General features: G+C 36.7%; 52 protein-coding genes (1 of these 52 running past the window's edge). 25 read left to right on the forward strand and 27 right to left on the reverse strand.

What is annotated here, in order from left to right; genetic code table 11:
• Positions 1–77: 77 nt before the first annotated feature.
• The 5 genes from SB679_RS21970 to folK all read right to left on the reverse strand — a co-directional run bounded on the left by SB679_RS21970 (position 78) and on the right by folK (position 6838).
• Positions 78–1979: an ATP-dependent DNA helicase RecQ gene (locus SB679_RS21970; RefSeq protein WP_410704437.1), complete on the reverse strand. Its 1902-nt coding sequence runs from the start codon at positions 1977–1979 to the stop codon at positions 78–80.
• Between the two features lie 77 nt (positions 1980–2056).
• Positions 2057–3496 (reverse strand): OmpA family protein, encoded by a 1440-nt coding sequence (locus tag SB679_RS21975; RefSeq protein WP_410704438.1) that lies wholly within the window; start codon positions 3494–3496, stop codon positions 2057–2059.
• Between the two features lie 213 nt (positions 3497–3709).
• The gene (locus SB679_RS21980; RefSeq protein ID WP_410704439.1) at positions 3710–5233 is read right to left on the reverse strand and encodes an OmpA family protein; all 1524 of its coding nucleotides are present in this window, start codon (positions 5231–5233) and stop codon (positions 3710–3712) included.
• Between the two features lie 60 nt (positions 5234–5293).
• Entirely contained in the window at positions 5294–6400 is a 1107-nt protein-coding gene (locus tag SB679_RS21985) for an OmpA family protein (protein ID WP_410704440.1), read from the reverse strand.
• A gap of 21 nt (positions 6401–6421) precedes the next feature.
• A complete protein-coding gene (gene folK, locus SB679_RS21990; RefSeq protein ID WP_410704441.1) occupies positions 6422–6838 on the reverse strand; it encodes a 2-amino-4-hydroxy-6-hydroxymethyldihydropteridine diphosphokinase in 417 nt (138 codons plus the stop codon).
• A 21-nt stretch (positions 6839–6859) separates the two neighbouring features.
• Between folK and sppA the strand changes: the two genes are divergently transcribed.
• Positions 6860–8614 carry a signal peptide peptidase SppA gene (gene sppA / locus SB679_RS21995; protein WP_410704442.1) on the forward strand — a complete coding sequence of 585 codons (1755 nt, stop codon included), beginning with the start codon at positions 6860–6862 and terminating at the stop codon, positions 8612–8614.
• A 73-nt stretch (positions 8615–8687) separates the two neighbouring features.
• Here the strand turns inward: sppA and SB679_RS22000 are convergent, their stop codons facing one another.
• The 5 genes from SB679_RS22000 to rpmB all read right to left on the reverse strand — a co-directional run bounded on the left by SB679_RS22000 (position 8688) and on the right by rpmB (position 10677).
• Positions 8688–8942, reverse strand: a complete 255-nt coding sequence (locus tag SB679_RS22000) for a GlsB/YeaQ/YmgE family stress response membrane protein (protein WP_034715304.1) — start codon at positions 8940–8942, stop codon at positions 8688–8690.
• 69 nt (positions 8943–9011) lie between these two features.
• On the reverse strand, positions 9012–9965 hold the full coding sequence (gene ftsY, locus SB679_RS22005; RefSeq protein ID WP_410704443.1) for a signal recognition particle-docking protein FtsY: 954 nt from the start codon (positions 9963–9965) through the stop codon (positions 9012–9014).
• 111 nt (positions 9966–10076) lie between these two features.
• The gene (locus tag SB679_RS22010) at positions 10077–10229 is read right to left on the reverse strand and encodes a DUF4295 family protein (protein WP_082002123.1); all 153 of its coding nucleotides are present in this window, start codon (positions 10227–10229) and stop codon (positions 10077–10079) included.
• A gap of 19 nt (positions 10230–10248) precedes the next feature.
• On the reverse strand, positions 10249–10431 hold the full coding sequence (rpmG, locus tag SB679_RS22015; protein ID WP_034715299.1) for a 50S ribosomal protein L33: 183 nt from the start codon (positions 10429–10431) through the stop codon (positions 10249–10251).
• A 3-nt stretch (positions 10432–10434) separates the two neighbouring features.
• Positions 10435–10677 (reverse strand): 50S ribosomal protein L28, encoded by a 243-nt coding sequence (rpmB, locus tag SB679_RS22020; RefSeq protein ID WP_002976757.1) that lies wholly within the window; start codon positions 10675–10677, stop codon positions 10435–10437.
• A 239-nt stretch (positions 10678–10916) separates the two neighbouring features.
• Here rpmB and SB679_RS22025 point away from each other — a divergent pair, with 239 nt between their 5' ends.
• On the forward strand, positions 10917–12626 hold the full coding sequence (locus tag SB679_RS22025) for a T9SS type A sorting domain-containing protein (protein WP_410704444.1): 1710 nt from the start codon (positions 10917–10919) through the stop codon (positions 12624–12626).
• A 115-nt stretch (positions 12627–12741) separates the two neighbouring features.
• Here the strand turns inward: SB679_RS22025 and lnt are convergent, their stop codons facing one another.
• Positions 12742–14379 carry an apolipoprotein N-acyltransferase gene (gene lnt, locus SB679_RS22030; RefSeq protein ID WP_410704445.1) on the reverse strand — a complete coding sequence of 546 codons (1638 nt, stop codon included), beginning with the start codon at positions 14377–14379 and terminating at the stop codon, positions 12742–12744.
• A 55-nt stretch (positions 14380–14434) separates the two neighbouring features.
• Between lnt and SB679_RS22035 the strand changes: the two genes are divergently transcribed.
• Positions 14435–14857 (forward strand): VanZ family protein, encoded by a 423-nt coding sequence (locus tag SB679_RS22035; RefSeq protein ID WP_410704446.1) that lies wholly within the window; start codon positions 14435–14437, stop codon positions 14855–14857.
• Here SB679_RS22035 and SB679_RS22040 read toward each other — a convergent pair.
• The gene (locus SB679_RS22040) at positions 14854–15195 is read right to left on the reverse strand and encodes a winged helix-turn-helix transcriptional regulator (RefSeq protein WP_410704447.1); all 342 of its coding nucleotides are present in this window, start codon (positions 15193–15195) and stop codon (positions 14854–14856) included. The two genes, SB679_RS22035 and SB679_RS22040, sit on opposite strands and share 4 nt — an antisense overlap.
• Positions 15196–15287: 92 nt before the next feature.
• Here SB679_RS22040 and SB679_RS22045 point away from each other — a divergent pair, with 92 nt between their 5' ends.
• Both SB679_RS22045 and SB679_RS22050 read left to right on the forward strand, forming a co-directional pair.
• A complete protein-coding gene (locus SB679_RS22045; protein WP_410704448.1) occupies positions 15288–15659 on the forward strand; it encodes a nuclear transport factor 2 family protein in 372 nt (123 codons plus the stop codon).
• A gap of 131 nt (positions 15660–15790) precedes the next feature.
• Complete coding sequence (locus SB679_RS22050; RefSeq protein WP_410704449.1) at positions 15791–16372, forward strand: hypothetical protein; 582 nt, start codon at positions 15791–15793, stop codon at positions 16370–16372.
• A gap of 30 nt (positions 16373–16402) precedes the next feature.
• Here the strand turns inward: SB679_RS22050 and proC are convergent, their stop codons facing one another.
• The 5 genes from proC to SB679_RS22075 form a co-directional block, all read right to left on the reverse strand.
• Positions 16403–17206: a pyrroline-5-carboxylate reductase gene (gene proC, locus SB679_RS22055; RefSeq protein ID WP_410704450.1), complete on the reverse strand. Its 804-nt coding sequence runs from the start codon at positions 17204–17206 to the stop codon at positions 16403–16405.
• A 118-nt stretch (positions 17207–17324) separates the two neighbouring features.
• Entirely contained in the window at positions 17325–19280 is a 1956-nt protein-coding gene (locus SB679_RS22060) for a hypothetical protein (protein ID WP_410704451.1), read from the reverse strand.
• Between the two features lie 312 nt (positions 19281–19592).
• A complete protein-coding gene (gene murB / locus SB679_RS22065) occupies positions 19593–20612 on the reverse strand; it encodes a UDP-N-acetylmuramate dehydrogenase (RefSeq protein WP_410704487.1) in 1020 nt (339 codons plus the stop codon).
• Positions 20609–21094: a hypothetical protein gene (locus SB679_RS22070; RefSeq protein WP_410704452.1), complete on the reverse strand. Its 486-nt coding sequence runs from the start codon at positions 21092–21094 to the stop codon at positions 20609–20611. Before SB679_RS22070 ends, murB begins: the two co-directional genes overlap by 4 nt.
• 11 nt (positions 21095–21105) lie before the next feature.
• Complete coding sequence (locus SB679_RS22075; protein WP_410704453.1) at positions 21106–22311, reverse strand: pyridoxal phosphate-dependent aminotransferase; 1206 nt, start codon at positions 22309–22311, stop codon at positions 21106–21108.
• A gap of 342 nt (positions 22312–22653) precedes the next feature.
• Here SB679_RS22075 and SB679_RS22080 point away from each other — a divergent pair, with 342 nt between their 5' ends.
• The 6 genes from SB679_RS22080 to SB679_RS22105 all read left to right on the forward strand — a co-directional run bounded on the left by SB679_RS22080 (position 22654) and on the right by SB679_RS22105 (position 29015).
• Positions 22654–24357: a T9SS type A sorting domain-containing protein gene (locus tag SB679_RS22080; protein ID WP_410704454.1), complete on the forward strand. Its 1704-nt coding sequence runs from the start codon at positions 22654–22656 to the stop codon at positions 24355–24357.
• A 128-nt stretch (positions 24358–24485) separates the two neighbouring features.
• Positions 24486–24941 carry a DUF1801 domain-containing protein gene (locus SB679_RS22085; RefSeq protein ID WP_410704455.1) on the forward strand — a complete coding sequence of 152 codons (456 nt, stop codon included), beginning with the start codon at positions 24486–24488 and terminating at the stop codon, positions 24939–24941.
• 103 nt (positions 24942–25044) lie between these two features.
• On the forward strand, positions 25045–25722 hold the full coding sequence (locus SB679_RS22090; protein ID WP_410704456.1) for a YiiX/YebB-like N1pC/P60 family cysteine hydrolase: 678 nt from the start codon (positions 25045–25047) through the stop codon (positions 25720–25722).
• A 381-nt stretch (positions 25723–26103) separates the two neighbouring features.
• Positions 26104–26415 carry an NIL domain-containing protein gene (locus SB679_RS22095; protein WP_410704457.1) on the forward strand — a complete coding sequence of 104 codons (312 nt, stop codon included), beginning with the start codon at positions 26104–26106 and terminating at the stop codon, positions 26413–26415.
• 113 nt (positions 26416–26528) lie between these two features.
• Positions 26529–27083: a LemA family protein gene (locus SB679_RS22100; RefSeq protein WP_410704458.1), complete on the forward strand. Its 555-nt coding sequence runs from the start codon at positions 26529–26531 to the stop codon at positions 27081–27083.
• Positions 27084–27086: 3 nt separating this feature from the next.
• Positions 27087–29015, forward strand: coding sequence for a DUF2207 domain-containing protein (locus tag SB679_RS22105; RefSeq protein ID WP_410704459.1), 1929 nt, complete (start codon positions 27087–27089; stop codon positions 29013–29015).
• Positions 29016–29122: 107 nt separating this feature from the next.
• Here the strand turns inward: SB679_RS22105 and murA are convergent, their stop codons facing one another.
• Both murA and SB679_RS22115 read right to left on the reverse strand, forming a co-directional pair.
• Positions 29123–30430 carry a UDP-N-acetylglucosamine 1-carboxyvinyltransferase gene (gene murA / locus SB679_RS22110; protein WP_410704460.1) on the reverse strand — a complete coding sequence of 436 codons (1308 nt, stop codon included), beginning with the start codon at positions 30428–30430 and terminating at the stop codon, positions 29123–29125.
• Positions 30431–31114, reverse strand: coding sequence for a DUF4290 domain-containing protein (locus SB679_RS22115; protein WP_410704461.1), 684 nt, complete (start codon positions 31112–31114; stop codon positions 30431–30433).
• Between the two features lie 188 nt (positions 31115–31302).
• Between SB679_RS22115 and SB679_RS22120 the strand changes: the two genes are divergently transcribed.
• On the forward strand, positions 31303–32736 hold the full coding sequence (locus SB679_RS22120; protein ID WP_410704462.1) for an alpha-amylase: 1434 nt from the start codon (positions 31303–31305) through the stop codon (positions 32734–32736).
• A gap of 154 nt (positions 32737–32890) precedes the next feature.
• Here the strand turns inward: SB679_RS22120 and SB679_RS22125 are convergent, their stop codons facing one another.
• Complete coding sequence (locus SB679_RS22125) at positions 32891–33304, reverse strand: thiol-disulfide oxidoreductase DCC family protein (RefSeq protein WP_410704463.1); 414 nt, start codon at positions 33302–33304, stop codon at positions 32891–32893.
• 12 nt (positions 33305–33316) lie between these two features.
• Positions 33317–33778 carry a heme-binding domain-containing protein gene (locus SB679_RS22130; protein ID WP_410704464.1) on the reverse strand — a complete coding sequence of 154 codons (462 nt, stop codon included), beginning with the start codon at positions 33776–33778 and terminating at the stop codon, positions 33317–33319.
• A gap of 325 nt (positions 33779–34103) precedes the next feature.
• On the opposite strand from SB679_RS22130, the gene katG reads away from it, so the two are divergent.
• The 3 genes from katG to der all read left to right on the forward strand — a co-directional run bounded on the left by katG (position 34104) and on the right by der (position 39091).
• Positions 34104–36380 (forward strand): catalase/peroxidase HPI, encoded by a 2277-nt coding sequence (gene katG / locus SB679_RS22135; protein WP_410704465.1) that lies wholly within the window; start codon positions 34104–34106, stop codon positions 36378–36380.
• 741 nt (positions 36381–37121) lie between these two features.
• A complete protein-coding gene (locus SB679_RS22140; protein ID WP_410704466.1) occupies positions 37122–37475 on the forward strand; it encodes a hypothetical protein in 354 nt (117 codons plus the stop codon).
• A 305-nt stretch (positions 37476–37780) separates the two neighbouring features.
• The gene (gene der, locus SB679_RS22145) at positions 37781–39091 is read left to right on the forward strand and encodes a ribosome biogenesis GTPase Der (protein WP_410704467.1); all 1311 of its coding nucleotides are present in this window, start codon (positions 37781–37783) and stop codon (positions 39089–39091) included.
• 272 nt (positions 39092–39363) lie between these two features.
• Here der and SB679_RS22150 read toward each other — a convergent pair whose 3' ends face one another.
• Together SB679_RS22150 and SB679_RS22155 are read right to left on the reverse strand one after the other, a co-directional pair.
• Entirely contained in the window at positions 39364–39846 is a 483-nt protein-coding gene (locus tag SB679_RS22150) for a GNAT family N-acetyltransferase (protein ID WP_410704468.1), read from the reverse strand.
• Between the two features lie 15 nt (positions 39847–39861).
• Positions 39862–43782: a Pls/PosA family non-ribosomal peptide synthetase gene (locus tag SB679_RS22155; protein WP_410704469.1), complete on the reverse strand. Its 3921-nt coding sequence runs from the start codon at positions 43780–43782 to the stop codon at positions 39862–39864.
• A 151-nt stretch (positions 43783–43933) separates the two neighbouring features.
• Between SB679_RS22155 and upp the strand changes: the two genes are divergently transcribed.
• Complete coding sequence (upp, locus tag SB679_RS22160; RefSeq protein ID WP_034709890.1) at positions 43934–44584, forward strand: uracil phosphoribosyltransferase; 651 nt, start codon at positions 43934–43936, stop codon at positions 44582–44584.
• A gap of 3 nt (positions 44585–44587) precedes the next feature.
• On the opposite strand, the gene SB679_RS22165 is transcribed toward upp, so the two are convergent.
• From SB679_RS22165 to SB679_RS22175, 3 genes are all read right to left on the reverse strand, one after another.
• Positions 44588–45277 (reverse strand): alpha/beta fold hydrolase, encoded by a 690-nt coding sequence (locus tag SB679_RS22165; protein WP_410704470.1) that lies wholly within the window; start codon positions 45275–45277, stop codon positions 44588–44590.
• A 166-nt stretch (positions 45278–45443) separates the two neighbouring features.
• Complete coding sequence (locus SB679_RS22170; protein WP_410704471.1) at positions 45444–46097, reverse strand: ComF family protein; 654 nt, start codon at positions 46095–46097, stop codon at positions 45444–45446.
• Positions 46098–46214: 117 nt separating this feature from the next.
• Complete coding sequence (locus SB679_RS22175) at positions 46215–47690, reverse strand: helix-turn-helix domain-containing protein (protein WP_410704472.1); 1476 nt, start codon at positions 47688–47690, stop codon at positions 46215–46217.
• A 127-nt stretch (positions 47691–47817) separates the two neighbouring features.
• On the opposite strand from SB679_RS22175, the gene aceB reads away from it, so the two are divergent.
• The 3 genes from aceB to SB679_RS22190 all read left to right on the forward strand — a co-directional run bounded on the left by aceB (position 47818) and on the right by SB679_RS22190 (position 51330).
• Positions 47818–49392 (forward strand): malate synthase A, encoded by a 1575-nt coding sequence (gene aceB / locus SB679_RS22180; RefSeq protein ID WP_410704473.1) that lies wholly within the window; start codon positions 47818–47820, stop codon positions 49390–49392.
• A gap of 93 nt (positions 49393–49485) precedes the next feature.
• Positions 49486–50766, forward strand: a complete 1281-nt coding sequence (gene aceA, locus SB679_RS22185) for an isocitrate lyase (protein ID WP_410704474.1) — start codon at positions 49486–49488, stop codon at positions 50764–50766.
• A gap of 171 nt (positions 50767–50937) precedes the next feature.
• On the forward strand, positions 50938–51330 hold the full coding sequence (locus tag SB679_RS22190; protein ID WP_410704475.1) for an acyl-CoA thioesterase: 393 nt from the start codon (positions 50938–50940) through the stop codon (positions 51328–51330).
• A 76-nt stretch (positions 51331–51406) separates the two neighbouring features.
• Here SB679_RS22190 and SB679_RS22195 read toward each other — a convergent pair whose 3' ends face one another.
• Positions 51407–52855, reverse strand: a complete 1449-nt coding sequence (locus tag SB679_RS22195) for a WG repeat-containing protein (RefSeq protein ID WP_410704476.1) — start codon at positions 52853–52855, stop codon at positions 51407–51409.
• Between the two features lie 347 nt (positions 52856–53202).
• On the opposite strand from SB679_RS22195, the gene SB679_RS22200 reads away from it, so the two are divergent.
• The 6 genes from SB679_RS22200 to SB679_RS22225 form a co-directional block, all read left to right on the forward strand.
• On the forward strand, positions 53203–54414 hold the full coding sequence (locus SB679_RS22200) for a tyrosine-type recombinase/integrase (protein ID WP_410704477.1): 1212 nt from the start codon (positions 53203–53205) through the stop codon (positions 54412–54414).
• A 146-nt stretch (positions 54415–54560) separates the two neighbouring features.
• On the forward strand, positions 54561–54650 hold the full coding sequence (locus SB679_RS22205; protein ID WP_410704478.1) for a hypothetical protein: 90 nt from the start codon (positions 54561–54563) through the stop codon (positions 54648–54650).
• Positions 54651–54876: 226 nt separating this feature from the next.
• A complete protein-coding gene (locus SB679_RS22210) occupies positions 54877–55059 on the forward strand; it encodes a hypothetical protein (RefSeq protein ID WP_410704479.1) in 183 nt (60 codons plus the stop codon).
• A 171-nt stretch (positions 55060–55230) separates the two neighbouring features.
• A complete protein-coding gene (locus SB679_RS22215) occupies positions 55231–56217 on the forward strand; it encodes a hypothetical protein (protein WP_410704480.1) in 987 nt (328 codons plus the stop codon).
• Positions 56218–56415: 198 nt separating this feature from the next.
• Entirely contained in the window at positions 56416–56700 is a 285-nt protein-coding gene (locus SB679_RS22220; RefSeq protein ID WP_410704481.1) for a helix-turn-helix domain-containing protein, read from the forward strand.
• Between the two features lie 27 nt (positions 56701–56727).
• Positions 56728–57671: the 5' portion of a phage/plasmid primase, P4 family gene (locus tag SB679_RS22225; RefSeq protein ID WP_410704482.1), read on the forward strand. The gene runs 634 nt beyond the window's last position; 944 of the gene's 1578 nt are visible here — the first part of the coding sequence; it begins with the start codon at positions 56728–56730; its stop codon lies off the right edge, out of view.

Consider the following 57671-nt stretch of genomic DNA (forward strand, 5'->3'; position numbering starts at 1 on the left):
TAAACACTAAACACTAAACACTAAACACTAAACACTAAACACTAAACACTAAACACTAAACACTAAACACTAAACACCTACGCCAGCGCATACGTTCTGAAATTCACCATTCTTACCTTTCCGGAATCTAACAGAAAAATAAGATTTTCTAAAATGTTCTCCTTGGAATGGTAGCTCAGCTGAACAGACAATTCTTCAATCGTTGAGGCTCTTTTGGATAATAAATTGATGATCTGCATAGAAATGTTTTTCCCGAAAATGGATTGTTTATTTTTCTCACAAACAGAACACTGGCCACAGTTTTTAGAATTCTTCTCTCCGAAATAAGAAAGAATTAATTTCATTTTGCAGTAGTCTTTATTTTCTACATAAAATTTCATCTCTTCCCACTTTTGGATCTTGTTTCGCTGAATGTGTTCAAACAATTTCCAGTAAGCAGCATTAACAACTCTTTCGTCTCTGGGTTTTAAGAATTTTATACTTGATAAAGCACCATCCACATATTCCAGATAATTTTTTTTCTGCAATTCCTTTAGACGTTCTTTAATCAGGTCGATACTGATTCCTAATTTATTACTGGCCTGTTGTTCACTGAACATTACCTTATGGGTGGTAATACCGGAAATGGTACGAAGCATAAGCTCTATGAAATAGGCGTCTTTTTGAGGCAGCTGATCAATCTCATCAGCATGCATTAAAAGCTGTAAAGAAGACAGGCTTTTGTTGTCGTTAAAGTAAATGATTTCCTGGTTGTGCAGGAAGTTCAGTACATTATTAATTTTAGCTCTGGATAACTTTGTAAAGTTTTGTATTCCTACCGTGTTCAACTGGAATACTTTTTCAGGCAATTCGAATTCCGCCACCTGAAAAATAGAGTAGAGGTAGCTTACAATTTTAAGAAACTCTGCTTTATTAGGAATCTGATTTTTTAAGATCTGATCGAAATTCAAAAGCTCCTGCTTATTCCAAAGCATAAATGCAAAACTGTCTTTTCCATCTCTTCCTGCTCTTCCGATTTCCTGATAATAATTTTCAATGGAAGGAGCCGGAGAATAATGGATTACAAAACGAACATTATCCTTATCAATTCCCATCCCAAAAGCATTGGTAGAAATCAATACATTCGTTTCACTGTTGCTCCAGATCGTTTGTCTGGCATTTTTCTCTTTTGTCGTTAATCCTGCGTGAAAGTAATCAACATTTTTCAGCTGGTTTTTATGTAAATACTCAGTCAGCAGCTCGGCTTCTTTTCTTGTACGTACATAAACAATTCCCGAATCATTGGTATGTTTTAAAATATCAAAAATACGCTGGAATTTATCAGAAACTTCTTCTGTGAAAATTTTAATATTATCTCTTTTAAAACTTTTTTGGAAGACGTTTGGGCTTTTAAGTTCCAGTTTGTTCTTAATCTCTTCCAATACTTTTGGCGTGGCAGTTGCCGTTAGCGCCAAACAAGGAATTTCAGGAATATTTGTTCTGAAATTTTTTATATTTTGATAGCTGGGACGGAAATCCTGTCCCCATTCCGAAATACAGTGTGCTTCATCTACCGCAATAAATGACAATTGTATTTCCTGAATATTTTGAAGGAATTGATTGTTTGTAAGTCTTTCAGGAGAAACATATAAAAGTTTTGTCAGTCCTTCCTTACAGCGGCTGTAAATGGTTTCTGCATCATATTCATCCAGTTCGGAAGATAAATATTCGGCTTCTATTCCACGGGATTTAAGCTGGTTGACCTGATCTTTCATCAGGGCCAGCAATGGAGAAATAACAAGACAGGTTCCTTCTTTCAGTAAAGCTGGAAGCTGGTAGCAGAGTGATTTTCCGGCACCGGTTGGTAAGAGAACCAAACTGTCTTTTTCGTTGATGACAGCATTGATGATTTCTTCCTGAGAATCTCTAAAATCATCATATCCCCAAAAATATTTTAGGGTGTCATATTTTAATTTTTGAAAATCCTGTTGAGAAATCATGAGGTAAAAATAAGGAAAGTATTACAACAAAAAAAGTCACGCCTTGCGTGACTTTTATATAATTTACTAAAAGTTTATTATTTAGCTTCGAAGTAAACTCTTCTATTTGCTCTGTTTTTCCATTCAGGACATTTAGTAGCTGGTTCACATTCAGGATATTTAAGGTCTTTTTCACCTCTTCCTAAAGCGTTAAGCTTAGTAGACTGAACTCCGCTTTTGATTAAATAATTCTTAACGTTATTCGCTCTTCTTTCAGACAATTTTTGGTTGTAAGCATCAGTACCTCTTGTATCTGTTGCTCCAATCACACTGTAAGAACCAGTTGAAGAGTTGATATAGTTTACTGCGTTGTTTAGAATTGGAGTATTTGATGGTAAAATTCTATCAGAATTTAAATCAAACTCAATACCTTCTAATTTAGTTTCCGTTTCTACTACAGGTCCTGCTGTAGGAGTAGTAGGACAACCGTTGTTTTCAACAGGTCCCGGAACTGTTACACACTTGTCGTAAAGGTCAATTACGCCATCAAGATCCGTGTCAAGGGCAACACCTGCACCGTCAACTCTTGCACCGGCAGGAGTATCAAGCTGTCTGTCCCAATCGTCACATACTCCGTCGTTATCGGCATCTCCTTTTTTACAAACTTCAATATCCTGGTTTTTGTTAGCCAAAACATCCAGCTTGTAATAGATCTCCTGAAGCGGATCATGCCACATTAAGTGAGATTCGTGTTTTCCTAATTTTAAAGAAATACCTAAAGTTGCGTTGAAGAAATTATCAGATACCTGCTCTTCACGTTGGTTGATTGCACTGTAATTAGCACCTCCTCCATCGAATTCATCATCACCGGTTATTACATACATTAATCTACCTTCGATGTCAATTCTTCTGTTTACCTTAAATTTCAAACCTGCACCCGCCTGTGCGAACATAGATCCAAATTTGAAAGGTTTAACTTCAGTCATCATTCTTTGACCAGTTGCATCTTTCTGGTAAGCTCTGTATGCAATGGTACCAATACCTGCATACCCGTGCAATGCCCATCTGAAAGGAGAGTGGTTATCAACTCTTCTCAAAAGATTAGAGAAGTTGATGTCTCCTAATAATGAGATCGCATCGTATTGAGTTCTTGCCCCTACTGCTGTTGCATCGGGAGCAGCATCTTTTGTATTGAACCAACCTTGTCTGGTTTCACCTCTGTCATATTGTAACTTTAAACCAAAAGCATGAGTGATGGCTTTGTCAATACTTACATAGGCAGAATATCCAAAAAGATTTTTCCCATTACCATTTTTTATAGACGTTAAATCTGCAGATTGCATTAAAGGCACGCCGGCACCAACAGAAATAGCCCAATCATTGAATCTTTTTGATTGGTTCGTAAATGGGGAAACATTGGCAGAACCGGAGGAAAATGTGTTTGGATATTTTCCGTTTGAAACTGCTGTTGAGTCTTGTGCATAACTAGCTGTAGGTACAGCTAATGCTAATGCAACAATTGCTAAACTTAATTTCATAGTGTTATTTTCTTTTTAGTTAATTTAAATGATTTATCTGCTGAAAAAACAATTTTTACATCGTTAGTTCTCTAAATTGCAGTCAATAAAATTGATATATTTTATACCTATTATTCTGAAAATTATATAAAGGTAAGTAAAATATTTCGTAATGAAAAATAAAATAGATAAACCGAAAAACATAGTTTTCGGTTTATCCCGAGTATTAATAGATTATTTTTTCTTTTTTGAAGATACTTTTTTGATTGGTTTTTTTACAGGAGCGTCTTCATAGTCTTTCTTCTGTATAGAATTCCAATCAGTATTTTCTATAAATCGTACCGTAACTTTTCTGTCAGCTAATCTTTCAGCATCAGAAGCAGAGGCAGGAACTCTCGCTTCTGCAGAGCCTACTCCTTTTGACTTAAGTACGTTTTGATCGATTCCTCTGTTTTCTAAAGCAACAACTACTGCTGCAGCTCTTTCCTGGGAAAGTCTTAAATTATAAGCAGCACTTCCTTTGATATCGGTATGTCCTGTCAATAAATAATTCCCCCCATTTTGCTTGATAATTTCAGCAGCCAGATCTAATTTATCGTTAGATTCAGGTCTGATCGTAGCTTTATTGAAGTTAAAATAGATATCTTTAAGGGTTTTTTCTACTTCAGTAGCGGTCTCACGATTATCTTTTTTCGGATAAGGACAACCGTTGTTTTCAACAGGTCCCGGAACCGTTACACACTTATCATTAAGGTCAATTACTCCATCAAGATCTGTGTCAAGGGCAACACCTGCACCGTCCACTCTTGCACCGGCAGGAGTATCAAGCTGTCTGTCCCAATCGTCACATACTCCATCATTGTCACCATCACCTTTCTTACAAACTTCAACATCCTGGTTTTTGTTAGCCAAAACATCAAGTTTATAATAGATTTCCTGAAGCGGATCATGCCACATTAAGTTAGACTCGTGTTTTCCTAATTTTAAAGAAACCCCTAAAGTAGCGTTGAAGAAGTTATCAGATACTTGCTCTTCACGTTGGTTGATCGCACTATAATTAGCACCACCTCCATCAAATTCATCATCACCGGTTACGACATACATTAATCTACCTTCGATATCGATTCTTCTGTTTACTTTAAATTTCAAACCTGCACCCGCCTGTGCGAACATAGATCCAAATTTGAAAGGTTTAACTTCAGTCATCATTCTTTGACCAGTTGCATCTTTCTGGTAAGCTCTGTATGCAATGGTACCAATACCTGCATATCCGTGCAATGCCCATCTAAAAGGAGAGTGGTTATCAACTCTTCTCAAAAGATTAGAGAAGTTAATGTCTCCTAATAATGAGATCGCATCGTATTGAGTTCTTGCCCCTACTGCTGTTGCATCGGGAGCAGCATCTTTTGTGTTGAACCAACCTTGTCTGGTTTCACCTCTGTCATATTGTAATTTCAAACCAAAAGCATGAGTGATGGCTTTGTCAATACTTACATAGGCAGAGTATCCAAAAAGGTTTTTACCATTACCATTCTTTATAGAGGTTAAATCTGCTGACTGCATAAGTGGTACTCCAGCACCTGCTGAAATAGACCAGTCGTTGAACCTCTTCGATTGGTTGGTAAATGGAGAAACATTAGCAGAACCTGAGGAAAATGTGTTTGGATATTTTCCGTTTGAAACTGCTGTTGAATCTTGTGCATAAGCGGCTGAAGGGAGAGCCATTGCTAATGCAACGATTGCTGAACTTAATTTCATCGTGTATTTATTATAAATGAATTGTTTTTTTTGAAAAACAATTTGTGTTTTGATTATTTGTTATTTTACTGGGCAGCCATTATTTTCTACAGGCCCTGGAACTGTTACACATTTGTCATATAGATCGATAACTCCGTCAAGATCCATATCCAAAGCAACACCAGCACCGTCTACTCTTGCACCAGCAGGAGTATCAAGCTGTCTGTCCCAATCATCACATACACCATCGTTATCAGCATCACCTTTTTCACAAACCACAAAATCTGTAGTAGCATTTTCTAAAACGCTGGTTCTGTAGTAAGCTTCCTGAAGTGGATCATGCCAAGCTAAATGAGATAAATGTTTTCCTAATTTGAAAGAGACTCCTAAGCTCACTGTCCAAGCATTGTCTGATCTCGATTTTTTGATCATGTTATACTTTGAAACGGTTGATGCAGGATCGTAATCAGCTGGGCCAGCCCATCCGCCACCATCAAATTCGTCGTCTCCACTTATAAGGTACATTGTTCTTGCCTCAACATCTATAAGTCTTGAAACATTATATTTTACCCCCATACCGAATTGATAAAACAGGGAATTGATATCAAAGTCCTGGTGGATAAATAAAGGAACTCTTTTAGGAGTTTCGCTCCATCTGAATTCGTTATTATCATGCAAAGAGGTATTGTACCCCTGGAAACCAATTCCTGCGTAACCATGGAAAGCCCATCTGAATGGAGAATGATTATCTACCCTTCTTAATAAATTAGAAAAGTTAACATCTCCTACTAAAGATACCTGATTAAACTTTGTGGTTGCAGTACCTACACCAGCCAACTGGCCTGCAGTTCCTGGCAGTTGAGCTGTTTGTTTTGTTTCACCTCTCATATACATTACGCTTAATGCGAAAGTATGAGTGATCTGCTTATCAATACTTACGTATGCGTTATATCCCCAATTGATCTTTTTATGTAAAGATGTAAGATCAGAATGGAGCATAAACGCTGTACCACCACCGACAGAAATAGACCAGTCGTTGAATCTTCTGGATTTATTGTCAAAAGGTTTTACATTGGCAGAGCCTGAGGAAAAAGTATTAGGGTACTCGTTTGAGGAACTTACTGCGATGCTATCCTGAGCATAAGCTGCAATAGGAAGAACGGCTAATAATAATAAACCTAATTTCATACGATATGTTTTATGTTTTATTTAAATAAAATCTTTTAATAATATACTAGAAAACTCCCTTTCAAAAAGATGTTTATGATGAGGGATTTCTAACCTTTTTGATTTGAAATTCAATTCGTCATACTTGATGATATCTATATCTATTATTCTGTCAGCATAGCCTCCAGAGACTTTTGAATCATTTATTCTTCCCATCTCAATTTCAATACCTTTAACGAAATCAAGCAGTTGAATAGGTCTATAACGAGTGAATATTACTAGTGCAATATTACAAAAAATATTGGAACTAACAAATTCTACTGGTTCGGACATTAAAAATTCACTGATTTTTAACATTTCATTCTCGCCTTCATTAATCTTCTGTACAGCAAGTTCTATATTTTTTTTTTGATCTCCAAGGTTACTTCCCAGTAACAAAACTACCTTATGTTGCGACATATTGGAAAATTGATTGATTTTATGAAAAGTTTTTTAAAAAATGTCCTGGCAAATATAGTAGCTATTGTTCTACTTTTTGTCGTGTTTTTCTTCTTTTTCATTATGATGCTCGTATTTAGTGCGATGGGAAATGATAAATCTGTGGTGGTAAAGAAGAATTCTATCCTTACCATTAATTTAAAGACGAATATTATAGACAGCCCAACGGAAGAACAGGTAGGTTTATTTAATATTAATAACCAAAATAAAAATATTCTGCTTTATGATGCATTAGAAGCTATCAATAAAGCCAAGACTGATGATAATATTAAAGGAATTAGTATTGAAACGGATAATCTGAATGCCGGAGTTACCCAAATTGATGATTTAAGGAATGCGATTGAAGATTTTAAGAAAAGCGGAAAGTTTGTATATGCGTACGGAAATGCGGTTTCACAGTCTGCTTATTATCTAGGATCTGTTGCTGATCAGTACTATCTTAATCCATCAGGGATGATCGAATTGAAAGGTCTTGCAACTGAAGTTACTTTCTTTAAAGATTTTGCAGATAAATATGGGATTGGTATCGAAGTGATCCGTCATGGAAAATTCAAATCTGCGGTAGAACCTTTTTTAAGAAATGATATTTCACCGGAAAATAAAGAACAGCTGAGTACACTATTGAATGATCTTTGGAAGAATACCTCTGCTAAAATGGCTGGTTCAAGAAAGATTGATTCCACTCAGTTCAAAACGGTGGTAGATAGTTTATATGGTATGATTCCTGAATTAGGAATACAATATAAACTTGCTGACAAGCTGATTCAAAAGACACAATATGATGAGATCATCAAGGCTAAATTAAGTTTAAAAGAAAAAGAGAAGCTTAATAAGATTTCTCTGGCCAATTATATCAGTTCTTATTCCGATGATGATAAATCCGGTGAAAAAGTAGCGGTATTGTATGCTTCAGGATCAATTAATAACGGAGACGGATATAATGATATCAATTCTGAAAAGTATATTAAATACATTAAAGACCTTCAGGATGATGATAAAGTGAAAGCAGTTGTGTTCAGAATAAACTCTCCGGGAGGAAGTGCGAATGCTTCGGATGAAATTCTATTTGAACTTCAGCAGTTGAAAAAGAAAAAACCTTTAGTGGTTTCTTTCGGAGACTATGCGGCGTCAGGAGGATATTATATTGCTATGGCGGCAGATAAAATTTATTCAGAGCCTAATACACTTACCGGGTCAATCGGAGTTTTCGGAGTGATTCCTTATTATAAAGATATTGCCAACAAAAACGGAATTCGTTCAGACATTGTTGCTACAAATGCTAACTCTCAGTATTATTCTGCATTAAATGGGGTGAGCCCTTACGGGGTAAGTCTTATCACAAGAAGTGTGGAAGGTACTTACAAAAGATTTGTGCATTTTGTTACTCAAAACAGAAAACAGACTTTTGAGCAGATTGACAGTGTAGGGGGCGGTAGAGTATGGAGCGGTACTCGTGCCAAGCAGATCGGTTTGGTTGATGAACTGGGAACATTGAATGATGCGGTGAAATTTGCAGCACAGAAAGCAGGATTGAAATCTTACAACGTAGCTTCTTATCCTAAAAAGATGTCTCCGTTTGAACAGATTTTCCAGGACCTTAATGAAGACGGGATCTCTGCAAGGATTATTAAAAATAAGATCGGAAAAGCCAACTATGAAATTTTACAACAGATTACCGACAAGAAACTGAAGTCTGAAGTAAAAATGGAAATGCCTTACCAGATAAAAATCGAATAAACTAAATTATATTGTATACAAAAATCCCGGATCTGAATTTCAGATCCGGGATTTTATTTTGTATGTAATGCTACTAGCTCTTCTTTGTGGCCATTCCATATACCCAAAGAACAATCAGTGCTCCTCCTACTGCTAAAAGCATACTTCTGAAATCGAAACTGTCTGTAGTTCCCCATCCTAAAGTACTGCCTATAAATCCACCTACGAAAGCTCCAACAATTCCTAAGATAATCGTCATTAACCAGCCACCACCTTGAGTTCCCGGCATAATAAGTTTTGCAATTGCACCTGCGATAAGACCAAATATGATCCAAGTTAAAATTCCCATAGTTTCAAATTTTTTAAGTGTTAATATTGTGAATTTGTTGAGTTAACATAACAAAAAACATGATAGAAATCATCTTTTCTTGAAGAATGAGTCTACAAATTCCGTACCATTAAACAATTGCAGATCCTGCATCTTTTCTCCTACACCAATATACTTAACCGGAATTTGGAACTGATCGGAGATACCGATAACGACACCACCTTTGGCTGTTCCGTCTAACTTCGTTACTGCCAGTGCATTTACTTCAGTGGCAGCGGTGAATTGTTTTGCCTGTTCAAAGGCATTTTGTCCTGTAGAACCGTCAAGGACAAGTAGAATTTCATGAGGTGCATCAGGAATAACTTTCTGCATTACTCTTTTCATTTTTGAAAGCTCGTTCATCAGGTTGACCTTGTTATGAAGTCTTCCCGCAGTATCTATGATCACAACATCCGCGTTTTGAGCAACAGCACTTTGTACCGTGTCAAAAGCCACAGAAGCTGGATCTGAGCCCATATCCTGCTTTACAATAGGAACACCAACTCTTTCGCTCCAGATCGTTAACTGATCGACTGCTGCTGCTCTGAAGGTGTCTGCAGCTCCAAGAACTACTTTTCTGCCTTCAGATTTAAACTGATGAGCTAATTTCCCGATAGTGGTAGTTTTTCCAACGCCATTGACGCCGACTACCATGATCACATAAGGTTTTTTGGTTTCATCAATATTTCCTGATCCTGCATGCGGATTTTCCAGTAAAAGTCTTGATATTTCTTCGCGAAGGATAGAATCCAGTTCACTTACATTTATATATTTATCTCTGGCAACACGTTCTTCAATTCGTTCAATAATTTTGATGGTGGTTGATGCGCCAACGTCGGATGCGATAAGTATTTCTTCCAGTTCATCCAGTACTTCATCATCTACTTTGCTTTTGCCGACTACGGCTTTAGTCATTTTTTCGAAAAAACCCTGGCTGGATTTTTCCAACCCTTTATCTAAAGTTTCCTTTTCTTCTTTTTTGAAAATGTTTTTAAACCAACTCATACTAGAATTTTGAATATATATAAGATGTTGTGATAGATCTCTTTATCACAAAGATAACAAAAAAACTACCCAAAAGATGAGTAGTTTTTTATATTGTAAATAAAGCGCAGCTTATTTTTTCAAATAAGCATCCACTTCGTCTGCATTCATTACTTTTTCTTCGAAAACGTAAGCTTCTGATTTAGAAGACTTCACCATTTTCACAACTTTAGTCATTTTTTTTGACTGTCCGCTTTGTAGGGTTGCTACTACTTTCTTTGCCATGGTAAATTATATTTATAAATTACTTGATTTCTTTGTGAAGAGTGTACTTTTTAAGAACAGAGTTGAACTTCTTAAGCTCTAATCTCTCTGTAGTGTTCTTTTTATTTTTTGTAGAAATGTATCTAGACATTCCTGGCATACCGCTCTCTTTGTGCTCTGTGCATTCAAGGATCACTTGAACTCTATTTCCTTTTTTTGCCATGTTTTAATTCTTTTTAATCAATCCGTTTCTAGTTGCTCTTTCTATAGCCTCTTCGATTCCAATCTTGTTAATCACTCTCAATCCATGAGCTGATACTTTCAGTGTTACGTGCTTATCTTGCTCCGGAAGGTAAAACTTCTTCTCCAATAAGTTAATTTCAAAACGACGCTTCGTTTTGTTATTAGCGTGAGAAACGTTGTTACCAACCATTGCACGCTTTCCTGTTATTTGGCAAATTCTTGACATATCTCGATGTTCTTATTTGTATAATATTTGAGAGTGCAAAATAACGAAGAATTTTTTAGATAGACAAATATTTTGCAAAATATTTCGAAATAACTGCCTGATTAATACTTTAAAATTGAAAATAGAAAGAAACACCAGAAATAGGGCTTTTTCAGACTGATAAAATTCATATATCCTTTCTACAGAACGGAGAACTTAATATTATATCTTTGTTTTTAATTAATCTAAATAAAAATAATATGAAGAGGATCTCTATTCTTTTATCGATGCTTTCGATAGGTATGGCAGCACAGAATTTTACTGAAATTCAGACCGGTATGAAAAATTTTTACTATTCTGCCAGTGATATCACTGATATTGATAATGACGGTTTCCAGGATATTGTAGTGAATGGGGCGATAGATTCTGACGGAGATGGAAATGTAGATACAAGTTTTAATGAAGTTTATAGAAATAATGGAACAACACTGGTTCCTTATGCAGATCTTGGCGTTGATGCAACGCATCTTGGAGATATAAAATTCATTGATTATAATAACGATGGACTGCCGGATATTATTTCTACCGGATTAAGCTATATGGATATTGTGAATTATAAACATTACCGGTTCCGGAATACAGGAAGCAGCTTTGTAAAAGAGGCTGACCTTCCGGGAAAGATTTATGGTTCGATGGATGTTTTTGATTTTAATCATGACGGAAAACTCGATTATGCGCTTAACGGAACCCAATATGACGGGACCGGTTTTGTGAATAAGCTGGACTATTATCAGAATACAGGAAATGGTTTTCAGCAGTTTGCAGGCTGGATGGAAGGAACGCAGAACAGCAGCTTTAAAATGGTAGATCTTAATAATGATCATCTTCTTGATATGGTGATTCTGGGTTTTGATCAGAACAGTAACCCGATATGTAAGGTGTATTTGAATGAAGGAGGTAATTTAACCCTTTCTCAGACACTTATTCCTTTATCAAGCGGTACTATAGAATTTGCTGATTTCAATGGTGACGGTTATCAGGATGTAATTGTTTCAGCTCAGGATTCTAATTATGACGGATACCTTGCTGTTTTAATGAATAACGGAGCCGGACATCTTACGGCTCAGCAGCTCAATATTCCTTCAATTTCAGATTCATCTGTAAGTGTAGGGGATCTGAACAACGATGGATATTATGATTTTATGATTTCAGGGAATGATGAAAATAACGATGCGGTTGTGAAATCTTTTATTTATGATTCCACCAATCAAACATTTACTGAAAATATACCTACAGGTTTGTATACTTTAGGAGGTCCGGGTTTTGTACATTTACTTGACTCTGACAATGATCATCATCTTGATGTTCTGCTGTCCGGATTTGATTGGGCAGATCCGGATATGCCTTCACTTACTAAAATCTTCAAAAATGCTTCTGCCGAAGCCAATTTGAAGCCCGTGCCTCCTGCAAACCTTAGCCTTATAAAAAACGGAAACAGATTTAATTTTTCATGGACCGGAGCTTCAGATGACAAAACTCCTGTGAATGCGTTGCGGTATGAAATTAAAGTGGGATCAACTCCGGGAGCTCATGATATTGCTAAATATGTAGTGACTACTCCTTCATGGTTTTTAGAGCTTAATCCATCCATTCAGGATGTCTATTGGAGCGTTCGTTCTATTGATGCTTCAAAAACATATTCTGATCCTTCCACGGAAGGTATACTGGCAACTCAACATGTTTCTATTGATGAACAGTTCAGCATCTATCCTAATCCGGCTTCTGAGAAAGTCTTTATTAAAGGAGGAAAGGTTTCGTCGGCTGAAATGTATTCTGTAGACGGCCAAAAAATGAATATTATTTTGAATAATGATCAATCCATCAATACTTCTCACCTGACAAAAGGAACCTATATCTTACAATTAAAAATAAAAGAGAAAATAACCACCAAAAAACTTATCATTAAATAATTGAATCATTTGTTTTATCCATGTGAAAAGCCAGACGTCCAGCTGGCTTTTCTTTTGTTTATCAGTCCCGTCTTTCTTTTATAGAAGGGAAATTATAGTATTTATCTTATCAGGATTATTTTTTCTTTTGCAGTTTGTTCTGAACCTTTTTAATTAGAAAATAGAACAGTAAGAAACCTAAGGCAAATATTGAAATTCGGGTCAGTAAATCACCTGTTCTTACATAGAAAGTCTGCTGGTCATAAAGGTTTAATTTGGCATACAATGCCGTTGTATCCCCATAAAATGTATCTTCTGTAATTTCTCCTTTTGCATTGATATGTGCAGAAATTCCGCTGTTGGCAGCACGGGCAATCTCTCTTCGGGTTTCAATAGCTCTCAGTTTAGCATAGGAAAGAAGCTGTTTGTGCCCTTCCGATACGCCCCACCATGAATCATTGGTCATGATGGCAAGAAAATTAGCGCCTTTTTTTACATAATCTGTTACAAATTCTCCGTAGATACTTTCATAACAGATAATCGGAGCAATTTTTCCTTTATTGTAAGGATTTGAAAAAGCGACTCTTTCTTTATCGGTTCCCAAGGAAGCCACTGTTCCGCCCAGATTAATCATAGCATCGCCTAAAAGAGGTTTGAATACACTCATGTAAGGGAAAATTTCAACGCCGGGAACCAATTTTCCTTTATGGTAAACCTCCACTTTCTGATTAGGAACAATTTGAACGGAAGAATTATACCTTTCTACCCAAAGTCCGGGATTAAGCTGGTAAGCTTCTTTTGGAAGATTGTTCTGGCTAAGATAAAACCGGTGGGAGGAAATTCCTGTTGCAAATACAGAACCGGGGTGCTGAGTTAAAAATTCTTTAACATTATTTAAAAGAAGGCTTTTTTCAAAAGCGGTTTCAGAAATAGAGCCGCTTCCCGGAAGAGCAGTTTCAGGGGCAATATAATAATCAATCTTTCCTTTTGAATTTTTTTCAGCAAGAGCAAGCAGATCTTTTTCTATCGTAAGACTGTCTTTGGAATATTTTTCGTCATAAGGATCAAGATTCGGTTGAAGAAGTAATACACTAACCTGTCCAATAGGTTTTTCATTGAAATTATTGTATTTAATCAATGAAATAATCATCGGAAGTATAATTAACAGTCCTGTAATGGAACTGTTTAAAATAAGGTCTTTTCTTTTTCTTCCGGCTTCCCAGGTCCGTATTGTATAAAACACTAAAACGTTGATCAGCAGGATCCAGAAACTGCCTCCTGTGGCCCCTAATGTATCATACCATTGTATTAATTTTGGGTAATCGGAAAATACATTTCCTAAATTCAGCCATGGCCAGGTAAATTCCCAGTTCAGATGGAATTTTTCAAAACTCATCCATATGGCAATTAAAAATCCCAGTCCCCAATACGTTCCCTGAGCATTTTTATACCAATGGTAACATTGAAAAACCAGCGAATAGAGAAAGGAATTAACCAGTACCGGAAATACAACGGCCATCATAGAATGGCTTCCATCAGGATTTTTTGAGCCATACAGCCATCCGGTCGTTACAATATTCCAGATTACAAAACAAACATAGGAAAGTCCGAAAACAACCCAGCTTTTTCTTTTGTATGCTGAAAATTTAGAAACGCCGTGTTCCATCATCAAAAGAGGAACGAGGGCAAAAAAGATGAAGAACGGAACTCCATAAGTTGGCCATGAAATGGACAGTAGCATCGCTGAAATGAGCGTAAGTAAAACGTATTTCATTAAATTTATTTAACACACAAATTTAATGTTTTTGAAATGAATAAATTTGCAATTGATGTTAAAGAAATTTTATAAAATTATTATCATTCCTTATACTTTATTTTTGCTGTATCTCATGTTTTTGGGAATGGGCAGAACGCAGTATGAGGATAACCTTTTAACGGTAGCGCCTATCATCTCTACCATTAATTTTATTAAAGGATGTATTTCCTGGAAAGATATCATAATGATTGTTGCCGGGAATATAGTGATGTTTATTCCGTTTGGATTTCTGGGATGGATTTTTCCTCAGTGTAAAGAATTGAAATCACTGCTTTTTTCCTTTATTTCTGCAATCACCATCGTAGAAGCACTCCAGTATTTTACCAGAATGGGAATTTTTGAAGTAGATGATATTATACTGAACACTTTCGGTGTGTTTTTGGGATGGATGATCTGTAGATACCTTGAAAATAAATATCCCCGTTTTGTCTTTTAATGTTGTAATCTCATGTCATTAATTCCCCAATCCTGAATTGTATACAGTATGGGCATGAATGACTCTCCGTATTCTGTGAGAGTATATTCAACACGGGGCGGAATTTCAACGTAAATTTTCCTTTCAATGATACCATCTTCCTCCAGTTCTCTCAATTGATTCACGAGCATTTGCTTACTAATCATGGGGATTGCTTTTTGCAGGATCCCGAAACGGTTGACATTTTTACTGATTCCATACAAGATGACGGTTTTCCATTTTCCACCTACCTTATTGTAAAAATGAGTTACCGGACAATTATTGGGGTTGAAATCTTTATTTTTCCTTTTATTTTCCATGAGTCTAAAAAAATGTACTAGGTGATAAAATAATAACTAATATGAGTTATGGGACAAATGTAATAATTTTGTTTCAACAAAAACAATTAAAAATGAGTAATAAAGAATTGGTTCTGAAAGCAATTACAGATGTATTTATTAGAAGAGATATTTCAGCTTTTGATACCTGTTTTGTTGAAAATTATATTCAGCATAATCCGGGAATTCCGAACGGGACAGAAGTTTTGAAACAATTTATACCTTCTTTACCTGCGGATTTTTCCTATGAACCGGGTATAATGACTGAAAATGATGATATTGTCATGATTCATGGCCGTTATGAAAACTGGAACGGAAAAAATATGATAGCTGTGGATATTTTCAGGATAGAAAACGGAAAGATAGCGGAACATTGGGATGTAATGCAAGAAGAAATATCCTCCGCTCAATCAGCAAATGGTAATGCAATGTTCCCTATACAATAAAAGAGATCAATGTTATTTATAAAAGATTTGAAGGAATTTTTTAAAACCAAAATGAAGTATGTTTTATCATTCATGCGACCGTAGATTATAAAACAAATACATTATTTTTGATATACTAAAAACAATTAAAGATGGATAAAAAAGGATTATTCTCAGAAGAAATTAAAAAAGAAGCATTAGGTGAATGGAAAAGTATTGCAGTTGAAGTTCGGCCCAGTGCGTTTAAAAATCCGGACGGCAGTTTAAAACCATTTTATCTGACAAGGGCATTTACCTTTTTGCCGGACGATGGGTTTCAATTGGAAATAATTAATTATGCCGATGCTTTGGGGCAAATTCCGCTGGTGAAAATGCTGATCAAAGGCAGCACAGAGTGGGAGGGTGATCATCCTATTGCAGCAGGCGCTCAGAAGGTTAATTTTACGGCAGATAAAGCATATGAGGTAACTCCGCTTAATGAAGCTTTTACTGGAATTTTAAATACGCTGGCCAAAGAAAATTTTGAAACATGGGAAACGGGCCATTCTCAGGATATTTTTAAGAAAGCATTTGTTCCTTTTGGACTAAAGGAAGGCGATATTTTTAAAGAATATGATCTTATGTATCTTTATAATGATATGATGTTCTGGGGTGCAAGAAATATAGACGGAAGAGGTTTTGATATTGAAGAAAACCGGCCTGTTAATTTGCAGATTCCGATGGTAAGAAAATAAAAAGCAGGAAATTTCCTGCTTTTTTTATGGTTATCCGTTCAGTTCTCTGGCACGTTTTTCAGCGTTTAGAATTCCTTTTTTCAAGGTTTCTTTGAGATTGTTTTCTTCAAATGTCCGTAAGGCCGCTTCAGTTGTTCCGCCTTTTGAAGCCACATCTTTTATAAGTTCTTCCAGGTTTTTTTCGGAATTATTGATCAGGTGAAAAGCACCCAGCATGGTCTGTTTAACAAAAAGTTTGGAAAGGTTTTCATCAATTCCCATTTCTACACCGGCTTTTATCATGGCGTCTACAATATAATAAAAGTAAGCAGGGCCGCTTCCGGAAAGTGCTGTAACGCCATCCAGCAGATCTTCATTTTCTAAATACACCGATCTTCCGGTGCTGTTCAGTAGTCTTTCAATATTGATGAGCTGGCTGAAAGATATTCCTTCGGCTGCGGTGTATCCCGTAATTCCCATTCCTAAAAGAGTAGGGGAGTTAGGCATCGCTCTTACCACGAGCGGATGATTCAATAACTTTTGAATTTTTGAAATTTTCATACCCGCCATGATGGATAAAACCATTTGGTTTTCTTTCAATGTAAAACGAAAATTTTCGGCAACATTTTGAAAATCCTGAGGTTTGACGGCTATAATAATAAGATCCGCATCCAATTCCTGCACTTCTTCAAAAATGGAGATTTTTGATTTGGGAAATTCTTCAGATATTTTGGAGAGTTTGGATTGATTTCTTGTAATTAAATGAAGGTTTTCAGGCTTTATCAGTTCATATTTTAAAAAAGATTTTGAAAAGGATAAACCCATATTTCCCGCTCCGAGAATTGCTATTTTCATACTGTGTTCTTTTTAATAGATAACTAAAATAGTGTTTTTCTTTTAAAACAGATAGAATGTTGAGACATAAAAAAAGCAACCGGATGTCCGGTTGCTTTTAAGTAAAAGGCTAATCGTATTATTTTTTAATAACTTTTCCTGACTGTAAGGTACCATCATTGAAAATAATTTTGTATCCATAGATCCCTTGAAGGTATTGTGTCGGGAATGTCCAGCTTGTTGTTGCTTTATCATCCTTAATATGTACATTCATGATTTTCTCTGATCTTCCATTTAAGAAATTCACAAGATGTATTTCTGCAGTGCTGCCAGTGTAGTTTTTAAAGAAAAATAACAGGTTGTTTTCGTTCACTGTAGCTATTACTTCTTTAGCAGGTGATGCTGTGGCAAACAAGTTATTATTTGCTTTTTTACCCTGAATAATTCCTCCCGAGACAGAGTATATCAGTGTATTGGATCTGTTCCAAACTCCATCGGAAATAGCATATCTTGTAAGATGGTATTCGTCACTGGTGATAGGAAGTTGATTGATGTATTCAGACATGGTAGTTTCTCCGCCAGTGGATGCTCCCCAATAAATCATTTCTCCGATAGAATCATCAGGGTGAACGTCTGCAGCCCAGATGTATAAATAGTTACCATCACCTCCAGCAGGCGTTGTTCCAATAATACGGTCTACGTTAGACGGATCGAAAGAAATTATGTTGTTTTCAATAGCGGGTTCTGTTGATACCTGAACGGTAATAATGTTACTTTCGCTATCTGGTACGTATAAAGAGGTCACTTTTCTCCTGTATTGTAATGTTTGAGTTAAAGGGGTGTTTATGGTGTAAATTTCATTCGTTCCTCCTGCAATATCTATCCAGTTCCCTGCTTCGGTTTTGCTTTGCCATTGAATAGAAAGGGGTTGTCCACTTCCACTTTTTAGATTACTTGAGGTGTAGGTGCTGAGCCTGTTAAGTACTGGTTTTTGCCCAGGCATAACCTTTTGATCATCAATAGTTCCTTTATTACTGTCAAAAGTTTCCACTGTTATTAAATTACCAAATATTTTTAAGTCATTCATTGTTATTGTATTACTTGAACTCTCCAGTGCTGATGGTGTTTTTGCAATACGTCTGAAAGTCTTTCCTATTGAATTTGCAGGAGGAGTGTAGTCAATTGCTGTTGCATTAGAAATATAGGTCCAAACGGGATTGTTATATTCCTGCCATTGATAGGTGAATACATTATCTCCACCTTTAGGCGTACTGCCTACTAGGGTTCGGATGACCGAACTACCGTTATTGGTTATATTTTCAGTAATCTTATTTTCACCTATTCTTACCTGTACATTTACTTCGTTACTGTAACTTGCTTGCAAGCCGACGGTAGTTGGTTGTACAGCTCTTCTTAATTGGTAATTGTACCTATTTTCAGCAGCAGGTGGAGTATAGTTTTTAGTGTTTATCGTCCCGGAGTTTAAATTATACCAATTTCCTCCAGGGTTTTTTCTTTGCCAGTAATACGTATATCCTCCGCTTGACACCACCGGCTCACTTCCTGTAATCGTAGTTGCTGTTGTCATGTAGTCAGTGATTACACTACCCGATATCGTATTATTATTTACGGGGTTGGTTATAACAGGATTATCTATAAATTTCATTGGAAATAAATTGGAAGCGACTGTTGTAAAGCTTCCACCGTAGACATATGTCATATAAAGATTACCACTGTCACTGGTATCGATTAAAACAGATGAGTTATTCACGGTTTCACTTAATACATAATCTACACTTTGTCCATTATTCATAGGGAAATTACCCAGTGTACGAACAAAAACCTGATAATTTGTGCCTAGTTTTTTCGCAATTAATTTTACATTATTTCCCATTTCATTGGGAGAAGAGTTTTTTTTGATGTTAAAGTAAACTTTGAGGGTAACAGGAACTCCCTTGGGTACCAGAGCTAATGAGGTGTATACTGTTCCGTTTACTTCAACTTTTTGTATGGTGATTTTATCCTGGGCTTTATAGAAAGCCAATTGGGAGAGGAAAATTACAAAAAATAGTAATTTTGATAGTTTGCATTTCATTGCATTAGAATTTTGATGATTATTAATTAAGGAGATACGTAGTACTGCTCCCTTTGTTTTAAAAATGTCTTGCAAAATTCATCATAATGTTGGGTAAGGCTGTTACAGAATTTCAATTTAAAATTAAAGAATATCTAATGAAGATGTAATTATTTTTATTTAGAATAATTATATTTTATAGTGATTGTGATCGTGAAACTATTTGTTACAGGAAATAGATCCATATAGTTCTCTTGTTGAAAAACTAAAAGGTTATTCAGGAATTTAATGACAAAAAAAAGACAGTCTATAAAAATAACTGCCTTTTTTGTATTATATGATATTCACTTCCCGTTCGAGTTCTATACCAAACTTGTTTTTGACGGAATTGATGATTTCCGTAGAAAAATCATAAATTTCTTTTCCGGTAGCATTTCCTGTGGCATTCACAATTACTAAGGATTGAAGCTTGTGAGAAGCGGCATTTCCGATTTGCTTTCCTTTCCATCCGCACTGTTCAATCAACCATCCTGCGGGGACTTTTACATTATTTCCGTTAGGGTAGCCTTGGATATTTTCAAATTTTTGCTGAAGGTCTTCAAACTGAGCCAGAGGAATCGTTGGGTTTTTGAAAAAACTTCCGGCATTTCCCATTTCTTTAGGATCCGGGAGTTTACTTTGTCTGATATTGATCACGGCCCGGGAAATATCCTGAATGGTAGGATTTTCGATTCCTGCGTTTTTTAATTCGGATTGGATGGCGCCGTATTCGGTTTTAATGTGATGATCCTTTTTAGTCAGCCTGAAAGTAACATCCAGAATGATGTATTTTCCTTTTGCTTCCTGCTTAAAAATAGAATCTCTATATCCAAATCTGCATTTTTCAAGATCAAATTGTTCTGTTTCCAGTGTTTCTAAATTCAATACACTGCAATTAACGAAAATGTCTTTTATTTCCGTTCCGTAAGCCCCAATATTCTGCATCGGAGAGGTTCCTACATTTCCGGGAATTAATGACAGGTTTTCAAGTCCGCCATAATTTTTTTTCAAACAATACAGAACAAATTCATGCCAGTTTTCTCCCGCTTTGGCAGTAACTAAAACAGTGTTTTCATCTATATTTTCTTCAGAAATTCCCCTTAAATCAAGTTGTACGGCTAAGCCTTCAAAATCTTTGGTCAGCAGAATATTGCTTCCGCCTCCTAAAATCAAAAGGTGAAGAGACTGCGATCTCGAAAATTGAATGGCATCTTTTAATTTTTCAATGCTGCTGGCTTGGGTAAAGTATTGGGCATTCACATCAACGCCAAAAGTATTAAACGGCTTTAGAGAGAAATTTTCCTGCATGTTTATTGGTATTCTTGCGGTAGTAATTGGTTGAGATGATCTTTAAGGTGTTGGAATTGTGGGTAATGGATCGTGTCTACATAAGAGTTAACATAGAGGTGAGACTTTTTCGGAGTTCTGATCTGAAAAGTTTCGTCGAGCCCATCTATAGACTGCATACTGGGAGAGCTTTTGATCCTGTCCAGATCTTTGACATGAACAGAAGAAACCAGCTGCTTCCAGGTTTGAGCAGATATCGCCGAATTCCATTTTTTGTGGGTTTTACGGGCTGTAATTCCTTTTTCTGCTGTAATAGAATCTTTTGTGACTTTTATAATTCTGTAATGGCCTAGCTTTCCGCCGATATTGGATACACTGATGAATGTGATTTCACTGGAGTTTTTATCGGTGAGATTCTGCTCAGGCTTTTTCTTATCACAAGAAAAAAACGCCGGCAGTAAAAAAGCTGAAAATAGGATTCTCAAACCAAAGTTTTTTATTGCCGGCATTGTATTATTTTTTATAGGTGAAATTCTAGTTTGTATTGCTTCAGAGCGCTTTCAAGGATCTCAACGCTTCTTCTTAAATCTTGTTCTTTTAAAACGTAAGCAATTCTTACCTGTTTTTTACCCAATTCAGGATTGCTGTAGAATCCTCCCGCCGGTGCTACCATAATAGTTTCGTTTTTGCTGGAATATTTTTCCAACAGCCACTGTGCAAATTTTTCAGTATCATCTACCGGAAGTTCAGCGACACAGTAGAAAGCTCCTTTAGGTTTAGGGCAGATTACTCCAGGAATAGCATTCAAAAGATCAACCAGGATATTTCTTCTGTGGGTATATTCTTCTCTTACTGCTCTGATGTAAGCACCGTCATTTTGGTGTGCTGCCGTTGCTGCAATCTGACCCAAAAGAACCGGGCTTAGTCTTGCCTGCGCAAAAAGCATGGCTGCATCATGGATCTTTTTTGAACGGGTGATCATGCATCCGATTCTCACACCGCACATAGAATAACGCTTGGATTCTGAATCGATGATGATACAGTTTTCGCTGAGTTCAGGAAATTCAAACATTGATATTTGCTGCTTCCCGTCATATACATATTCTCTGTATACCTCATCAGAAATAATCACGATATCATATTTTAAAGCAAGTTCTGCAAGTTGCTTAAGCTCTTCACGGGTGTAAAGATATCCTGTTGGATTTCCCGGATTACAGATAACGATTGCTCTGGTTTTTTCTGTAATTTTTTTCTCGAATTCTTCAATTGGAGGAAGGGCAAAACCGGTATCAATAGTTGATGGAACAGCTACGATATTAACGTTGAAAGTACTTGTAAATCCGTTATAATTGGCATAATAAGGTTCCGGAATAATAATTTCGTCACCATCATCACATAAGGTAGAAATGGCAAAATTTAACGCTTCAGAACCACCATTGGTTACGATAAAGTTATCAGGAGTTAAATCTGAAAAACCTAACGAATGATAATATGTCGTAAGGGCATTTCTGTATTCGATATTTCCTTCTGAAAGTGCATATTCCAATACTTTTAAATCAATGTTTTTTAAAGCATTTAAAGCCGTTTCCGGAGTTTCAATATCAGGCTGTCCGATATTAAGGTGATATACTTTTATTCCTTTCTGTTTTGCTTTAAGGGCATAAGGAACCAGTTTTCTTACCGGCGATGGCGGCATGTGCTGTGCTCTGTTTGAAATATTCGGCATTGTTCAAAAAATTTGTATGGCAAAAATAAGATTTAATTTTCCAATATTAAAATATATAAAGAATACATCCTTAAAGGAATATCTATTTATGATTTCCAGATTTAATTTTATGGGTTTTAATAATAGTTTATATGCCTGTTTTGTTTAATTTACTTGTTGATTATTTGTTTTTAGTGTTTTATTTTTAATAAATATTCCAATAAACTTTGTTTTTGTTGATTTTTTTATAAATTTACCAAAATCTAATAGTTAATAATTATGAAAATAAATCGATTTTTTGGGGCCTTAAGTCTTTGTGCCCTTTTTTCAGCATCAGACATCCTCGCACAAAATTATCAGACAATGCCTGTACAATCGGGATACACTGCTGATGTTATTGCTAACGGAATTGGTTCTTCTATGATTTCAACAACACAGGATGTAGATGGAGTTTCTTTTGCTTTTGTGGCAAGAGATTTTCAGCTGACATCCTCAAGTACGGCAATTACTTATGGAATTCCGACCAATGGGATTATTAATTCAGTAGTAGCGAGTACTCCGGGACTGAGTTATCAATTGGGCAGTTTAAGTGCAAACAATTCCTTAAGACTTGCCAGCAGTGGTGATTCTGGAACCCTTATTTTTGGAACCCCAAAAGCTGCTTTGAAATTATACATGCTTTCCACCAGCGGAAGTGGAACTTCTACAGTAAATGTTACGGTGAATTTTTCAGATAATACTACTCAGGTATTTTCAGGGATTAGTCTTTTAGATTGGTATAGTGGAGCTAATTATGCCATTCAGGGAATTGGAAGAATTAACAGGACGAATGATGTTTTGGAGGCTAACTCAACTAATCCAAGACTCTATCAGTCTGTATTAAATATTGATGCGGCCAACCAAGCCAAACCTATACAAAGTATTACAGTATCCAAAAGTGCAGGAAGTGGAATTCCCAATATTTTTGCCTTCTCAGCAGATGCGTATTCCGACTGTGGAGTTCCGGCTCTGAATCCCGTAGGTGCACTCACTTCCAATTCAGCACAGGTTTCATGGACAGTTCCGGCAAATACGCAGGCAGCAAGTTATGATATATATTACAGCACCACCAATACGGCACCTACAAGTACTACTACGCCAAATATTACAGGAATTACAGGAACTTCTGCTACAATTGGCAGCTTATCATTTACGACAACTTATTATTATTGGGTAAGAACGAATTGTAATACCGCAACCAGTCAGAGCGCCTGGTCGTTCTCAGGTACTTTTACGACTTTATGCGGAAATGTAGTACCTCCTTATACCAATACTTTCAGTACTGTTCCGGGAGGTTGCTGGAACGCAGCTCTTTCAGGAGGAACTCCGGCATCAGGGCCAAATGGTACTATCGCATATTGGGCACAGGATGGGTTCTTAAATGCAGGTACAACAGGTGCGATCAGAATGAATCTTTACAGTACAGGAAGAGCAGGATGGTTGAAAACAATTCCATTTGATCTTTCTGCGGGAGGATACAGAGTGAAATTTGATTATGGGATAACGACCTATTCCGGTACAGTAGCTTCTCCAATGGGGTCTGATGATATTGTACAGTTTTTAGTTTCTAATGATGGTGGAGCTACATGGAATGTATTGAAGACATGGAGTGTGAATGATAATCCGTCCAATGTATTGGCCACTTATGTATATAACTTAACGGCTAATACCAGTGCCAACACCGTATTTGCATTGTATGGAAATGATGGAACGGTAGATGATTCACAGGATTATAATTTTTATATTGATAATTTTACAGTGGAATCTGCACAGTTAGGTACTTCTGAAGTAAATGCTCAGAAGAAAACAGTGAGTATTCACCCGAATCCTTTTAAAGAAACAGTATCAATCTCAGATACCAGAGAAATGAAATCTGTAACCGTTACTGATGTATCAGGAAGAGTCTTAAAGACCATTGAAAATCCGTCTAAAGAAATTAATTTAAGTACATTGAATTCAGGATTGTATTTTCTGACGATCCAATTCAAAGATGGCTCTATTTCTACGGTGAAGGCTATTAAACAATAATTAACCTGAAAATAATAAGAAAAAAATGGCTGTACACAAAGTACAGTCATTTTTTTATTTTGAATAATTTTAGATGAAGTTATTCGTAAATTTTGTTATTTTGGAAAACTATAAAAAACAAAACTGAAATGCAAATTCCCGCTGATTCTATAGAAGATTATCTCTCAAAAATTCCTGAAGAGAGGCACGAAGTTTTTAAAGGGCTTTTTAATGCCATCCATGATAATTTACCGGAAGGTTTTGAACAAGTGATGAACTACGGAATGATCGGATGGGCGGTCCCTCTGGAAACATATCCTGCCGGATATCATTGTACTCCGGGCTCACCTTTACCTTTTATCAATCTTGCTTCCCAGAAAAACTTTATTGCATTATACCATATGGGAATTTATTCGAAACCTGACCTGTTAGAATGGTTTGTCTCCGAATTTCCTAAATATTCTAAAAGAAAATTAGATATGGGAAAATCTTGCGTAAGATTCAAAAAAATGGATGATATTCCCTTTGAGCTCATTGCTGAACTGAGTAAGAAGATGACCGTGGAAGACTGGATTAGTATTTATGAATCTAATTTTAAAAGATAAATTTATTTGAACAAAGTGATGAAGTAAGACCAACTTCCAGTATTGAGTTTTCTCCGACATTCTTAATGAATTCTATTTTGTAAATTTGGCAACAAAGATCTCTATGAATCCTATGATAAAGTTAAAAACGGTTGTTCCGGATTTCAAGACAGCAGTTATTTGTTCAGTTGTATTTGTTTTTCTGGCCATGCTTCAATGCTGTGCTTCTTCTGCAGCTGAAAAATTAGTAGAGAATGGTGATCTTCTGTTTGTCACGGCAAAAGAAACCGGACTTTCCGGAGCCATCAATAATGTCACTCAAAAACAGAAAAAAGCTTCTTTTGACCATATCGGAATAGTCGAAGAAGTACAGCATCAGTTTTTTGTACTCCATGCCGCTCCTAAAGGCGGTTCCCAGAAGCAGCCTTTAGCTGATTTTATGAAAGATCAGGCAGCAGATGGACAGAGAGTAGTAGTGTATCGTTTAAAACCCCAGTACCGAAATACGATTCCTTCTGCTATACAAAAGGCTGAATCTATGGTAGGGAAGCCCTATAATTTTAATTATATCCTGGATGAGAATTCCTATTACTGCTCAGATTTTATAGAGAGAGCTTTTAGGAAAGACCAGATCTTTAAGCTGGAACCGATGTCGTTCAAAGATCCTAAAACGGGTAATACTAATACATTTTGGGAAGAATTTTATAGAAAAAAGAATCTGAAAGTTCCTGAAGGAGAACCAGGGTGTAATCCTAACGGATTGGCGGGTTCGGATAAATTAGAAAGAATCAGAGAGTTATAAAATAATGGAGAAGCGAATGACTTCTCTTTTTTTGTGTCGACCTGAGTTTGGGATAGAGTTTTATTTTTTTAACAATGTCATAAGTCTGAAGCTGGAAGAAGGAAGTAATCGAGACAGAAAGGATAACTTCAGGGCAGTTTATTCATCTTTTAGACAATTAATTTTATTACATTTTACAATACTAGTTGCAATTATTGGCAACCAGTAACTTCTAAACCTCCCTTCTTCGGCTTCCATTTGCATACAATTTCTTTATCTGAACTCAGATTATGTTAAAATTTAAAAATATTAGTCCACTAATTTGGTAGACTAATATTTTTTTATACTTTTGTGAAAGATTTAAGGCCTGAAGAATGTCTAACCAAAAAAAAATGTTGAGTTATGATTACACCTAATACAAACCTGCAGATATTGCAAAGCAAAATACATCTGCCTAAAAAAGAATTAATAGTAGAAATTGAATTAAATGGCAAAATGAAATTTGAACATTTAATGAATACGATCTACAATCAATTCGGGATTTGTCACAGGGTGTTGTCTGCCAATGTAGAATACATGAACGGGAATAGCTTCGGTTCCGTCCAGTTATATATTAATGTAAATTCAGAAGATTATCAGCAGCTTGAGATCTATCTGAATAAAAATAAACTTTTGAATACCTCTGTAGAGTATCTGTGCAGAAAATATTCTTAAGCCAGTCCATATAGTTTTAATTACGAAAGTGCCCATGTATTGGGTACTTTTTTTATTTTACGAAAGAAGTAAAAAAAATACTATTTTTATAACATACATAAAAACATATACCTATGATTGCGATAATTGTTGTAATAGCTGTAGTAATACTATTTCTTCTTTATGGAGTTTCCATTTATAACCGTTTGGTAAAACTGAGAAATCTGGTTCAGGAAGCCTGGAGCAGTATTGATGTCATGCTTAAGAAACGTCATGATCTGATTCCGAATCTGGTAGAAACCGTAAAAGGCTATGCTACTCATGAACGTGAAACATTGGAAAGCGTTACCAGAGCAAGAACACAGGCGATAGGCGCAGGTTCTGTTGAAGCTAAAGAAGCTGCAGAAAAAAACCTGAACCAGGCCATGATGAACTTATTTGCCGTAGCAGAACAGTATCCTGATCTGAAAGCAAATAGCAATTTCCAGCAGCTACAGGCAGAACTGACTTCCATAGAAAATGATATCGAAAAATCAAGAAGATATTACAATGGAACGGTAAGAGAAAACAATACTCTGGTAGAGTCCTTTCCAAGTAATATCATTGCCGGCATGTATAAATTTGAGAAATCGCCGTTCTTTGAGCTTGATAATATCGCCGAAAGAGAAGTTCCATCAGTGAAATTTTAACCTATGAAAAAGGTAATACTGCTTTTTTATCTGCTGTTTTTTGCGGCCGGCTTTGCGCAGAACGAACTTCAACGCATTGATCAGATGGCGATCGTGGATGGTTCAGAAAAAATTCTCTCTTTCCATTCTATTATTGATGTTGACAAAAATTCAGGCCTTACCATTACTGAAAATATTAAAGTTCACAGCTTAGGAAATAATATTAAAAGGGGAATTTACCGGGCATTGCCACTGTCCAGAAACTTAAATAAGAAGACTCAAAAGGTAAAATACGACATCATCTCCATTAAAAAAGATGGAACGGAAGAAGATTATCATAAGGAAATTGAAGATGGCTTTCTGAAAATATATGTGGGAAATAAAGATGTGATCTTAAGTCCCGGCGATTATACCTATCAAATCCAATATAAAACAAAAGATCAGATCGGCTTCTTTGATAAGTATGATGAATTATACTGGAACGTTAATGGAACCTACTGGGATTTTGATATTGATACCATTTCTGCAAAAATCAACCTTCCGGAAGGAGCCGGAATTATTCAGAACTCCTGTTATACGGGAGCGTATGGAAGCAATTCTCAAAATTGTACCGCAACTGTTTTATCCGATCATTCCATTGAATGGAGTGCTTCCCATCTCAAAGCCAATGAAGGACTTACCATAGCAGTAGGTTTTAAAAAGGGAATTATGGTTCCCCCGCCCCCGCCAACTTTTATTGAAAAATACGGGATTTTAATAGGGGGAATTTTATTATTCCTTGCCCTGATATCCTATTATTACAATACCTGGAGAAAATATGGAGTGGATCCTGAAGCTCCGGTGGTATATCCACAGTTCAATGTTCCAGAAGACCTTTCGCCAGCTTCTTTGGGTTATCTGAAAACAGAAGATTTTAAAAATAAATACCTGACTGCTGCATTAGTAAATCTTGCTGTAAAAGGCTATGTTAAAATTATTGAAGGGGAAGACTCCGGGATTCTGGGAATCTTTAAATCCAAAGTATTTACCATTCAAAAACTAAAAAATCCGGATGCCTTGCTCGCAAAAGAAGAAATCAATCTGATGAATACACTTTTTGCAGGAAACAGCGATACCGTGGAATTTGATGGCAAATATGACCCACAGATCGAAAGGGTAGTCACTAACTTTAAAGAAACATTAAAATTTCAGCATGACGGATTGCTGAACGAAGGGAATAATACCAAAAAATTGTATCTGCCGGCATTTCTCATTACAATAGTATACGCGCTGGGATTATTCCTTAGCTATACCATGTTCCCTGAAGCAGAGAAGATCATTATAGGATTGTTCCTGTATGGGTTTTTCTTCATTCTTTTCGTTGTTGCAGCATTCTTATTTAAATCTTTTCCGGGATTGTTTAAATTTTTCTTAGCTGTTCCTGCCATTATTTTCCTGTTCTTAGGCAAGCTTATCTTTAGCCATCATGAACTGACTATTGACAATAATTTTACGATCTGCTATATATTTATTATGCTGAGCTTTACCTCGCTTATTATTTATCAATACCTTATTAAAAGACCTTCCGAAGAAAAATTAAGGAAGCAGTCTCTGATCGACGGTTTCAAAATGTATATGGGTGCAGCCGAGAATGAACAGCTTAAATTCCATAATCCTCCTCAAATGACTCCTCAGGTTTTTGAACAATTACTGCCTTTTGCCATGGTATTGGGAGTAGATGAGATCTGGGGTAAAAAATTTGATGAAATGCTGAAAAAAATGGCAACCGGATATACTAATAACTGGTATGTGGGACGGAGTATGGGGTATTATGCCTTTGGGAATTCACTGAATTCAAGTCTTACCCAATCCATACAATCGGCGACTACACAACCTTCCAGTTCCGGAAGCGGATCCGGCGGTGGAGGATTCTCCGGTGGCGGAGGAGGAGGTGGTGGAGGCGGCGGCTGGTAGCACACCGTTTCCAACCTGTTTTTCCCATATAATTGGACATAAAAAATCCCCGAAAGGTTTGCTTTTCGGGGATTTTTATATAATACTTCTCTCTTGGAGATTGTTTCTTAAATTCTTTCGATATCAGCACCAATCGCTTTCAATCTTCCATCGATATTTTCATATCCTCTGTCGATCTGTTCGATGTTGTGGATAATTGATTTTCCTTCAGCGGATAAAGCCGCGATCAGAAGGGCATTTCCAGCTCTGATATCCGGAGAAACCATCGTAGTTCCCCTAAGCGGGTTTTCCTGGTTTAATCCGATTACCGTAGCTCTGTGCGGATCACATAAAATGATTTGTGCTCCCATATCGATTAATTTATCTACAAAGAATAACCTTGATTCAAACATCTTCTGGTGTACCAAAAGACTTCCTTTAGCCTGAGTAGCCACTACCAGAATAATCGATAGTAAATCCGGAGTGAATCCCGGCCATGGAGCATCCGAAATTGTAAGGATCGATCCGTCAATAAATTTTTGAATCTTATAATTTTCCTGAGCCGGAATAAAGATATCATCATTACTCTGCTCAAGTTCTATTCCTAATTTTCTGAACGTGTTTGGAATTACACCCAGCTGGTTCCAGTTAACATTTTTGATGGTGATTTCAGATTTTGTCATGGCAGCAAGGCCAATCCATGATCCGATCTCAACCATATCCGGAAGCATGGTGTGTTCAGTTCCATGAAGATAATCTACCCCTTCAATGGTTACCAGGTTAGACCCGATTCCTGAAATATTAGCACCCATTCTGTTCAGCATTTTGCATAGCTGCTGCAGATAGGGTTCACATGCGGCGTTATAGATTCTTGTTTTGCCTTTAGCAAGAGCAGCTGCCATTACAATATTGGCAGTTCCTGTTACGGAAGCTTCTTCAAGTAAGATAAATTTTCCTCTAAGCTCTTTTGCTTTTAGTGAATAAAAATATTCATCCTCATCATAATTAAATTCAGCACCTAGTTCTACCAATCCCTGAAAATGAGTGTCCAGTCTTCTTCTTCCGATTTTGTCACCACCGGGAGTTGGCATGTATGCTTCTCCATAACGGGCTAACATTGGTCCCATCAGCATAATAGAACCGCGCAGTTTAGCACCGTCCTTTTTGAATTCATCCGATTTGATGTAATCAAAATTTACTTGATCCGCCTTGAAAGTATAATCTCCATGGCCATTTTTCGTTACTTTTACTCCAAAGTCCCCGAGGATTTCAATCAGTCTGTTTACATCATGAATATCAGGAATGTTTTTAATTCTGACCTCTTCATCTGTTAATAAAACTGCACATAAAATTTGTAAAGCTTCATTTTTTGCCCCTTGTGGAGTTATTTCGCCATGCAGCCTTTTCCCTCCTCGTATTTGAAATGTACCACTCATTTACTTTCTGTTTTTATGGTTGTTGTTGCTATTGTTATTGTTATGCCTTCTTTTGTTAGGTTGGTTTCTGTTATTCCCGATGTTCCCGGTATTCCGGTTGTTGTTATTATTGCTGTTGCTTCGGTTATTGGTAGTGTAATAAATCTTGCTCTTTTCCAGAGATTCTATTCCCGTCAGATCCAATCTGTTTTCCGATAATTCTTTTAAATGGCGGAAAATGACATCATCTGTAACATGTTCCTTATTATATACATTATAAGATTTCTTCATATTGTTGGCAATCACTTCGATTAAGGCTTCCTTTTCGTCGCCAGGTTCCAGTTCTATTGCTTTTTCTATTAATTGAAGAATACTTTTTCCGTAAAATTTAAATTCACCTTGAAGTTTAGGGTATTCCATTGTTTTAGGTTTCTCTGCCAGCTGTTCTCTGGTAGGAAAAGGATATGGAGAATCTACATCCAGATCATAACTTGCTAAAATAAATAGATGATCCCAAAGTTTATGTTTATAATTATCTTCGTCACGAAGTTGTGGGTTTCTTTGACCCATAAAATCGATGATTGCCATTGCCATTTCGCTTCTCTCATCCCTGTCAGAAAGCTCTTTGCAGCGCTCAACCAACTGTTGAATGATTCTGCCATATTCCGGCATATGAAGCTGTGTTTTTTGGGTATTGTATTCCATAGTATGCAAATATATGGAATATAAGAAAAATTGTTCAGAAAATATTAAAAGTTTATGATTTTTTAATGAAAGTTTATATTCCTGTTCTAAAATTTTTATTGTTAAAAAATGAAATTATGTTACTTGATTTGGATTTTAATTCAATAAAAGTGTAATTTAGTTAATAGATTAATAATTAAAACAATTGTATGAAAAAAACACATTTCTTTCTTTCAATGCTGGCTTTGGGGCTTCTTAGCTCCTGTCAGAACAATGATGAAATCAGTAATGCCAATCCTAGCCAGGCAGAAGTGCATGACAAAACAGTACAGGTCACCAATCATGATGGCAGGCCTTTTAGTACCGGCAACGGTTCGGCCTACAGTAAATTTGTATCCGGACCGGGCGGTGGAGTATTAATGCAGGGCTTTTATTGGGATGTCCCCGATGGTGGAAACTGGTGGAATACCGTAACGGATAAATTGTCAGCATGGTCAACTGCCGGAATCAGTGCCGTCTGGCTGCCGCCTGCTTCCAAGGCTCAGAACGGAGCCTATTCAATGGGATATGATCCTACAGATTATTTCGATTTTGGAAATTTTAATCAAAATGGAAGTGTAGAAACCCGCTTTGGATCAAGAGCTGAACTGGAAGCTTTAATTACCAAGGCGCACACCGAAAATATGCAGGTGTACGCAGATATTGTTATTAATCATAACAGTGGCGGACAATCTGAAGCGAATCCTTACACGGGAACGAGTACATGGACCAATTTTTCGGGAGTTGCCTCAGGAAAGTTTCCGAGAAGCTACAATGATTTTTATAAAAATGCTTATGGAAATAATGATGAAGGAGCTTTCGGTGGTTTTCCCGATCTCTGTCATGCCAATCCTTATGTGCAGGACTGGCTGTGGGGAAGAGACGATTCTGTCGGGAAGTATTATAAAAATGTAATGAAATTCGACGGTTGGAGATTTGATTACGTGAAAGGTTTCGGTCCCTGGGTAGTCAATTCATGGAATTCAAATGTCGGTGGATTTTCTGTTGGTGAACTATGGGACTCTAATGTCAATACCCTGGAATCATGGGCCAATAATGCCAATAGTTCCGTATTTGATTTCGCAGCCTATTATAAAATGGATGAGGCTTTTGATAACGGAAATTTAAATGTTTTAAATGACGACATGATGTGGAAAAGAAATCCATACAAGGCTGTTACTTTTGTAGCTAATCATGATACCGATATTATTTATAACAAGATGCCTGCCTATGCTTATATCTTAACACATGAAGGATATCCTACTATTTTTTACAGAGATTATGAAGAATGGCTGAATAAAGATAAGCTGAATAATCTGATCTGGATCCATAATAATAAAGCTACTGGAACAACCTCTATTTTGTACACCGATAATGATGAATATGTGGCAAGACGTAACGGTTACAATGGAAATCCTGGTTTAGTGGTGTATATCAACAACTCTTCAAGCTGGCAGGAGAGATGGGTTGAAACCAACTGGAGCAATCAGCAGATTAAGGATTTTACAGGTAATTCGAACTGGTATCCGACTACGCAAGGTGATAAATGGGTGAAAATCCAATGTCCGCCAAACTCGTATTCTGTTTGGTCACTGAACCAATAATGATAATTCAACTGCTCCATATTTGGAGCAGTTTTTTTCTGTTTTTATTACAATGAGGTTTGATATTTCTAAATTGTATCGGGGATAAAATCCTTGCGATTTAACAAATATATAAGTAGGTAAAAATAATTTACGTCTTAATGATTAACCAAAATCAGACTTCGATAAATTTCTTTCTCTGATGCTGATCCGGAAGAAAACACTTTTGATTAGCCAGTTTCATTCTGTTTCTTGAAACCACATCATAAGCTTTATCACTTAGAAATACCGGCAGTAATTTTCCAATGCCCGAAAGTTTATAAATACCACCTAATAAATTGGCGATTTGTAAAATAGCCCGTGATTTTATCAGATAATATTCTTTTGGTTTCCAAAGGTACATGGTGTTAAATTCCTTCGTTTCGAGTCCTCTTTCCGATAGAAATTTTTGTCCGAAATCAGACTGCAGGGAAGCAAACATAAAATAGTCTTTTTTGTCTCGCTCCAAAATCCATTGTACCCAAAAATTGCATACGCCGCAATCTCCGTCAAAAAATACAATATATTTATCTTTCCAGTTTTCCTGCATATTATTGATTTTTTAAAAAACCATTTTTCGTTCCGTGTCTTCTTTTACTTTTTTGAAATAGGTAACCAGTTCCAGCCTCTGCTGATCAGTTAACTTTGCATCCTGATGTCCGATATAATACGATTCCAGCGGCATTTCTTTTTTCTCAATCATTTCTATGCACTCTTCCAGCTTATGTGCCTGCCTTTTAGGTTCGTATACTGCAAAGGTAGAGAAATTGAGATGCTTTCTTCCTTCCACTACATGATTTTTAAGAAACCATGAGGAGGGGGCAATACTCGAATACCATGGATATTTTGTTTCATTAGAGTGGTAGTCATAACAAGATGTACTGATGATCTTGGCGATTTCAGGCGGAGTGTCTTTAATCCTTAAAAAATCCATTCCCGGAGTTGCCGGTGGATTGGTTTTATCAATCGGGAAAAACTGGATCATAATGAAAGCGACAAGAACAATAACGATTATTTTTTTCATTGTAAATCTACGTTTGCTATCTATAAAAGTAATTAAATTTTATTAGAATACCTATCTGTTTATTATAAAAGTGTTTACGTTTTATTTGAATCATTCTAAATATAAACGTTTTTAAAGCTCTTTTATTCTGATATACATAAAATAGTATTATCTTAATTGCACAGAAGTAACCATTACAAAAGGAGACATATTTTTAAAATTATATATAGTTTTTAACTATCGTAAAAATAAAATCAATAGATCGCGTTTATTGATTAAGTGTTTGTAAGTTTGTCTTGTTCAAAAAATTCAAACTATAATATTCAACATCAAAATATAAACAATAATGGAAAATGACCCAAATGACATCAGTAAATGCCCTTTTCATAATGGAAGTATGAAGCAGCCTGTTGCAGGTGGCGGTACCCAAAATCAAGATTGGTGGCCGGAGCAGCTTAGAGTAGATATCCTTCGTCAGCATTCCGCGCTGTCGGATCCTATGGATAAAGATTTTGATTATGCTGAAGAATTCAAAAGCCTTGATCTTGAGGCCGTAAAAAGAGATCTTCATACATTAATGACTGATTCTCAGGATTGGTGGCCGGCAGATTTTGGACATTATGGTCCTTTGTTTATCCGTATGGCCTGGCATAGTGCCGGTACTTATCGGGTAGGCGACGGAAGAGGAGGTGCAGGATCCGGACAGCAGCGTTTTGCCCCGTTGAACAGCTGGCCGGACAATGTAAGCCTTGATAAAGCCAGAAGATTATTGTGGCCGATCAAACAGAAATATGGAAGAAAAATTTCCTGGGCTGATCTTCTGATTCTGACCGGAAATATGGCATTAGAATCAATGGGCTTTAAAACATTCGGATATGCCGGAGGGCGAGAAGATGTTTGGGAACCGGATATGGATGTATATTGGGGTTCCGAAAAAACATGGCTGGGAGGTGACCTTCGGTATGCACATGGTTCAGAAGGAGTGGATAAAAGTGGTGGAGTTCTTCCTACCGATGACAATGCGGATGGAGATATCCATTCCCGTAACCTTGAAAAGCCTTTGGCCGCCGTGCAAATGGGGCTTATCTATGTAAACCCGGAAGGACCGGACGGAAACCCGGATCCTATTGCAGCTGCAAAAGATATCAGAGATACTTTCGGACGTATGGCAATGAATGATGAAGAGACTGTTGCATTGATCGCAGGAGGACATACTTTCGGGAAAACCCATGGTGCAGGACCTGCTGATCATGTAGGTAAAGAGCCGGAAGCAGCAGGAATTGAGCAGCAAGGTTTGGGATGGAACAGTTCTTATAAATCCGGAAGAGGAGCAGATGCGATTTCAAGTGGTTTAGAAGTAACCTGGACTGAAACACCGACCCAATGGAGCAATTATTTCTTTAAAAATTTATTTGAAAATGATTGGGAACTGACGAAAAGTCCAGCCGGAGCTCATCAATGGGTTGCAATAAATGCCGAAGAAATTATACCTGATGCATTTGATCTATCAAAGAAACACAGACCGACGATGCTTACGACCGATCTTTCTTTAAAATTCGATCCGGAGTATGCTAAAATATCAAGACATTTTTATGAAAATCCTGAGGCTTTTGCCGATGCTTTTTCCCGTGCGTGGTTTAAACTTACCCACAGAGATATGGGACCGAAAGCACGGTATCTGGGACCCGATGTACCACAGGAAGAACTGATCTGGCAGGATCCTATTCCTCAGGTGGATCATGAACTGATCAACACCTCAGATATTGAAGCATTAAAAGCAAAAATACTGGATTCAGGGTTGAGTATTTCACAACTGGTTTCCACTGCCTGGGCCTCAGCTTCAACTTTTAGAGGGAGTGATAAAAGAGGCGGTGCCAATGGAGCGAGAATCCGACTGGCGCCTCAAAGAGATTGGGCAGTGAACAATGTTCCGCAATTACATCAGGTACTTACTGTACTTGAAAATATTCAAAGAGAGTTCAATGCTTCGCAAGAGGGAAATAAAAAAGTATCACTAGCTGATCTGATTGTATTGGCCGGAACTGCAGCGGTGGAAAAAGCGGCACATGATGCCGGACACCCGCTTTCTGTTTCTTTTGCGCCGGGCCGTATGGATGCTTCCCAGGAGCAGACCGATGTAGAATCGATGGGATACCTTGAACCTGCTGCCGATGGATTCCGTAATTATCTGAAAAGAAAATATACCGTATCTACCGAGTCTTTATTAATAGATAAAGCCCAGCTTCTTACCCTTACCGCTCCGGAACTAACGGTGCTGATCGGAGGAATGCGTGCGTTGGATGCCAATTTCGACGGTTCAAAACATGGTGTATTTACCCAGCGTCCGGGTGTTCTTACCAATGATTTCTTTGTTAATCTATTAGATATGGGAATACAATGGAAGGGAATTTCTGAGGATAATGAACTGTATTTGGGAACGGATCGTGTAACGGGACAACCCAAATGGACGGCAACCCGTGCAGATTTGGTATTCGGATCCAATTCTGAATTAAGAGCAGTTGCAGAAGTTTATGGAAGTACTGATGCACAAGGGAAATTTGTAAATGATTTTGCTGCAGCATGGACGAAGGTCATGAATCTGGATCGCTTTGATCTGAAATAAATATTGATTTGAAAATATGAATAAAGGCAGCAATTTTATTGTTGCCTTTATTTTGTTGTGTATACCAGTGGTCTTAATTAATCAGGGTTAGTTATAAGGAATAAATATAAAGAACAGAATCATTTTTAGATTTTCATCTGAGTTTATTTAACTGATAGCAGTAATTAAAAAATATAGAGTTGTTATAAATTATTATTGATATTTATAGTAGATTGCCAAAATTTTACATTTGCAGGCGTCCTTTTCAAAGCTCTGTTTTTTAAGTAGTAAAGATTATAAAAATGAAAAAATATTATCGATTCATCCCTATGGTAGTAGGTTTGCTTCTATTTGGATATTTCTATCTGTATAAGCATGTATACAAGAATAATAATTATTTTTACCAAAATGAAATTCACTCCAGGGTTATAAAAATAGAAAATTATTATGATAAATCACTGCGATTTTACTATACTCCTGAATATCGTATAACAACTGCAAACACCAAAGGTGATACATTGAAAATAGGCGACTCTATATCCAAAAAGTCCCATACACATAAATTTAGTGTTTATAGAATGAGAAATGACAGCTATGAATTTTATAAAAGATATGACTAAGTTTTTGGAAGAAATAGTAGAACCAGGCAAATTGAATGCCCCTTTGAAATCAGGCTTTATGTGGATGCACAAAAGTCTATTAGCATTAAGAAGTAGGTTAAAGATTTTGAATACCATATAATATAGATTTTTAGCAAATTAAATGATAAAAAGAAAACATATTCCGTTCATAGCATCTTTGATTATAGTGATAGGCTGTTATTTCTATACAGGAAACGATTTGCAGGAAAGAGCTAAGAATAATTTTAAACAATTTAATGCGAGTAATTTAGATGATGAGCTTATAGGCATTGATTATTATGCAAAAGGAATAAAAATAATTTTTGCAGATAAAGAATTTGTCTTGCATCCGATTACCGACTCATTAAATGAGTATACTATTTTTGAAGGGGTAGCTGAAAAAGGAGATTATATCATTAAAAAGCCTTTCCAAAAAATACTCATTGTAAAGAAGAAAACAGGAAAAGAGTATAGATATAATTTTAGAGAATTTTAATAATCTTGGAGTTGATCAGCCAGCAGGATACGGACAAGATAGTCACATCAACAAGGCGCATTTGAACAAATACCGGTTTGTTCCCACGAAAAAAATGTTTTAGTATAGAAATTTATAAATCGTTAAAAACACATCAATACATATATCCAAAATCATATTACTCCCACACTGCCGTACATCTTTATCTTTCTTGAAGTTTCACTAAATAATAAAATCATATCTTTGCAAAAAATTGGGCTCCAAAAGTTGGAGAAACCCATTAATAACTTGTCCTGAGCTTAGTCGAGGGATTATTAAACATTTTTATGTCGAATATTGTCGCAATCGTTGGGCGTCCCAACGTAGGAAAATCCACACTTTTTAACCGTTTACTAGAGCGAAGAGAGGCCATCGTAGATTCTACGGCAGGTGTTACCAGAGACCGCCATTATGGAAAGTCGGACTGGAATGGAGTAGATTTTACCGTAATTGATACCGGTGGTTATGATGTAGGAACAGAAGATATCTTTGAAGAAGAGATCCGTAAGCAAGTACAGCTGGCTGTAGATGAAGCTACTTCTATCATTTTTATGATGAATGTGGAAGATGGCCTTACCGATACAGATTACGAAATCTATGAACTTTTAAGAAGATCAAACAAACCTGTTTATGTCGTGATCAATAAAGTAGATTCTGCTAAGGAAGAACTTCCTGCAACAGAATTCTACCAGTTAGGAATTGAAAAATACTACACACTTTCTTCCGCTACAGGTTCCGGAACAGGAGAGATTTTAGATGATGTTGTTAGAGATTTTCCAACTACAGATTATAAAGATCCATTTGAAGGATTGCCAAAAATTACCATTGCAGGACGTCCTAACGTAGGGAAATCTACACTGACGAATGCTTTGCTGGATGTTGAAAGAAATATCGTAACAGATATTGCAGGAACAACCAGAGACAGTATCCAGACGCTTTACAATAAATTCGGACACGAGTTCGTATTGGTAGATACCGCTGGAATGCGTCGTAAAGCTAAAGTTTCTGAGGATCTGGAATTTTACTCTGTAATGAGATCAATCCGTTCTATTGAATATTCTGACGTCGTGATCATCATGGTAGATGCTACACTGGGTTGGGAATCTCAGGATATGAATATTTTCGGACTGGCTCAGAAAAACAGAAAAGGAATTGTAATCGTTGTTAACAAATGGGACTTGGTTGAAGATAAGCAGACTAATACGATGCGTGACTTCGAAAAAGTGATCAAAGACAGAATCGGTCAGTTCAGTGATATTCCTGTTTTATTTATCTCAGCATTAACGAAACAGAGAATCTTAAAAGCGGTAGAAGTGGCCATGCAGGTGTATGAAGACCGTAAGAAAAAGATCAAAACTTCAAAATTAAATGAAGTGATGCTTCCTATCTTTGAACAGACGCCGCCACCGGCTAATAAAGGGAAATATATTAAAATTAAATATTGCGTTCAGCTTCCTACGCCGTCGCCTCAGTTTGTATTCTTCTGTAACCTTCCACAATACGTGAAAGAACCGTACAAAAGATTTACTGAAAATCAGTTGAGAAAACAATTCGGGTTTACCGGAATTCCAATTGAAGTCTATTTCAGACAAAAATAAAAAACTGCTTCCAAATTAGATTGGAAAAGATCATATAAACAGGGTAAGGATGTATTTTCTTACCCTGTTTTTTGAATCTAGTGAAGAATATTTCTTCCTTAGGATTTAATTTTCGTGGATATATACCATTTTACCCCTATTGTCATTCCGACCGAAGGAGGAATTTGTTTAATAGATTAGATTCTTCATTTCACTTCGTTACATTCTGAATGACAGCAGAAATAAGTAGATCATATCGTCTGGTGTAAAATTGTATATCCTTACCTTTATTTTTAAAGCCATTTTTCATACAGTAATCTTACCGGCTGATAGCCTTGTGTAGCCAGCCAACGCTGCATTGTATCATTATTGCATAATGTGAAACGGTAGATTTTTCGGATGTTATAAGTTGAATAGGTTTCCTCGAAAGCTTTATTCAACGCAGAGTAAATTCCCTGTTTCCTGTATTCTTTTTTTACATAACCTTCAGAGACGTACAGATCATCGGCGTCTCCAAGCTCAAAATTACTGTCGTCTTTTTCGTCAATATACCCGAATAGAAAACCGATGGGTTGGTCGTCAATGGATGCAATAAGAAAAGTACCGTCGTTTTCTTCTTCACAATCCATCATAAAACGCAGATAATGATCCCGGATGTGGCTCCAATCTGCAGTTTTATCATTCATTTCTTTTTCCGAAACATGAAGCTCACCCACCAGTTCGTCTACAATGGGAAGATGCTCGGCAATTTTAATTTTTTTTATACTGTAATCCATAAGTGTTTGATTAAATTATTTTCCTCTTAACGGGCTTCCGTGCCATGAAGTGTCATCAGAAAGAGATTCTCCTTTCATCACAAGAGAAAGCGCATCAATATTCACATTATTACCGATTTCGGTATCATATAAAATAATAGTCCGTGAATGTATGGTCGTCTGACTGCCTATTTTTACGCTTCCTACTTTCATAATCCGGTCTTCAAAAAGATGGGTTTGCGGACCGCAATCTTCATTCAGCATGGCTTCATCACCTATGGTTACCATGTCATATTCTGTAATATCAGTGGTGTTAAGCCATACTCTTTTGCCGATTTTTACCCCCAGAAATCTCATAAAAAATGGCAGCCACATTGTACCGCGAAGGAAATCCAGGAAGAAGATCACAGGAAGTGCTTCATAAATGGTAGTGATTCCTTCACTCATCCACACCTTCAAACTGTACATCGGCATTTCCGTCTTTTTATACTTACCTACCAATATCCATTTTAGGAGAACGGTAAAGAAAAATGAAGGAAGAGCAACGATTCCCAAATAGTAAAACGGAGCGAATATAAACAGATAATGGATTTTCCCTTCCAGATAATTACTTGTATAAGCAATGAATAAAACACTGCAGATAATAATGATGGTCTGCGGAAGGATAATTCTGATGCCCTCAACCAAAGCTCTTGCGAGCTGAAGACGGAAAGGGGGATTATACGTAAGACTGTCTTTAAAAGACTCTGATTTTTGTCTTGAAGGAAGCCCGATAGGAGGGGATCCGAACCAATCTTTTTCAGACGAGTTTTTAAGCTGTTCTTCAGTTGGAGCTTTACTTAGGACACCGATCAGCATGTTATCATTCAGTTCATATCCCTGCGGAATCAGCCCGCTGTTTCCTACAAAACTGTTGTTTCCTATTTTTGTTTTTGCTAAAATTAATTTTTCATTTCGTACATCATGTTCCCCAAGAATTACCGCATCGGCAATAAATGAACCTTCCCCAATTTCCAAGAGATTATGGGAGACATCACTCGCTGTCGATATTTCCGAATTTTTACCCACCTTGGCCCCCATCATTCTGTAAAATTTACTGATATAGACAGATGCAAACAGAGGATGAACAATGGTAAGTGATAAATTAAAAATCTGATCTTTTACCCATTTTCTGTAATACATAAAACTGTAAACAGGATAAATACCGGGTTTCATATTGTACTGCAAAAGTCTTGTAACAAGGCTGACTACACCAATGAACAGTAATATATAAACCGTTGAAAGGATCGGAGCTTGCCATAAATAATAAAAACTGTAATCAGCAGAACGGTCGTCCAGGTAATACAGCGTATACAGCGTAGGTGCTAAAGGCAGAACAATAAGAAGGGGAAAGAAAAATAAAGAACAGGCGTATAAAAGAGAATATCGGTTCCTTTTTCGGGTGGAAGATAATACCGGAGTTTCTACTTCTTCGACACTTTTTACCCGTATTTTCTCAGCAGGGCTGCCGTCCCACACTTCCCCAAACCCAATGGTTTTTCCTTCATTCAGGCAGCTGAGGTCCTGAAGCTCACCAAATTTTTCAATGGTAGTACCTCCACAGACAATTGCTGAAGATCCAAGATAGGAGTGCGCTTTGATATGTACTTTTCTTATTTTTAAAATACCGTTCTCAACGGAAGCATTATCAATACTGCATCCGGAGCTTGTCGTCACATTTTCATCAATCGTTACCAAATCTTCAGCTGCAATAGGCAAAAGACTGAGCTGTGCACTGGGATGAACTTTTACGCCTAATAATCTCAGATATTTCGGATATAAAGGAGTTTCTATAATAAATTCAGAAGGCATCAGTCTTTTAACCGTTTTCCACAGCCACCATCTGAAATAATACCAGCCCCAAAGCGGATAATCACCTTCTTTAATTTTTCCGACAACAAGCCATTTCGTTAAAAGAATAATAATGGAATACACCGGCGGAATTAAAGTATACAGAAGAACTGCACTCAGAAGGGCATACATTGTTCCGTACCCATTAATCTGAAAATAATAATAACTTAAATAAGGAAAAAATATCTGAATGCTGAATAAAGCAAATATAGCCATCAGACAAGCGGACTGTGCTGCATTACAGGCATAATACTGAAAGGTGGAAACCCGTTGAAAAGGTTCCTGAACGGTAGGTTCCTCAGTATGTTTGATTTTAAGACATTCAGCATAGGCCGCAAGCGGCCGGTTTTCATAAATATCTTTTAAAGAAGCATAAGGAATTCCCGCTTTTTGCCTTAAATGAGAAACAAGGGTAGCAGCCAGCAAAGAATGTCCGCCCAGATCAGTGAAAAAATCATGACTGAGGTTAATATCTTTTCCAGGAAATACCCATTGAAGCGTCTGAATAAGTTTTTCTTCTATAGAACCTTCAGTATCTATTTTAATGTCCTCATTCTTTTCATGCTGACTAAAACTTTCGGGAACGGGTAATCTTTTTCTGTCGATTTTTCCGCTCGGCATCCTCGGCATTTCTTTCATTTTGATGATCGAAATAGGAACCATGTACGGTGCCAGAAACTTGGCCAGTTCTTTCCGCATTTCATTTTCATCAAACCAGGAAGCATTGTTCATGACTACATATCCTACAAGCTGTCCCTGCTCATTGGAATCCTCTTTAACAGCCACAGCTGCTGAAGAAATGCCGGGAAGTTGATTCAGGCGGGTTTCTATCTCGCCCAGTTCAATCCTATAGCCACGAAGTTTGATCTGGTCATCTATTCTGCCCTGGAATTCAATAAATCCGTCTTCACGTATCAACACGGCATCACCGGTTTTGTAAATGGTGTCACCCGGAAGTTCAGGGAAAGGATTAGTCAGAAATTTTTGTTCGGTAAGTTCCGGAAGATTAAAATAGCCCTTGCTTACTCCGGGTCCTGAGATGATCATTTCACCACGTTCTCCTCTCGGTACAATAGCCATATTTTCGTCAACAATAGCGATGTGGTAATTCGGAAGCGGATTTCCAATGGTAAGTTCTTCCTGACTGTTTAGTATTGCCATATTGGAAGAAACAGTGGTTTCGGTGGGACCGTAGCTGTTAATAAATATCCTGTACGGTTTTGCCCATTTTTCCTGCACTTGTTTTGTACAAGCTTCGCCACCGGTATTGATGAGCCTTATACCGGGTACTTCATCAATAATGGCTAAAATACTGGGAACTGCATGCAGTACAGTAATTTTATTTTGAATTAAAACATCACTCAGTTCATCAATAGCCTTTACAGTGAGAGCATCAGCGATCCAAATCGTTGCTCCGGCAAAAAGGCTGATCCATACCTCTTCACACCACATGTCAAAAGACACAGAAAAGCCCTGATAAACGACATCGGTATCTTTTATTTCAATAAAATCTTCTTCAGAACGGATCAGGTGGCATATATTTCGGTGGGAAATCGGGATTCCCTTAGGATTTCCTGTACTTCCGGAAGTGAATAGTACATAGGCCCAATGATCAGGATAATGGTATGTAGGCAAAGAAGGAATATGATGCTCAGGCTGTGGAGCGATGGACAAAGGCTGACAATGAATACCTGCGTCGGTATCCGAAAAATAGGTCTTAACCTGAATGTCACTGAACACTTTTTTTATTCTGTCTTCAGGCATTTCCCTATCAAGAGGAATATAGGAAGCCCCTGCTTTGATGATTCCTAGTATAGCAACAGGAAGCTCCAGACTCCTTGGATACCAGACGCCTACACAGTCACCCGGTTGTACACCTGCCTGCTGAAGCTGTAGAGCGATGGCATTACTCCAACTGTCTAATTCTCCATAAGTTAGTTTTTTATCTTTAAATATAAAAGCGGTTTTATTACGGTACTTTTCAAAAGTAGGAGCCAATAATTCCGGAAGGGTTTCATCTCTTATCAATTCAGGAGAAATTTTTCCTAAAATCAAGCTTTTCATCATCGAATATCTATTTTTATGTGGTCATTAGTAGGGTTGGGAAACTTTTATAAATATACCTATTTCTCTCGACTCCCAATATTCAAATTCGTTTTTTAGTTGTAATTTTGCAGAGATTTAGATCGACTAACTGTAATTAAAATCTTAAAAATTCATGCTTACTATTTTATCGCAACACTTTTCTCTTGTTAATGAGTGGATTAACGAACTTCGTAATGTAGAAATTCAGCATGATCGCATGAGATTCCGTAGAAATATGGAACGTATCGGAGAAATTGCCGCCTTTGAAATCAGTAAAGAATTAGAACAAAGAGAAGTTGAAATTCAGACTCCTTTAGATACCATAAAAGTAAAAGAAATAGCAGTACAGCCTGTTATTACAACCATTTTACGGGCTGGAGTTCCTTTATTTCAGGGGATTTTAAATTATTTAGACAGAGCAGACTGCGGTTTTGTAGCAGCCTACCGAAAGCATGATGCCAATGATTACTTTTCTATCAAACAGGATTATTTAACGTGTCCGAATATCGAAGGAAGACCTTTAATCGTTGCAGATCCTATGCTGGCAACCGGTGCTTCCCTGATTGAAGCCATCAAAGATTTGCTAACCAATGGAAAACCAACCCAGCTGCATATTGTGGCAGCTATTGCTTCCAGGCAGGGAGTTGAAACCATTCAGAATGCGTATCCCGATGCAAGAATATGGGTGGGCGCTATTGATGAGCAGCTAACTACCAAAGGATATATCACGCCAGGTTTGGGGGATGCAGGAGACTTAAGCTATGGTGAAAAGCTTCAGCGATAAATATTAAGACAGATTCCAGAAATCTTTCATGATATCCAGTAACAGTTTTGGCCGTACCTTTTCCATAGGATGCTTTGTATCCGGAAGTACGGCCAGATTTGCGTTTGGAATACTTTTATAAACGTTCATACTTTCCTCAATGCTTACCATCTGATCCTGATCTCCAACCATGATCCGGACGGGAATAGTAATTTCTGTCAGGCGATTTGTTGTTAACGGTGGATTTTTTCCTAAAGAAATCATCATTTCCGCAATAGCAGCGAGTAGCTGTTTCCATTTTGGTCCGTGCTGCAATTCCAGAAGCGAAGCATACCGTGGAACTTTCGAGAGGATGGTATCCGGATTAAGCATCTTGCTTTCCTGTAAAGCCTGTTCCTCAGTCCAGTTGAATTTTGTTCCCAATGTCACTACCGAATTGACATTTCCCGGATGTTGTAAAGCGTAATAAAGTGCCGCATAACCGCCCATACTGTGTCCGAAAATATAAACATCCTGTAACCCATTTTTCTCACAATAAACTGCGAGTTCGGTGGTGTATTGTTCAATAGTAATTCCATTTTCCGGTAATTCTGTATTTCCATGGCCTGAAAATAGAGGAGTGTGAAGATAGAAGTATTTAGACAATTCCTCTAAATAAGGCAAAAAGGTATCACTATGCCCTAAGGCTCCGTGCAATAAAATTAGATTTTTCATGGATAAAAGTTGCCCCGAAAATTAAGAAAAAGAATTGAAAACGTGATAATAAATCCGGTATGTAAGGAGAATTAAGAGTCAAATCAAGAGCAAGTCCAAAACCAAACACTAAACACCAAAAAACTAACAACCATTAACCATAAACTAACAACCAAACCCAACCCCCTCACTCATCAGATGCCATCACCAAAACACTTACCTTATTGTCTCCCGCGTTTAAAATTTCCCACGCAATAGTTGCTACAGTATTTCCGGTTGTAAAAACATCGTCGATTAAAAGAATATGCTTTCCGGTAATATTTTTTGTGAGAGAAAATGCATTTCCGGTTTCCAGGCGGTGTTGTTTGTCTTTCAATGCCTGGGCTTTCGAATAATGATTTCGGCTGATCAGGTGATGATCAAAAGGGATATTGTAAAAAGCTGACAGGATTTCCGTGAATACATGCAGTTGATTGTATCCTCTTTCCTTCTGCTTCTTGGGATGCAGAGGAACAGTGGCTAGTAAATCCGGTTTTTCGCCCTCAAAGTCCAGTCGTTCCGCAACCCATTCTGCAAGAACTTTTCCGGCTATTTCCCGGCTTCGGTATTTCAGTTCGTGAATAATTTTTCTGCTTAGATTTTCTTTTTCAAACTGCATCAAAGCATAGGCGTTCTCAACAGGAAACAGTAGTCTGCATTTCTCCCTAACCGGATTATTGCTATCATAAGAAAAGTGTGTAAAATGAATCTGATCGAAACAGAGATTGCATACTAAAAGATGGGCATCAATGATTCTGTTGCAGTGAATGCAGCGATCCGGAAAAAATAAATCTAATATCATTGGGTGTTTTTATCACTAATATAAGATTTATTAATGATAAAATTACATAGGATAGGTGTTGAATTACAGAACGATAAGAAAATTTAAATAATTTTACTTCTTACTGTCAATTGAAAATTATTCAAACTCTTTCCTGATTTTTTCAATAGCATTCTTCATGCTCAGATTGAAATGTTCCTTTTCCAGACGGATAGGCGGGGCTTGTCTTACTTCGCAATCTGCAATGCTGCAGGATTCGCAGGTGACACCGACGTTAATCGTTTGCAGAGAAGGAGATTTTATGAAATTTATTTTTTTAATCGTCTGTGAGTTCAGTAAAATTCCCAGACAGTAACTTCTGTTACTTCCGTCTGAAAACGGATTTTTCTGTGAAGTGGAAATCACCAGGTAGCTCACGCCCTGATCTTTGTAATGAGAGATCTGGGCACCGGTTAAAATTTCATTTTCCTTTAAATGCTGAAGATTTTTTACGGCAATCCAACGGCGACAGTAATGTTCATTGGTGGCATTCGCGTGAGGAGCCTGTTGATGGTTCAGATGCAGCTCTTTTAAAATCTGAATTTTATCTGAATTTTTCTTTTTGACCAGACATAAATAAAATAAATCCTTAATTCCCATTTCCGACGAGAGGAGATTCGTTAACCGATAATAAAAAGTCTCCGGAGATTGGGTGAATTCTTCGATGAGGTTTTCAAAATTTTTCGGTTCCCAGGTATTTTGAAGGAAGAATTCAGCAGTTTTGGCAATGATTTGTTCTTTTGAAATAAGTAAAGCACCCGCAAAATAAGAGGCGTAAAAATTATTCAGAATTTCTTCAAAACTTCCGAAATCCAGCCATGAATAGGTGTTTGGCCGGGCTTTCAGCTCTAAAACATTAAAAGCAATCTCTTTGGTGATGATAAAAATCTTTTGGTCTTTTTCTAATCTGTCATTGAGAAGAAGTAATTTTTTCTCCGGAATAAATAAAGAACGGAGATGTTCCAGCGTCCCGAATGGTTCGAAATTTTCCGAGCGGATGGTATAATTAAACTTTTCAATAAGAATATTTTCCAGTTTTTCGGTTTTTAAATCATGTCCGGGTTCCAGCTGATTTTCCCGGGCAAACTGAATGGCTTTCTCTTCAATATCAGGAAAATAATTGTCGTACAGTTCCTGAAAAGATCTGAGGACTGCAAAATAAAAACGCTCTTTTCCCAAATTATAATTCTGGGAGATCTCTATCAGTGCATTAATGAATGCAGTAACTTTCTTAGGCGCGTCGCTGATGATGCTGATCAGATTGTTTTTATTAATTCCGAAAAGGTCCAGGGGAATTTCTTTAAAAAAATCCGATTGCAGGATTTCATTAAAAGGAGCCAGACTTTTATCAAGCTTGGTGGAAACAAGATCATCAAAAGTACAGCCCAGCGAATCTGAAAGCTGAATGATCTTGTCGTGTTTTGGATATTTTTTTCCGTTTTCAATTTCGTTAAGATAAGATTTTGACAATCCTGTCTTTACCGCAAGATCCTGTAGAGACCAGTTTTTCTTTTGCCTCTGCTGTTTGAGTTTTAGCCCAAAAACCGTTTTGATAAAGTCACTTTCCGAATTCATAATTCAAATATAAATAATTGAAAGCGATTTTACGCATAATAATTTTTTAAAATATTTAGCGAACGTTCGCTATTTATTGAATATTTTTATTTAAGTTTGTAATATCAAATCACAAAATCAATAGGTTATGGAAACCAGAACTCAATTAAAAATAAAGTCTGATAAACAGTATGAAGAAGTTTTCACTTCAGATGTAATGGATTTTCTTGTGGAACTTCACCAGAATTTTAATTCCAAAAGATTGGATCTTTTAGAGGAAAGAAAAAAAGTACAGTTGGAATTTGACAAGGGACATCTTCCAGGATTTTTAAAAGAAACAGAAGAAATACGAACGGGAAATTGGACCTGTGCGCCGCTTCCGGAAGATTTATGGGATCGCAGGGTTGAAATTACGGGACCTGTAGACCGGAAAATGATTATCAATGCCCTGAACGCAGGAACTTCCACTTTCATGGCAGACTTTGAAGACAGCAATTCTCCAACTTGGAATAACTGCACCCAGGGACAGATCAATCTTTCTGATGCCATTAACCGGAATATTGATTTTGAAAATGAACAGGGGAAATCTTATCAGCTGAATGACAAAACTGCAGTATTGCTGGTTCGCCCGAGAGGACTGCATCTTCAGGAAAAACATCTGGAGATCAACGGAGAAGAGGTTTCTGCTTCACTGGTAGATTTCGGAATTTATTTTTTCAGAAATATAGAAAAGCTCCGTGAAAATGGGAGTGCAACCTATTTTTATCTGCCAAAATTAGAGCAGTATAAAGAAGCCCGATGGTGGAATGAGGTATTTGTTTTCGCCCAGAATTATCTAGGAATTCCGCAAGGAACGATTAAAGCAACGGTTCTGATTGAAACGATTACCGCTTCATTCCAGATCGATGAAATTTTATATGAGCTGAAAGAGCATAGCTCTGGTTTAAACTGCGGAAGATGGGATTATATTTTTTCTTTCATTAAAAAATTCAGGAATCTTCCTCAATTTGTCCTTCCGGACAGGGATCAGGTAACGATGGCATCTCCTTTTATGGAGGCGTATTCAAAAAGGGTGATTGAGATCTGTCACAAAAGAAATGTGCATGCGATCGGTGGAATGGCTGCCCAGATTCCGGTAAAGGATAATTATGAAGCTAACAGCATTGCTTTTGAAAAAGTACGTAATGATAAGAAACGGGAAGTGAAAAACGGCCATGATGGCACCTGGGTAGCTCATCCGGTATTGGTTTCTGTAGCGAAAGATATTTTTGATCAATATATGCCTTCTCAAAATCAGATCGATAAAAAATTTGACTATCAGATTAAAGCTGCTGATCTGCTTGAAATCCCCAAAGGAGAAGTGACTGAAAAAGGCGTACGGAAAAATATCAATGTCGGTATCCTGTACCTTGAAAGCTGGCTGACGGGAACGGGTGCTGCTGCCATCTACAATCTGATGGAAGATGCCGCCACCGCAGAGATTTCCAGAACGCAGATCTGGCAGTGGCTGCAAAATGAAACATTACTAAGTGATGACCGCAAATTGACCCGGGCTATGGTGCTGCAGTGGGAACTAGAAGAATTGGACCATATCGAAAAATATGTTGGAGAAGAAAGATTTAAAAAAGGGAAATTCAATCTCGCCAAAGAGCTGTTCAATGAATTGATCTTCTCTGAAAAATTTGAAGAATTCCTGACCTTAAAGGCATATCCGTTTATTTAAAATAAAATCAAGAAACGAAATTCAAGAATCTAAACACTAAAAACTAGTAACCAAACACGAATAACCGTCAACCATTAACCAACAACCAAAAATATGAAAACAAGACAAGAACAAATCCAGGCTATAGAACAAGACTGGCTTACCAATCCCCGCTGGAGCGGAGTAAAGAGACCATATACGGCAGAAGATGTAGTAAAACTTCGAGGTACTTACCAGATCGATTACACCATTGCTACAGAAATGTCGAAGAAATTCTGGGAAAAATTAAATACACAGGATTATGTTGCAGGACTGGGTGCTTTAACCGGAAATCAGGCAGTTCAGGAAGTAGATGCCGGCCTGGAAGCTATTTATCTTTCAGGATGGCAGGTGGCTGCAGATGCGAATTTGTCAGGTGAAATGTATCCAGATCAGTCTTTATATCCCGCTAATTCTGTCCCTTCAGTGGTGAAAAAGATCAATAATGCCTTGTTGAGAGCAGATCAGATCCAATCTGTAAACGGGACCGGTGACAGAGAATATTTAGTTCCGATCATTGCTGATGCAGAAGCCGGATTTGGAGGAAACCTGAATGCTTTTGAACTGATGAAACAAATGATTGAAGCCGGAGCTGCCGCCGTGCATTTTGAGGATCAGCTTTCTTCTGCTAAAAAATGCGGGCATTTAGGAGGAAAAGTACTGGTGCCTACTCAGGAAGCAGTCAATAAACTTATTGCAGCGCGCCTTGCATCAGATGTAACGGGAGTTCCAAGTGTCATTATTGCCAGAACGGATGCGGATGCTGCGGATCTTCTGACCTCGGATATCGATGAACGTGATAGGAAATTTGTAACAGGAGAAAGAACTTCTGAAGGTTTTTATATCGTGAAAAACGGAGTAGAGCAAGGGATTGACCGTGGGTTGTCCTATGCGCCATATGCCGATTTGATCTGGATGGAAACTTCAAATCCTGATCTGGAGCTGGCAAGAAAATTTGCAGAAGGAATCCATTCAAAATTTCCGGGCAAGATGTTGGCTTATAATTGTTCTCCATCTTTCAACTGGGCAGCAAGACTTTCAGTAGATGAAATGTTGAATTTTAGGGAAGAAATTGCAAAAATGGGATATAAATTCCAGTTTATTACGCTGGCAGGTTTCCATGCACTTAATACCGCAATGTTTGAACTGGCGTTAGCTTATAAAGAAAGAGGTATGGCTGGTTATTCTGAATTACAGGAACGCGAATTTGCTTTGCAGCAGAAAGGTTTCAGAGCAGTAAAACATCAGTCTTTTGTGGGAACCGGATATTTTGATGAAGTTCAAAATGTGGTGACCAGTGGTTCTGCAACAACCGTAGCCATGAAAGATTCTACAGAAACAGCCCAGTTTCATTAAATCATTTTCCTATATTTAATACAATTTTTAGGTAAACCTTCTCTGTATGGGGAAGGTTTTTTATTTGAAATATTTCCAGCTACACAATATTTTTCATCAATAGAGATAGGGTTTAATCGTTTGAGAAAAATAAAAATTTATATATTTGATTAATAATGAAGCCGTACAATAATGAGTTTAATCTATCAGAAACAAATACAGGTAACCGAAGAACATATTGATCAACTTAACCATGTCAATAATGTGCAGTATGTACATTGGGTGGAAGAAATCGCTGCCGAACATTGGGAATCTGTAAAAGATAAAACAGAATATGCAAAAGATGGATGGATGCTCGTAGACCATCACATTCAATATAAAAGACAAGTGTATTTACATGATATTATTACCGTAAAAACCTATCCGAAAGCTCCTGAGGGAATTAAACAGCCCAGAAAAGTTGAATTTTATTGTAATGACCAGCTTGTTGTAGATTCTGATACACTTTGGGTTTTAGTGGATCTCGAAACAAAAAAAGTGAAGCGGCCGGGTGAAGATTGGCTGGGCAATATCTTTGAAGAATAGATACCTGTACATCTCCTGTTACGGGGAAGATGTACAGATCGGAGATTTCAATACCTCAATTTTCTTATTCTTACAATCAGAATTTGTAAGCTGTGGCACCTCTTTTTTCTATAAAATCTTCTCCATTTTCAATGTACTCAGAAGAGTATAATTCATTTAGTTCCTGTAGGGTAAGCTTTTGGATGATATTTCCCTGCAAGTCCAGGATATACCATTCTCCACCCATTACTACATGCTCATCATGATATACTTCCGGTTTTTTCCATTGACTGTATTCGTGATCCAGGTCAAATCTGTAGACTTCTCCATTTTTGTTGGCAAGATATAAATTGGGGGTCAGTTCCTCTATCCATTCATATTCAAATGGAATGATGACTTCTGATTTTAAATTAACAATTCCCCATTGGCCTTTCCCTAATTTTTTACCGTAGCTGGTATAATAATCCTCATTCAAACCAGTGATTTTAGGGCTGACATGGTCATAAAACTCGTCAGAATGGATCCATGAGAAATCGCCTGTAAACGCTTTTAATTTTGTGACATCATACGTCCAGTCCAAATAATCATACTCAGGTTTTGTTTCAATGGATTGATTGTTTAAAAGTCCCCATTTTTTATTAGCATCAAAAAATCGGATCAAAGCATTTTTCTGATCCACAAGCTGTCCTTCCGCAAGTTTTACTTTGGTTTTATGGGTAAGAGAATGAAGCAAAATATCATTTTCATGCTGCGTGAAAACAAAATCTAAAGGCTCATTAACAAATAACTTTTCATAAAATCCATCGATTAAAAATTCATTTTGATGGTTAACCATACTGAAGGTTTGTCCTTCTTCGACTGTATATAAAGTATGGGAATGAATTTTTTCAGCATATTTCACACTGATCTCAGTGAAAGTATTGTTCTGCTCATTAAAAGCAATCGTTGGAATATGATTTGGAATGTATCCTTTTTCTTCTTTTATACAACGTCCTTTTGTATCAAAATAAAAAAGTTTTTTAGTGAAATTTTCAACATCTTCCTGGTTATCAGGATGCATGGTACAGCAAAATATACTGAAATCTTTATAATATCTTATTTCACTAAAAAATGGGAGAATCAGAATACTGTTATTGTTAGAGTTCATCACCCCCATCAGGTGAAAATAATTTTTGTTAAAAAACTCATTAAAAGGTTTAGCCACTCCGTTAATATTGAAATTTGCCTGATACAGGGAATTATGGTATTCCCCTAGAACAGAAAAGGGATGTTTTTTATCTTTATGATGAAAATAATGCAGGCCGTCTTCAACCGTTACTGGATAAGTTGCTGTAAAATCATTGTTTCTGTGATGTTCGAAGGATACACTTTCAAGATACTCACGGAAATCCAGATCCAGGATAAACTTATAATCAAATCTGTTTTCAAGTTCTGACTTTTTCTGCTCCTGAATTTCTTCATCAGAATAAAGAGGATCCTTATCAAGATAAGACCTTAAAAAGTTATGGGCTATTTTAAACGTTGAATCATTTTGATCATGGTCCATTTTTGTAATTTTAAATCAAAGCTAAAATAATTAATTTCAAACTTAAGCCTTATCTTTGCATTATGATACGTATTACAAATATGCAATTAAGTAAAATCTATAATTAGTATACAATACATATATAGTATTGATTAACATTGGTTATTTAAATTTTATTAAATTTTTAAATTGTAATATAATTTATAATATTGTATTTGAATGCAAAAATATTGACACACATTTTGACACACATTGTTAATTGAATATATTTGCTGAAAAAACAGATGGCAACCATTAAATATTACCTCCGTTCCAGAGCAAGAGACAGCATCATCCAGATACAGTTCTCAGTTTCGAAAAATCTTAAAATGAGAAATTCGACAGGTCTCATTATTAATTATTCTAGTTGGAGCGAAAAAACCTCTCTTCCTAAACAAAATACTCCCGAGAATAAAAACTTGACAATTCAATTAAACGATTTAAAGAATTTTGTTTTGAAAGAGTATAATAAAGATTTATCTGGTGGAGTTTTATTTGATTCGCACTGGCTGAAAAATAAAGTCAATATTTTTTTTGATAGAGTTGACATTGAAACAAACTATAATATTGTTGTTAATTACATAATTCAATATAATGAGCTTAGGAAGTTTGCTAAGACAAAAACAGCTACTGATCAACAATATATAGGAATGGGACAGAAATTTGCAGATTTTCAAAAATTTCAAAAAAAAATATACGTATTCCCAGAAGTAGATAAAAAAGTAATGCTTGAATTTAACAATTGGTTGATAGAAAAAGATAAACTAATGGAATCTACAGCTCAAGGGATTTTAAGAAATCTTAAAACAGTCCTTCTGGATGCTAGAGATAGTGGGAAAACTATACATCACCAGATCAATAGCTTCAGTATTGAAAATGTTCCTGCTATAAAAATATTTCTGAGTTTCCAGGAAATTGAGCATATAAAAAATACTCCTATTATCGGAGATAATTTACAAAGTGCCAAAGACTGGCTTATTATTGGTTGCTATACGGGGCAGCGCGTAAGTGATCTTTTGGGTATGAATAGAGGGAAAGTGTTCACAAAAACCAATTCAGAGGGTGAGAGTTTCCGGTTTATAGAGCTGATGCAGATGAAAACGGGAAAACACGTTACCATTCCTTTACATGATGAGGTAGAAGAAGTGTTGCTAAAATATGATGGAGATTTTCCACCTATATTTAGTGGTAGAAATACTAAAGCAAATACCGCTCTTTTTAATTATTATACTAAAAAAGTATGTGAGTTGGCTGGACTTAATACTATTGTCAAAGGCAAGGTTTTTAATGAAGAGTTAAAAAGAAATGAAATTAAAGAAACTGAGAAATACAATCTGGTGAGCAGTCATATATGCCGGAGAAGCTTTGCAACCAACTTTTACGGGGATAAAAGATTTACCACCCCTCAGATTATGGCAATTACAGGACATGGAACGGAAACCGTATTTTTATCCTATATAGGTAAAACTTCATCCGATCACGCTTTAAATACTGCAAAAACATTTAAAGAAATAAAAGACCAACAAAAAAAAATATTATAGCTTAAGAGCCTGTTTGGATTTCAATAATATTAGACAGCCTGCAGAAATAGAATATGAAAGGCTTCAGGGGTTTCCCGACAATTGGACAGAATTCGGCAACTAAGAAGGAATTGTAAAGAAAACAGCTAAAAACCCAAAGATATAAAATGCTTGGAAATGCTGTTACGGTAAAGGTCGTTGAGGAAATTGCAAAAAGACTAAAAATAAATGGACTACATCAGACCTTCAAAGCATAATCGTAGAAACTATTTTGAATTGTGATGCAAAAGTTAAACGGGTACAAGTGACCACTAGGGAAGTTGTTTCAGTTAATTAAAAAAAAAGCGCTATGCGGGCCCAGAATCTCAATAGGTACTTTCCGGCAATCCCCTTGTACGGCGCTACGAGCCCTGAAAAAACGCCAGCTACAGAAATTTTCAGAGGTGGTCAGTTGCCATTATGGCAATATAAAACGTAGTATTAATGGAGGTTTTGAAGAAAACTAACTCCCTTTTGGTTGCCACTAAAGAAACAGGTATTTATGGAAAACAGAAAAGCAATGTCAATAATAACTATTGTATGTCTTTTTGTGACGAATGTGACGGAGAAAAAACAAAAATATTTTCACGGGAAAAGTTTCTGGAGTTACTAAAGTTACTTCTGTAAAACAGAATATTTTTAAGTCTATTCATTTTATTTCCAGATAAAAAAACTCTTCATTCTCTTTCTTTTTTTTGGAGTCCAAAAACTATAGCTTCGAGATTCTCTCAGAATAAAAATATAATGCGACATGGTTTGTCGCATTAAGGAATTAGCTTTGCTATAAAATACAGAGGCATGGAAATTCCGTTTTATTTAAGTTTCAAAGAATTTGAAAAGAATTACCCGTCAGACCTTGCGAAATGGTTTGACTATTACAGCGATTCCGATGAGGTAGATTTTTTAAAAGAGTTGGTAGATCAATACTACTATTGTTTAGAATATGACTTTACGGAAGATAAATTAATACCCGATGTAATGATTACCCTTTGGGACTGTATTTTTCCTTATCATGAGAAAAGTGAGTGCAAATTCATTGCAGCTTATGAAAACGGGAAACAGAAAAAGGTATTTTGGGATGAACATCAAAATGTTATTGAAAGGAAAAAGATTAGTATTATGGAATACGCCCAACACATCTTAGATAAAATTCATAAATATTTCAAAGCCAACAATATTACATTTAAGGAGAATGAAACGCTACATGATTACATTAATAATCGGGAAATTATTACATCTGATGAGCTTTTTGGATACTGGGTTGATTATGACCTACACCAAAAGACACTTAATTTTTTAAGAGCTTATATACCCTTACATGGTGAAAAAGTAAGCGAATCTTCATTTAGAAATTTCAATTTTGCTATCGTTAGGATGGCAGAATTTATTGATAAGAGACTAAAAGAATTAAAGGCTTTTGAATGGAGTATTTATCAAAAAGTAAAATCACAGGCGAAATTTCAATTAGATAAAAATGGAGAAAATGAAATGCAATTACAATCTCTTTCTTATGTTCCGAAAATTAAGATTAACGGAAGCCTGCAGGCTTGGGGATATATTTTCACGGAATTGATGGATAAAGGCTATATAGAACCTCAGCGGAAAAATGGGAAGCTTAATGTACAGGGAACGGCTAAAATGATCTTAGATCACTTTGAATTCACCAAAGAAGAATTTCAGCCCCCATTGGAAAGTGTAAGACAGGCGTTATTTACACAAAACAAATTCAGTAATGACAAACAGAATCTTTTTAAAATACCATCTTTTAAACAACTAGAAAAATAATATCATTTCATTTTTCAATTTAAACCTATTTTATCTAAAGAATTTCCCCGAACCAGCTTCGGGGATTTTTTATTTTCAATATATTCAATTGCAAATCAATGAAATACATGTAAAACTGGATAAACTGTTACCAATACTGGATAACACTTGCACCCTGCAATGCTCCAACTTTGTGCTCAACAATAAAAACAATGTATTATGAGTGCAATACAATTTATAGGAACCAGCCCTAAAGAACTTATCGAGGACATTAAAAAGGAAATCATTCCCGAGCTCAAAGAACAGTTATCTAAAGAGTTCCAACCGAAAGAACCTACCGTTTACCTTAGCAGGAACGAAGTCTGCGAAATGCTTCAGGTTGACCTTTCCACTCTTCACCGATGGAGAAAGGACGGAACACTTGTAGCCTACGGACTGGGAAACAGGGTTTATTTCAAAAGAAATGAGATTGACGAGCTGATGAATAAAAACAGGTTGAGGTAGAATTGATTAAATAAAAATACGGATATTATGAAACTCCATCCTGAATTTAACGACCTCAACGATCCCGCCACCATTATTAACCATGTTGAGCAATTGGTGAAGAAAAACACGGAAATCACTCCTCATACTGAAATATTACAGCAGTTAATCGAGCAGTTTGAGCCCTTGGATTTTGAACTGCTCGCCTTTCCACAAGTTCAGCAACTAAGGGGAAAATTAGAAGAACTGCCTAGAGAAAGCAATGAGGCCGATACGCTCCGTAAGCAGCTGGAAAAATTGAAGCTAGGCAGGACTCATTATTTGATTCTTTCCATTGAAAATACAATATATCTTGCGGAAAAGAACCGTTGGGGCTTGTGTAAGAACCAGGATTTTATTTATCTCTACAATAGTACTTTTTGGAGTGAAATTGATAAAGAACATTTTCAAAAGTTTCTGGGAGAAGCAGCCGAGCAAATGGGAGTTATTAAATTTTCGTCAAGGTTTTATCAGTTCAGGGAACAGTTATTTAAGCAATTTCTTGCCACTGCTTATCTGCCCACTCCTGAAAGCAATAAAGATAAGGTACTCATCAACCTTTTGAACGGTACATTTGAAATAAGTCCGCAGGGAATGAAGCTGGGAGCTTTTGACCGCTCAGATTTTATCACCTACCAATTGCCGTTTACATACGATCCACAAGCGGAAGCTCCCCTTTTTGAAGCGTACTTGAATAAGGTATTACCGGATAAAGAACGACAAAGGGTGATGGCAGAATATCTAGGCTTTGTATTCATTAAACATGGCAGTAATGCATTAAAGGAAGAAAAAGCCTTGATCTTGTACGGAACAGGAGCCAACGGGAAAAGTGTGTTTTTTGAAATCGTAAATGCACTACTCGGAGAAGAAAATGTAAGCAGCTATTCGTTACAGAGCCTTACCAATGATAATGGGTATTTCAGGGCAAAGATCGCTAATAAATTGGTCAACTA

The sequence above is a fragment of the Chryseobacterium sp. SIMBA_029 genome, assembly GCF_046535275.1.
Lineage (GTDB): Bacteria > Bacteroidota > Bacteroidia > Flavobacteriales > Weeksellaceae > Chryseobacterium.

Excerpts from the sequence above, each read along its gene's own strand:
- SB679_RS21970 (WP_410704437.1), bottom strand. The coding sequence starts at position 1,979 with ATGATTTCTCAACAGGATTTTCAAAAATTAAAATATGACACCCTAAAA.
- SB679_RS21975 (WP_410704438.1), bottom strand. The coding sequence starts at position 3,496 with ATGAAATTAAGTTTAGCAATTGTTGCATTAGCATTAGCTGTACCTACA.
- SB679_RS21980 (WP_410704439.1), bottom strand. The coding sequence starts at position 5,233 with ATGAAATTAAGTTCAGCAATCGTTGCATTAGCAATGGCTCTCCCTTCA.
- SB679_RS21985 (WP_410704440.1), bottom strand. The coding sequence starts at position 6,400 with ATGAAATTAGGTTTATTATTATTAGCCGTTCTTCCTATTGCAGCTTAT.
- folK (WP_410704441.1), bottom strand. The coding sequence starts at position 6,838 with ATGTCGCAACATAAGGTAGTTTTGTTACTGGGAAGTAACCTTGGAGAT.
- sppA (WP_410704442.1), top strand. The coding sequence starts at position 6,860 with ATGAAAAGTTTTTTAAAAAATGTCCTGGCAAATATAGTAGCTATTGTT.
- SB679_RS22000 (WP_034715304.1), bottom strand. The coding sequence starts at position 8,942 with ATGGGAATTTTAACTTGGATCATATTTGGTCTTATCGCAGGTGCAATT.
- ftsY (WP_410704443.1), bottom strand. The coding sequence starts at position 9,965 with ATGAGTTGGTTTAAAAACATTTTCAAAAAAGAAGAAAAGGAAACTTTA.
- SB679_RS22010 (WP_082002123.1), bottom strand. The coding sequence starts at position 10,229 with ATGGCAAAGAAAGTAGTAGCAACCCTACAAAGCGGACAGTCAAAAAAA.
- rpmG (WP_034715299.1), bottom strand. The coding sequence starts at position 10,431 with ATGGCAAAAAAAGGAAATAGAGTTCAAGTGATCCTTGAATGCACAGAG.
- rpmB (WP_002976757.1), bottom strand. The coding sequence starts at position 10,677 with ATGTCAAGAATTTGCCAAATAACAGGAAAGCGTGCAATGGTTGGTAAC.
- SB679_RS22025 (WP_410704444.1), top strand. The coding sequence starts at position 10,917 with ATGAAGAGGATCTCTATTCTTTTATCGATGCTTTCGATAGGTATGGCA.
- lnt (WP_410704445.1), bottom strand. The coding sequence starts at position 14,379 with ATGAAATACGTTTTACTTACGCTCATTTCAGCGATGCTACTGTCCATT.
- SB679_RS22035 (WP_410704446.1), top strand. The coding sequence starts at position 14,435 with ATGTTAAAGAAATTTTATAAAATTATTATCATTCCTTATACTTTATTT.
- SB679_RS22040 (WP_410704447.1), bottom strand. The coding sequence starts at position 15,195 with ATGGAAAATAAAAGGAAAAATAAAGATTTCAACCCCAATAATTGTCCG.
- SB679_RS22045 (WP_410704448.1), top strand. The coding sequence starts at position 15,288 with ATGAGTAATAAAGAATTGGTTCTGAAAGCAATTACAGATGTATTTATT.
- SB679_RS22050 (WP_410704449.1), top strand. The coding sequence starts at position 15,791 with ATGGATAAAAAAGGATTATTCTCAGAAGAAATTAAAAAAGAAGCATTA.
- proC (WP_410704450.1), bottom strand. The coding sequence starts at position 17,206 with ATGAAAATAGCAATTCTCGGAGCGGGAAATATGGGTTTATCCTTTTCA.
- SB679_RS22060 (WP_410704451.1), bottom strand. The coding sequence starts at position 19,280 with ATGAAATGCAAACTATCAAAATTACTATTTTTTGTAATTTTCCTCTCC.
- SB679_RS22070 (WP_410704452.1), bottom strand. The coding sequence starts at position 21,094 with ATGCCGGCAATAAAAAACTTTGGTTTGAGAATCCTATTTTCAGCTTTT.
- SB679_RS22075 (WP_410704453.1), bottom strand. The coding sequence starts at position 22,311 with ATGCCGAATATTTCAAACAGAGCACAGCACATGCCGCCATCGCCGGTA.
- SB679_RS22080 (WP_410704454.1), top strand. The coding sequence starts at position 22,654 with ATGCCTGTACAATCGGGATACACTGCTGATGTTATTGCTAACGGAATT.
- SB679_RS22085 (WP_410704455.1), top strand. The coding sequence starts at position 24,486 with ATGCAAATTCCCGCTGATTCTATAGAAGATTATCTCTCAAAAATTCCT.
- SB679_RS22090 (WP_410704456.1), top strand. The coding sequence starts at position 25,045 with ATGAATCCTATGATAAAGTTAAAAACGGTTGTTCCGGATTTCAAGACA.
- SB679_RS22095 (WP_410704457.1), top strand. The coding sequence starts at position 26,104 with ATGATTACACCTAATACAAACCTGCAGATATTGCAAAGCAAAATACAT.
- SB679_RS22100 (WP_410704458.1), top strand. The coding sequence starts at position 26,529 with ATGATTGCGATAATTGTTGTAATAGCTGTAGTAATACTATTTCTTCTT.
- SB679_RS22105 (WP_410704459.1), top strand. The coding sequence starts at position 27,087 with ATGAAAAAGGTAATACTGCTTTTTTATCTGCTGTTTTTTGCGGCCGGC.
- murA (WP_410704460.1), bottom strand. The coding sequence starts at position 30,430 with ATGAGTGGTACATTTCAAATACGAGGAGGGAAAAGGCTGCATGGCGAA.
- SB679_RS22115 (WP_410704461.1), bottom strand. The coding sequence starts at position 31,114 with ATGGAATACAATACCCAAAAAACACAGCTTCATATGCCGGAATATGGC.
- SB679_RS22120 (WP_410704462.1), top strand. The coding sequence starts at position 31,303 with ATGAAAAAAACACATTTCTTTCTTTCAATGCTGGCTTTGGGGCTTCTT.
- SB679_RS22125 (WP_410704463.1), bottom strand. The coding sequence starts at position 33,304 with ATGCAGGAAAACTGGAAAGATAAATATATTGTATTTTTTGACGGAGAT.
- SB679_RS22130 (WP_410704464.1), bottom strand. The coding sequence starts at position 33,778 with ATGAAAAAAATAATCGTTATTGTTCTTGTCGCTTTCATTATGATCCAG.
- katG (WP_410704465.1), top strand. The coding sequence starts at position 34,104 with ATGGAAAATGACCCAAATGACATCAGTAAATGCCCTTTTCATAATGGA.
- SB679_RS22140 (WP_410704466.1), top strand. The coding sequence starts at position 37,122 with ATGATAAAAAGAAAACATATTCCGTTCATAGCATCTTTGATTATAGTG.
- der (WP_410704467.1), top strand. The coding sequence starts at position 37,781 with ATGTCGAATATTGTCGCAATCGTTGGGCGTCCCAACGTAGGAAAATCC.
- SB679_RS22150 (WP_410704468.1), bottom strand. The coding sequence starts at position 39,846 with ATGGATTACAGTATAAAAAAAATTAAAATTGCCGAGCATCTTCCCATT.
- SB679_RS22155 (WP_410704469.1), bottom strand. The coding sequence starts at position 43,782 with ATGATGAAAAGCTTGATTTTAGGAAAAATTTCTCCTGAATTGATAAGA.
- upp (WP_034709890.1), top strand. The coding sequence starts at position 43,934 with ATGCTTACTATTTTATCGCAACACTTTTCTCTTGTTAATGAGTGGATT.
- SB679_RS22165 (WP_410704470.1), bottom strand. The coding sequence starts at position 45,277 with ATGAAAAATCTAATTTTATTGCACGGAGCCTTAGGGCATAGTGATACC.
- SB679_RS22170 (WP_410704471.1), bottom strand. The coding sequence starts at position 46,097 with ATGATATTAGATTTATTTTTTCCGGATCGCTGCATTCACTGCAACAGA.
- SB679_RS22175 (WP_410704472.1), bottom strand. The coding sequence starts at position 47,690 with ATGAATTCGGAAAGTGACTTTATCAAAACGGTTTTTGGGCTAAAACTC.
- aceB (WP_410704473.1), top strand. The coding sequence starts at position 47,818 with ATGGAAACCAGAACTCAATTAAAAATAAAGTCTGATAAACAGTATGAA.
- aceA (WP_410704474.1), top strand. The coding sequence starts at position 49,486 with ATGAAAACAAGACAAGAACAAATCCAGGCTATAGAACAAGACTGGCTT.
- SB679_RS22190 (WP_410704475.1), top strand. The coding sequence starts at position 50,938 with ATGAGTTTAATCTATCAGAAACAAATACAGGTAACCGAAGAACATATT.
- SB679_RS22195 (WP_410704476.1), bottom strand. The coding sequence starts at position 52,855 with ATGGACCATGATCAAAATGATTCAACGTTTAAAATAGCCCATAACTTT.
- SB679_RS22200 (WP_410704477.1), top strand. The coding sequence starts at position 53,203 with ATGAGAAATTCGACAGGTCTCATTATTAATTATTCTAGTTGGAGCGAA.
- SB679_RS22205 (WP_410704478.1), top strand. The coding sequence starts at position 54,561 with ATGCTTGGAAATGCTGTTACGGTAAAGGTCGTTGAGGAAATTGCAAAA.
- SB679_RS22210 (WP_410704479.1), top strand. The coding sequence starts at position 54,877 with ATGGAGGTTTTGAAGAAAACTAACTCCCTTTTGGTTGCCACTAAAGAA.
- SB679_RS22215 (WP_410704480.1), top strand. The coding sequence starts at position 55,231 with ATGGAAATTCCGTTTTATTTAAGTTTCAAAGAATTTGAAAAGAATTAC.
- SB679_RS22220 (WP_410704481.1), top strand. The coding sequence starts at position 56,416 with ATGAGTGCAATACAATTTATAGGAACCAGCCCTAAAGAACTTATCGAG.